The organism is Amycolatopsis sp. NPDC004625 (genome assembly GCF_040609695.1).
Classification (GTDB): Bacteria; Actinomycetota; Actinomycetes; order Mycobacteriales; family Pseudonocardiaceae; genus Amycolatopsis.
In genome coordinates this window covers 1-56,141 of record NZ_JBEXKX010000003.1, presented here as the reverse complement: position 1 = coordinate 56,141, position 56,141 = coordinate 1, and the positions used below count along the sequence as shown (strand labels likewise).

Here is a 56,141-nt window from a genome sequence, read left to right as displayed (position 1 = left end):
GTCACCAGGATGTCGGCGTAGTACTCGAGCAGCGGCGCCGTGTCCGAGACGTAGATCTGCTGACGGCGGCGGATGACCTCTTCGGTGTCGTCCGCGCGGCCGCGCGACATGAGCCGCCCGACGACGACGTCCTCCGGGACCTGCAGCTGGATCACCGCATCGAGCGACACGTCCGCGTCGCCCAGGATCTCGCCGAGGACCTCGGCCTGCTTCGTGTTGCGGGGGAAGCCGTCGAGCAGGAAGCCGATCTTGGCGTCCGGCTCGGCCAGCCGCTCGCGGACCATTTCGTTGGTCACCGAGTCGGGCACGAGCTCACCCGAGTCCAGGTAGCGCTTCGCCTCCTGGCCCAGCGGGGTCTCCTGGCCGACGTGCGCGCGGAACAGGTCACCGGTCGAGATGTGCGGGATGCGCAGCTGCTCGGACAGGGCCACCGCCTGCGTGCCCTTGCCCGCACCGGGCGGGCCGACGAGAACCAGGCGCGTCACTTCAAGAACCCTTCGTAGTTGCGCTGCATCAGCTGGCTTTCGATCTGCTTCACGGTGTCGAGGCCGACACCGACCATGATCAGCACAGCCGTGCCACCGAACGGGAAGTTCTGGTTGTTCCCGCTACCGGTCACCGACAGGAAGAAGTTCGGAAGGATCGCGATGATGCCCAGGTACAGCGAGCCGGGCAGGGTGATCCGGCCCAGGACGAAGCTGAGGTACTCGGCCGTCGGGCGGCCCGGGCGGATGCCCGGGATGAACCCGCCGAACTTCTTCATCTCTTCCGCACGCTCGTCCACGTTGAACGTGATCGTGATGTAGAAGTACGTGAAGAAGATGATCAGGCCGAAGTACAGCGCGATGTGCACCCAGCTGGACTGGTTCACGATGTAGTTCTTGATGAAGACCTGCCAGCCGGAGTTGCTGTTCTGGTCGCCGACGAGGCGGCTGATCAGGTCCGGCAGGTACAGCAGGGACGACGCGAAGATGACCGGGATGACGCCGGCCTGGTTGACCTTGATCGGCAGGTAGGTCGACGTGCCGCCGTACATCCGGCGGCCGATCATGCGCTTGGCGTACTGCACCGGGATCCGGCGCTGCCCCTGCTCGACGAAGATGACGCTGGCGATGATCACCAGGCCGAAGACGCAGACGATCGCCAGGCCCAGGCCACCGGCGTTGCTGAGGATGTTGCCGCCCTCGACCGGGATGCGCGCGGCGATGTTCAGGAAGATCAGGACGGACATGCCGTTGCCGACACCGCGCTCGGTGATCAGCTCGCCCAGCCACATCATGACGGCGGTGCCCGCGGTCATCGTGATGACGATGATGGCCAGCGAGTAGACGCTGTTGTCCGGGATGATCGGCGACTGGCAGTCGGGGAAGAGCTGCTTGCGGTCCGCGAGCGCGACCACGCCGGTGGCCTGCAGGATCGCCAGCGCGACCGTCAGGTACCGGGTGTACTGGGTCAGCTTGCCCTGGCCGGACTGCCCTTCCTTCTTCAGCTCCTCGAACCGCGGGATGACCACGGTGAGCAGCTGGATGATGATGCTCGCCGTGATGTACGGCATGATGCCGGTCGAGAAGAGCGACAGCTGCAGCAGCGCACCGCCGCTGAACAGGTTCAGCAGCTGGTAGACGCCCTCCTGCTGCGCCTGTGAGCTACAAGCCTGTACGGCACCGTACGAGATGCCGGGCGCCGGAATGGTCGCACCGATTCGGTAAACCGCGACGATGGCTAGCGTGAACAGGATCTTCTTGCGTAGATCCGGCGTCGCGAGAGCCGAGCGGAAGGCGCTGAGCACGCGGGGGACCTCCTCGGCGTCGTCGGCTGTCCTAACCGACGATCGGCTTGGCCGGCACGGGGCCGGCAGGAACACACAGCACTACTGGCACGCAAGCCAGGAACGCTTCGGGGCACACTCGTCCCGAAGCGTGTCGCCGACTCTAACAGCTTCACAGGGCGTGTCCGCAGTCCGTGTGCGTTTTCCGTACCAAGGTTGCTCCGGCGGGTTGATCCACATCGCCGTCTTGGCCGTATTCCTTGACAGATGTGGATCAGCTGTCCCCCGTCAGAGCCGTCCGTCGGCGCGCTGACCGGGCGCTTCGGGCTCGCCGGGCGCTTCGGGTTCTTCGGGGGGCAGGACGGTGATGGCGACGCCGGAGGGCGGGGTCGGGGTGTCGGCGTAGGCGACGGCCGGATCGGCCCAGCCGGGTGCCCGCCGCGGCAGGCAGGCCAGCACGGCGGCGGCGCCCGCGGCGACGGTCCCGCCGATCAGCAGCCACATCCCGGGGCCGAGGGTGACGTCGAGGCTCTCGCCACCGGTGGCGACGGACCACCCGATGCCGTCCATACCGACGGTGAGGACCACCCCGGCGGCGAAGACGGCCCCGCCGGCGACCAGCCACCGCCCCTGTCCAGGCCGAACGAAGGTGGCCAGCGCCCCGGCGACCAGCACGGCGACCGCGAGGAGCAGCGGGATGCCGACGGGTGAGCCGGTCTGGTCGGTGACCTCCTGGCCGGGGACTTCGAAGGAGCTGCCCCACGCGGTTTCGGTGACGGTCAGCTGGGCGTCGAGGAACCGCTGGACCGGGCCGAAGCTCTGGCGGATCAGGAAGAGCGGGAGGAAGGCGCCGAGCGCGGTCATCAGGGCGGCGGTGAGGGCGAGGAGGGGCGGCAGGAAGCGCAGGAGGGGGTTCGGGGCCGGGGCGGGGGTTTGCGGGGGCTCAGGGGCCGGTGGGGGCGCGACGGGGGTGCCGGGGAGCTGGGCGACGGGGAACGGGAGCTGCGCGGGGTGGGGCGCGCCGGGGTGGGGCATGCCGGGCGGTGGCTCGGCGACGGGCGGCGCGAACGTTTCACCGGCCTGCGGCACCTCGCGCGGCCACACCGGGGCGCCCAGCTCGGGACCCGCCGGCCGCGGCTCGACCGGGAACTGCAGCGGCTCCCCCTGCGGCGGCACCTCGGCAGAACGCGACTCCCCCGGCGCTCCCGCTCCCGGCTCCGGCCCGGCCGGCCGCGGGGCCTCGACGGGGAAGCTCAGCGGTGATTCCGCGGCGTCGTGTCCTGCCGGTTCGGGTGGGTGCTGCGACGGTCTGTCCACCTCTTGATCCTGCGTCCGGTTCCCCCGCCTCGGCAAGGCGTCTGTCCGGCCGACGCTCTCGGGCCGCGAACGCCGGAAGGCCCGCCTGGCGGACCAGGCGGGCCTTCCGGTTACTGCGAACTTCAGTTGGCGGTGACAGAGCCACCGGCCGCTTCGAGCTTCTCCTTGGCCGAACCCGAGAACGCGTCCGCCGTGACGTCCAGCTTGACGCCGTTCACGTCGCCGTTGCCCAGGACCTTGACCAGCTTGCCCTTGCGGACGAGGCCGGCCTGCGCGAGCTCCTCGGCGCCGATCTTGCCGCCGTCCGGGAAGACGCGGGCGATGTCGCCCACGTTCACCGGCTGGTACTCGGTGCGGAAGCGGTTCTTGAAGCCGCGGAGCTTCGGGAGCCGCATCTGGATGGGCATCTGCCCACCCTCGAACCGGGCCGGCACGTTCTTCCGGGCCTTGGTGCCCTTCGTACCGCGACCGGCCGTCTTGCCCTTCGAACCCTCACCACGGCCCACGCGGATCTTGTCGCGCTTGGCGCCCGGAGCCGGACGCAGGTGGTGGATCTTGATGGCCGTCATGCCTGAACCTCCTCGACCTCCACCAGGTGGCGGACGGTGTGGATCAGGCCGCGCACCTGGGGGGTGTCTTCACGCACGACGCTCTGGCGGATCTTGCGCAGCCCGAGGGTGCGCAGCGACTCGCGGTGAGCGTGCTTCGTGCCGATCTTGCTCTTGACCTGGGTGACCTTGAGCTGAGCCATGTCAGACCCCCTGGCCCGCACGCTGGCGCAGCATCCGGGCCGGCGCGACGTCCTCGAGCGGGAGACCGCGGCGGGCCGCGACCTCTTCGGGACGCTGCAGGCCCTTCAGGGCCGCCACGGTCGCGTGCACGATGTTGATCGCGTTGTCGGAGCCGAGCGACTTCGACAGCACGTCGTGGACACCCGCGCACTCCAGCACCGCGCGGACCGGGCCACCGGCGATGACGCCGGTACCGGCCGACGCCGGGCGGAGCAGCACGACACCGGCGGCTTCCTCACCCTGGATCGGGTGGGGAATGGTGCCGCCGACGCGGGGAACGCGGAAGAAGTTCTTCTTCGCTTCCTCGACGCCCTTGGCGATGGCCGCGGGAACTTCCTTGGCCTTGCCGTAGCCGACGCCGACCTGACCGTCGCCGTCGCCGACGACCACCAGGGCGGTGAAGCTGAAGCGACGACCACCCTTGACGACCTTGGCGACGCGGTTGATCGTCACGACCTTCTCGAGGTGCGGGGTCTTGTCCTGGGCCGCCCCGCCACGGCCGCTGTCGCGCCGGTCGCGGCGGTCGCGACGGTCACCGCGGTCGTTGCCGCCCTGCCCGCCGGGTCCACCCTGGCCGCCGCCGAATTGCCGTGTACGTCCCGGCATCAGGCTTTCCTTCCGTTAACAAGCTTCTGCATCGTCAGAACTCCAACCCCGCCTCACGGGCGGCGTCGGCGAGCGCGGCGATGCGGCCGTGGTAGGCGTTGCCCCCACGGTCGAACACCACAGCCGAGATCCCGGCGTTCTTGGCCCGCTCGGCGACGAGGGCCCCGACCTTGGCGGCCTTGGCCTTCTTGTCGCCGTCGGCCGCCCGGACGTCCGCCTCGAGGGTGGACGCCGACACCAGCGTGTGGCCGGCCAGGTCGTCGATCACCTGCACGGCGATGTGCCGCGAGGACCGCTTGACGACCAGGCGCGGGCGCTGCTCGGTGCCCGAGACCTTCTTGCGGAGCCGGAAGTGCCGACGGGCCTTCGCGACGCGGCGGCGGGTCGAGATGTCCTTGCCCACCGGCTTGCGCTTCGTAGTCGTGTCGCTCATGATCACTTACCCGTCTTTCCGACCTTGCGGCGGATCTTCTCACCCTCGTAGCGCAGGCCCTTGCCCTTGTACGGGTCCGGGCGCCGCAGCTTGCGGATGACGGCCGAGATCTGGCCGACCTTCTGCTTGTCGATGCCCGAGACCGAGAACCGGGTCGGCGTCTCCACCTTGAAGGTGATGCCTTCCGGGGCCTCGATCTTGACCGGGTGCGAGTAACCGAGGGCGAACTCGAGGTCCGAGCCCTTGGCCTGCACGCGGTAACCCACGCCGTGGATTTCCATCTTCTTCTCGTAGCCGGCGGTGACGCCGACGACGAGGTTGTTCACCAGCGTGCGGGTGAGCCCGTGCAGCGCCTTCGAGGTGCGCTCGTCGTCCGGGCGCTTCACCAGCAGCGTGCCGTCTTCGTCGCGCTCGACGGTGATCGGCTCGGCGACGGTGTGCTCGAGGGTGCCCTTGGGCCCCTTGACCTTGATCTGCTGACCGTCGATGGTCACCTCGACCCCGGAAGGGACGGCGACCGGCAGCTTTCCGATGCGTGACATGCCTGTTCCCCTTCCCTTACCAGACGTAGGCGAGGACTTCGCCGCCCACGCTGTTGCGCTTGGCCTGCCGGTCCGTCTGCAGGCCACCGGACGTCGAAATGATCGCGATGCCCAGGCCGCCGAGGACCGACGGCAGTTCGGTGGACTTTGCGTAGACCCGCAGACCGGGCTTGGAGACGCGCCGCAGGCCGGCGATGCTCCGCTCACGGTTGGGGCCGTACTTGAGCTCGACGACGAGGTTCTTGTGCTTCTCGCCCGGCTCGTCGTGGTAACCCGCGATGTAGCCCTCGCGCTTGAGGATCTCGGCGATGTTCGCCTTGAGCTTCGAGTGCGGGAGCTTGACCTCGTCGTGGTACGCCGAGTTCGCGTTGCGCAGACGCGTCAAGAAGTCTGCGATGGGGTCGGTCATCGTCATGGTGACCTGTCAACCTTTCTCGCCTGGTTCCCCGCCGCCCGGTACACGGGCGGCAGGGCCTGTGGCGAATCTGGAGTTAAAAAGAAGCTCTTACCAGCTGGACTTGCGGACGCCGGGCAGCTCGCCCGCGTGCGCCATCTCGCGAAGGCAGATCCGGCAGAGCCCGAACTTGCGGAACACGGCGTGCGGGCGGCCGCACCGCTGGCAGCGGGTGTAGGCGCGCACGGCGAACTTCGGCTTCTTCGCGGCCTTGTGGACCAGTGCTTTCTTGGCCATCGGCTCAGTTCTCCTTGAACGGGAAGCCGAGCTTGCGCAGCAGCGCCCGGCCCTCGTCGTCGTTCGTGGCGGTCGTGACGACGGTGACGTCCATGCCGCGGGGGCGGTCGATGGAGTCGGGGTCGATCTCGTGGAACATCGACTGCTCGTTGAGACCGAAGGTGTAGTTGCCGTGGCCGTCGAACTGCTTCGGCGAAAGCCCGCGGAAGTCGCGGATACGCGGCAGCGCGATGGTCAGCAGCCGGTCGAGGAACTCCCACATCCGGTCGCCGCGCAGCGTGACGCGCGCGCCGATCGGCTGGCCCTCGCGCAGCTTGAACTGCGCGATGGACTTGCGGGCCTTCCGGACCTCGGGCTTCTGACCGGTGATCAGGGCGAGGTCCTTGACCGCGCCCTCGATCAGCTTGCTGTCACGGGCGGCGTCACCGACACCCATGTTCACGACGACCTTGACCACGCCCGGGATCTGGTGGACGTTGGCGAAGGAGAACTCAGCCTGCAGCTGGCCCTTGATTTCCTCGCGGTACCGCACCTTGAGGCGCGGAGAGGTCTTCTCTGCGGTGGTCATCAGATGTCCTTACCGTTCCGGCGCGAGATCCGGACCTTCTTGCCGTCCTCGCCGATGCGGTAACCCACCCGGGCCGGCTTGCCGTCCGCGTCGACGACCATCACGTTCGAGACGTGGATGGGCGCCTCCTGCGTGACGATGCCGCCGGACTGCGCGCCGCGCTGGGTCTGGCTGATCCGCGTGTGCTTCTTGATCCGGTTCACGCCCTCGACCAGCACGCGCTCGCGCTCGGGGTAGGCCTGGATGACCTTGCCCTTGGCGCCCTTGTCCTTGCCGGCGATGACGACGACCGTGTCGCCCTTCTTCACCTTCATCACAGCACCTCCGGCGCGAGCGAAATGATCTTCATGAACTTTCGGTCGCGCAGCTCGCGGCCCACCGGGCCGAAGATGCGGGTGCCGCGGGGCTCGTTGTCGTTCTTGATGAGCACGGCGGCGTTCTCGTCGAACCGGATGTAGGAACCGTCCGGACGACGGCGCTCCTTGACCGTGCGGACGATGACAGCCTTGACGACGTCGCCCTTCTTCACCCCGGCAGCCGGGATGGCGTCCTTCACGGTGGCGACGATGATGTCGCCGATGCCGGCGTAGCGCCGCCCGGAGCCACCGAGAACCCGGATGCAGAGGATTTCCTTCGCACCCGTGTTGTCGGCTACCCGAAGCCGCGACTCCTGCTGGATCACGTCTACTCCTGTATGTCGCGCCGGTTCTCGCGGGGAAACCCGCGAGCCTTGCGGAACTAAGAACTCCGAAGAGCCCTGCTTACTTGGCCTTCTCCACGATCTGCACCAGGCGCCAGCGCTTCGTCGCCGACAGCGGGCGGGTCTCCATCAGGGTGACCCGGTCGCCCACGCCCGCCTCGTTGTTCTCGTCGTGCACCTTCACCTTGGAGGTGGAGCGGACGACCTTCGAGTAACGGGGGTGCTTCTTGCGGTCCTCGAGCTCGACCACGATCGTCTTGTTCATCTTGTCCGAGACGACGTAGCCCTCGCGGACCTTGCGGTCGTTCCGGGCCGGCGTCTCGGTGGTGGGCTCGCTCATGCGGCACCTTCACTCTCGGCGTCGGGGGCAACGGACAGGCCGAGTTCGCGCTCGCGCATGACCGTGTAGATCCGCGCGATGTCCGTGCGGACGGTGCGCAGACGGCGGTTGTTGTCGAGCTGCCCGGTCGCCATCTGGAAGCGGAGGTTGAACAGCTCCTCCTTGTACTCCTTCAGACGCAGGACGAGCTCTTCCGCGGTGAGCTCACGCAGCTCCGATGCCTGGGCAGCACCTGCCTTCGCCATCAGAACTCACCACCTTCACGGGTCACGATGCGGCACTTCATGGGCAGCTTGTGGATCGCGCGGCGCAGCGCCTCGCGAGCCGTCTCCTCGTTCGGGAACGAGATCTCGAACATCACGCGGCCCGGCTTCACGTTGGCGATCCACCACTCGGGCGAACCCTTACCGGAACCCATGCGGGTTTCGGCCGGCTTCTTGGTCAGCGGGCGGTCCGGGTAGATGGTCGTCCACACCTTGCCACCACGCTTGATGTGACGGGTCATGGCGATACGAGCGGACTCGATCTGCCGGTTCGTCACGTAGCTGTGCTCAAGCGCCTGGATGCCGTACTCGCCGAAGCTGACCTTCGTGCCACCCTTGGCGGCGCCGTGGCGCTTCGGGGAGTGCTGCTTCCGGTGCTTGACCCTGCGCGGGATGAGCACGTCTCAGCCCTCCGTCTTTTCTGCGGTCTCGGTGGCCGGGGCCGCCGGGGCCTCGGTCGTGGCGGCAGCGGCCGCACGACCGGCTTCGGTCGAGGTGGCGGTCGTGCCCGAGGCGCCGGAACGACGCGGACGGGACGGCCGGTCGCTGCGGTCGCGGTCACGACCACCGCGCGGCGCGCGCTCGGCGGCGTCACGGGCTTCGCGAGCCTTCAGGCCACCGACGAGCTCACCCTTGTAGATCCACACCTTGACGCCGATGCGGCCGAACGTCGTCTTGGCCTCGAAGAAGCCGTAGTCGATGTCGGCGCGCAGCGTGTGCAGCGGGACCCGGCCGTCGCGGTAGTGCTCGGAGCGGGACATCTCGGCACCGCCGAGACGACCGCCGCACTGCACGCGGATGCCCTTGACCTGCGGCGAGCGCATGGAGGTCTGGATCGCCTTCCGCATCGCGCGGCGGAACGCCACGCGGTTGGACAGCTGCTCCGCGACCGCCTGGGCGACGAGCTGGGCGTCGGCCTCGGGGTTCTTGACCTCGAGGATGTTCAGCTGGACCTGCTTCTTGGTCAGCTTCTCCAGCGCGCCGCGGATCCGGTCGGCCTCCGCGCCGCGGCGGCCGATGACGATGCCCGGCCGGGCGGTGTGGATGTCCACGCGGACGCGGTCACGGGTGCGCTCGATCTCGACCTTGGAGATGCCGGCGCGCTCCATGCCCGTGGCGAGGAGCTTCCGGATCTTGACGTCCTCGGCCACGTACTCGGCGTACTGCTTGTCGGCGTACCAGCGCGACTTCCAGTCCGTGGTGATACCCAGGCGGAAACCGTGCGGGTTGATCTTCTGGCCCACTACCGGCCACCTGCCTTCTTCTTGCTCTGAGCCTTCTGCGCGACGGCGGGACGCGACTCCACCTCGACGGTGATGTGGCTGGTCCGCTTGCGGATCCGGTACGCGCGGCCCTGGGCCCGCGGCCGGATGCGCTTGAGGGTCGGGCCCTCGTCGGCGTACGCGTTCTTGACCCAGAGCGTCTCCGGGTCCAGCTGAAGGTTGTTCTCGGCGTTGGCCACGGCGCTGGCGAGCACCTTCGCGACCGGCTCGCTGGCCGCCTGGGGGGCGAACCGGAGCACGGCCAAGGCGTCGGCGGCGCTACGTCCCTTGATGAGCTCGATCACCCGGCGCACCTTGGTCGGCGAGTCCCGGACGAAGCGAGCCCGCGCGTACGCCGTAGGCAGAGCCTCGGTCGTCGCGTCGTTCTGGGCGTTCATCGCTACTTCCCTTGTTCTCTCTCGTGCCCGCTCAGCGGCGGCGCGACTTGCGGTCGTCCTTGATGTGGCCCTTGAAGGTCCGCGTCGGGGCGAACTCGCCCAGCTTGTGACCCACCATCGCCTCGGTGACGAACACCGGGACGTGCTTGCGGCCGTCGTGCACCGCGATCGTGTGTCCCAGGAAGTCCGGGATGATCGTCGAGCGGCGCGACCAGGTCTTGATGACCGTCTTCTTGCCCGATTCGTTCAGCGCGTCCACCTTCTTGAGCAGGTGGTCGTCCACGAACGGGCCCTTCTTAAGGCTGCGTGGCATGTGCTTCTACCTCCCTGCTCAGCGCTTGTTCTTGCCGGTGCGACGGCGGCGGACGATGAGGGCGTCGGACGCCTTGCGGCGACGCGTGCGGCCCTCGGGCTTACCGTTCGGGTTGACCGGGTGGCGACCACCGGAGGTCTTGCCCTCACCACCACCGTGCGGGTGGTCGACCGGGTTCATGACGACACCGCGGACCGTGGGGCGCTTGCCGCGCCAGCGGTTGCGGCCGGCCTTGCCCCAGTTGATGTTGGCGTGCTCGGAGTTGCCGACCTCGCCGACCGTGGCGCGGTTGCGCACGTCCACGTTGCGGATCTCGCCCGAGGGGAGACGCAGCTGGGCGTACGGACCGTCCTTGGCGACGAGCTGCACCTTCGCGCCCGCGGACCGCGCCATCTTCGCGCCGCCGCCGGGGCGGAGCTCGATCGCGTGGATCACGGTGCCGACCGGGATGTTGCGCAGCGGCAGGTTGTTGCCCGGCTTGATGTCGGCCCGGGGGCCGTTCTCGACGGTGTCGCCCTGCTTCAGCTTCTCCGGCGCGATGATGTAGCGCTTCTCGCCGTCGGCGTAGTGCAGCAGCGCGATGCGAGCGGACCGGTTGGGGTCGTACTCGATGTGCGCGACCTTGGCGGGGATGCCGTCCTTGTCATTGCGACGGAAGTCGATGACGCGGTAGGCGCGCTTGTGGCCGCCACCCTTGTGCCGGGTGGTGATCTTGCCGGACGAGTTACGACCGCCCGAACCGCTCAGCGGACGAAGCAGCGACTTCTCCGGGGTGGAGCGGGTGATCTCGGCGAAGTCCGAGACGCTCGAACCGCGACGACCCGGGGTCGTCGGCTTGTACTTGCGGATGCCCATTGTCAGCTCAGTCCTTTACGCGGTGGGTCCGCCGAAGATCTCGATCGCCTTGCTCTCGGGCGAAAGAGTCACGATGGCGCGCTTGGTGTCCTTGCGCTTGCCGAAGCCGGCGCGAGTCCGCTTCCGCTTGCCCTGGCGGTTGGCCGTGTTGACGCTGACCACCTTGACGCCGAACACCTTCTCGACCGCGATCTTGATCTGGGTCTTGTTGGCGTCCGGGCGGACGATGAACGTGTACTTGTGGTCCTCGAGCAGCCCGTAGGACTTCTCGGAGATGACCGGCGCGAGCAGGATGTCGCGGGGGTCCGGAATGGCGACCGAACTCACTTCTCGTCACTCCCTTCCGTGACCTCGCCCGACCGCGCGGAGGCCTTGACGGTCTTTCCGCGGGCGGGGCCGGCGACGAACGCGTCGTACGCGGCCTTGGTGAACACGACGTCGTCGTTGACCAGCACGTCGTAGGTGTTGAGCTGGTCGGCCCAGAGGATGTGCACCTCGGGCAGGTTCCGCAGGGAAACCCAGCTCAGCTCGTCGGCCCGGTCCAGCACCACGAGCACGCGCTTCGCGGCCGTGACGGCGGCGAGCACGGCCTTGGCGGCCTTGGTCGACGGCTTCTCGCCGGTCACCAGCTCGGTGACGACGTGCAGCTGGCCGGCGCGGGCCCGGTCGGAGAGGGCGCCACGCAGGGCGGCGGCCTTCATCTTCTTCGGGGTGCGCTGGGAGTAGTCACGCGGCGTGGGGCCGTGGACGACGCCACCACCGGCGAACTGCGGCGCGCGGGTCGAACCCTGGCGGGCACGGCCGGTGCCCTTCTGGCGGTACGGCTTCTTGCCGCCACCGCGAACCTCACCACGGGTCTTCGTGTCGTGCGTGCCCTGGCGCGCGGCGGCCTGCTGGGCCACCACGACCTGGTGCATGAGCGCGACATTGGCCTGCACGTCGAAGATCTCCGCGGGGAGGTCGACCGTGCCGTCGGCTTTACCGGCCGGGGTCTTCAGCTCGACGCTTGTCATTCGGAGTTACCACCCTTCGCGGCGCTGCGCACGAACAGCAGGCCGCCCTTGGGACCGGGCACAGCGCCCTTGATCAGCAGCAGGCCGTCCTCGGCACGCACGGCGTGCACGGTCAGGTTCTGCGTGGTGACCCGGTCGTTGCCCATCCGGCCCGCCATGCGCAGGCCCTTGAAGACGCGGCCGGGGGTGGCGCAGCCACCGATGGAACCCGGCTTGCGGTGCACGGCCTGGGCACCGTGGCTCGCGCCCTGGCCCTTGAAGCCGTGGCGCTTCATGACACCGGCGTAGCCCTTGCCCTTGCTGGTACCGGTCACGTCGACCTCGACGCCGGCGGCGAACACCTCGGCGGTGATCTCCTGGCCGACCTCGTAGGTCTCGGCGTCGGTGGTACGCAGCTCCGCGAGGAAGCGCCGCGGGGTCACGCCCGCCTTGTCGTAGTGGCCGGTGCGCGGCTTGTTCACCTTGCGCGGGTCGACCGCGCCGAACGCCAGCTGCACGGCCTTGTAGCCGTCCTTCTCCTGGGTCCGAACCTGGGTGACCACGTTCGGACCGGCCTTCACGACGGTGACCGGGACAACCCGGTTCTGCTCGTCGAAGACCTGGGTCATGCCGAGCTTGGTGCCCAGGATGCCCTTCATCTGCCTGTCAGACATGTGAGTCTCTTATCTCCGCCGCTCGCCCAACGCTTACTGGATGTTGACGTCGACGCTCGCCGGCAGGTCGATGCGCATGAGCGCGTCGACCGTCTTCGGCGTCGGGTCGAGGATGTCGATCAGACGCTTGTGCGTGCGCATCTCGAAGTGCTCGCGCGAGTCCTTGTACTTGTGCGGCGAGCGGATGACGCAGTAAACGTTCTTCTCGGTGGGCAGCGGCACCGGCCCGACAACACGGGCGCCGGTGCGCGTGACCGTCTCCACGATCTTGCGCGCCGAGGTGTCGATCGCCTCGTGGTCGTAGGCCTTGAGCCGGATGCGGATCTTCTGTCCCGCCATGGTGGCTGCTCGTTCCTTGTCGTCTCGTGCCGCTATCTCACAAACCCCGCCTGGATGTCGCCACCCTGGCCGGGTTTCCGCAGTTCAACGGCCCTGTCCCCGGTCCACGCGGTCGGGCGTGTCGCGCCCGACGCACAGACGGATCCCGCGGGATCGTCGTCTTGCCTGGTCTTCCTCAACGTGAGGAGGCTATGAGCCGGCTGTGCTCTTGCAAGAACACCGTCTCACTGCCTTTGCCCGCTCGCCTGCAACCCGAAGGAAGAGCTCGGCGGACCGTGGCCACTCGCACCGGAGCGGCCGGACCCTCGACGAGGATCGGCCGCCCCAGGACGAGCAACCTGAATAGTGTCGCACACGTGATTTGACGCCCCGAACCCGGGGGTGTATTGCCCCGGGTGGGGCGCCTAAATCACTTGTTGATCTTGGTGACCTGGCCCGCGCCGACGGTCCGGCCACCCTCGCGGATGGCGAAGCGCAGACCCTCGTCCATCGCGACCGGCTGGATCAGCGCGACCGTGATGTCGGTGTTGTCGCCCGGCATGACCATCTCGGTGCCCTCGGGGAGGGTCACGACGCCGGTCACGTCGGTGGTGCGGAAGTAGAACTGCGGGCGGTAGTTGTTGAAGAACGGGGTGTGACGGCCACCCTCGTCCTTCGACAGGATGTAGACCCGGCCCTCGAAGTCGGTGTGCGGGGTGGTGGTGCCCGGCTTCACGACGACCTGACCGCGCTCGACGTCCTCGCGCTTGATGCCGCGGACGAGGAGGCCGACGTTGTCGCCCGCCTGGCCCGAGTCGAGCAGCTTGCGGAACATCTCGACACCGGTGACGGTGGTCTTGGTCGACTTCTCGCGGATACCCACGATCTCGACCTCTTCGTTGACGTTGATCTGGCCGCGCTCGACGCGACCGGTCACCACGGTGCCACGACCGGTGATGGTGAAGACGTCCTCGATCGGCATCAGGAACGGCTTGTCGAGCTCGCGCACCGGGTCCGGCACGTTGTCATCGACGGCGCTCATCAGCTCGAGAACGGCCTCGGACCACTTCTCGTCGCCCTCGAGGGCCTTCAGGCCGGAAACGCGCACGACCGGCGCGTCGTCGCCCGGGAACTCCTGCGAGGACAGCAGCTCGCGGACCTCCAGCTCGACGAGCTCGAGGATCTCCTCGTCGTCGACCATGTCGGCCTTGTTCAGCGCGACCACGATGTAGGGCACGCCGACCTGGCGGGCGAGCAGCACGTGCTCACGGGTCTGCGGCATCGGGCCGTCGGTGGCGGCCACGACCAGGATCGCGCCGTCCATCTGGGCGGCACCGGTGATCATGTTCTTGATGTAGTCCGCGTGACCCGGGGCGTCCACGTGCGCGTAGTGACGCTTCTCGGTCTGGTACTCGACGTGCGAGATGTTGATCGTGATGCCGCGCTGCTTCTCTTCCGGCGCGTTGTCGATCTGGTCGAACGCCCGCGACTCGTTCAGCTCCGGGTACTTGTCGTGCAGCACCTTGGTGATGGCCGCGGTCAGAGTCGTCTTGCCGTGGTCAACGTGACCGATGGTGCCGATGTTGACGTGCGGCTTGGTCCGCTCGAATTTCGCCTTCGCCACTGGAATGTCCTCCTGGACTGATTTCGCTTTGTGCTCGTGGGGCGGCGTGGCTGCCGCCCCACGATTGTTCCTTCGTCGGTGCTGCGGACGTTCAGGAGAGTCCCTTAATGCCCGCGAGCGCTGAGGGAGTTACTCCCCCGTCGCCTTCGCGATGATTTCCTTCGCGACGTTCGCGGGAACCTCGGCGTAGGAGTCGAACAACATGGAGTAGTTCGCCCGGCCCTGGGTGCGGGACCGGAGGTCACCGACGTAGCCGAACATCTCCGACAGCGGGACCAGCGCCTTCACGACGCGGATGCCCGCACGCTCCTCCATGGCCTGGATCTGACCACGGCGGGAGTTGAGGTCACCGATGACGTCACCCATGTAGTCCTCGGGCGTGGTCACCTCGACCGCCATCATCGGCTCCAGGATCACCGGGCCGGCCTTCTTCGCGGCTTCCTTCATCGCCATGGAACCGGCGATCTTGAACGCCATCTCCGAAGAGTCGACCTCGTGGTAAGCACCGTCCAACAGGGTGAACTTCAACCCGACGAGCGGGTAGCCGGCCAGGACGCCGTACTGCATCGCGTCCTGCGCGCCCGCGTCCACCGACGGGATGTACTCCCGCGGCACGCGGCCACCGGTCACCTTGTTGTCGAACTCGTAGAGCGCGCCGTCGGTGCGCTCGAGCGGCTCCAGCTTCACGATGACCTTCGCGAACTGGCCGGAACCACCGGTCTGCTTCTTGTGGACGTAGTCGAGCTTGTCGACCGTCTTCTTGATCGTCTCACGGTAGGCGACCTGCGGCTTGCCGATGTTCGCCTCGACCTTGTAGTCGGACTTCATCCGGTTCACCAGCACCTCGAGGTGCAGCTCGCCCATGCCCGCGATGATCGTCTGGCCGGTGTCCTCGTCCAGCTTGACCTGGAACGTCGGGTCCTCTTCGGCCAGCTTCTGGATCGCCAGGGACAGCTTCTCCTGGTCGGCCTTCGTCTTCGGTTCGATCGCGACCCGGATGACCGGCTCGGGGAACGTCATCGACTCCAGCACGATCGGGTTCTGCGGGTCCGCCAGGGTGTCACCCGTGGTGGTGTCCTTCAGACCGATGACCGCGTAGATGTGGCCGACCTGGGCGTCGTCGACCGGGTTCTCCTTGTTGGAGTGCATCTGGAAGATCTTCCCGATGCGCTCCTTGCGCTCCTTGGTCGCGTTGATGACCTGCGCGCCGGCGGCGACCTTGCCCGAGTACACCCGGATGTAGGTCAGCTTGCCGAAGAACGGATGCGCGGCGATCTTGAACGCGAGCGCGGCGAACGGCTCGTCGACCGACGCCTTGCGGGTGGCCACGGTCTCGCCGTCGGGCAGCAGGCCCTCGACGGCCGGGACGTCCAGCGGGGTCGGCAGGTAGTCGATGACCGCGTCGAGCATGGGCTGCACGCCCTTGTTCTTGAACGCGGAACCGGCCAGCACCGGGAAGACCTGGCTGGTGATGGTGAGCTTCCGGATGCCGGCCTTGATCTCGGCCTCCGTCAGCTCCTCACCCTCGAGGAACTTCTCCATCAGCGCGTCGTCCGCCTCGGCGACGGTCTCGACGAGCTTCTCGCGGTACTCCGCGGCCTTGTCGGCCAGCTCGGCGGGGATGTCCTCGACCGAGTAGTCCTCGCCCTTCTGGACCTCGCCGCGCCAGGTCAGCGCCTTCATGCGGACCAGGTCGACGACGCCTTCGAAGTCGTTCTCGGCGCCGATCGGCAGCTGGATGACCAGCGGGCGGACGCCGAGGCGGTCCACGATGGTCTTCACGGTGTAGTAGAAGTCCGCGCCCAGCTTGTCCATCTTGTTGACGAAGCAGATGCGCGGGACGTCGTACTTGTCCGCCTGCCGCCAGACCTGCTCCGACTGCGGCTCGACGCCCTCCTTGCCGTCGAAGACGGCGACCGCACCGTCGAGCACCCGCAGGTTCCGCTCCACCTCGACGGTGAAGTCGACGTGCCCGGGGGTGTCGATGATGTTGATCTGGTGGTCGTCCCAGAAGGTGGTGGTGGCAGCCGAGGTGATGGTGATACCCCGCTTCTGCTCCTCCTCCATCCAGTCCATGGTGGCGGCGCCGTCGTGGACTTCACCGATCTTGTAGTTGACCCCGGTGTAGAACAGGATCCGCTCGGTGGTGGTCGTCTTCCCGGCGTCGATGTGGGCCATGATGCCGATGTTGCGGACCTTGTTCAGGTCGGTCAGCACTTCACGTGCCACGAGAGTGTTCCCCTGTTCTCAAGCTTGGGGCCCGGCATGGCTTGGTCGACAGCCGGGCGGTCATCACCAGCGGTAGTGCGCGAAGGCCCGGTTGGACTCGGCCATCTTGTGCGTGTCTTCGCGACGCTTCACGGAGGCACCGAGGCCGTTGGAAGCGTCCAGGAGCTCGTTCTGCAGGCGCTCGATCATCGTCTTCTCGCGGCGGGCCTGCGAGAAGGAGACCAGCCAGCGCAGCGCCAGCGTGGTGGAGCGGCCCGGCTTGACCTCGATCGGCACCTGGTAGGTGGCGCCACCGACGCGGCGGCTCTTCACCTCGATGGTGGGCTTCACGTTGTCGAGGGCGCGCTTCAGCGTGACGACCGGGTCGGTGCCGGTCTTCTCGCGAGCGCCTTCGAGCGCGCCGTACACGATGCGCTCGGCCAGGGACCGCTTCCCGTCCTTCAGCACCTTGTTCACCAGCTGGGTGACCAGCGGGGAGGCGTAGACGGGGTCGGAGATCAGCGGCCGCTTCGGGGCCGGACCCTTGCGGGGCATTAGCTCTTCTCCTTCTTCGCGCCGTACCGGCTGCGCGCCTGCTTGCGGTTCTTGACACCCTGGGTGTCGAGCGAACCGCGGATGATCTTGTAACGGACACCCGGAAGGTCCTTCACACGACCACCGCGCACGAGCACCATCGAGTGCTCCTGCAGGTTGTGGCCCTCACCGGGGATGTAGGCGGTGACCTCGATGCCGCTGGTCAGCTTCACACGCGCGACCTTGCGCAGCGCCGAGTTCGGCTTCTTGGGGGTCGTGGTGTACACGCGAGTGCACACGCCGCGCCGCTGCGGGCTCCCCTTGAGGGCCGCCGTCTTCTGCTTGGCAGCCTTGTCCTGGCGGCCCTTGCGGACCAGCTGCTGGATCGTGGGCAATGGACCAGCTTCCTGTCGTGATCTGCTTCTTCGTGTCTTCACCGGCCCCCGCGGTCGGGCGTGTCGGCCCGCGTCACGGTCTCGCGACCGGTAACTTCCCGGAGGGATTTCCGTCGGAACCCCGACCTGCCGAAGCCGGTGACCGGGTGCGTGAGCACCCCGCCCATGCGCACGGCACGCGGAGCGGCCCGACGCATGCCGGGCACGGTCTCCAAAGATACCCGCCCGGATCCGGGAGGAGCGCGGCGGGGGGTCTGTAGGTCGACGAACCTCCAGCGTACCTCTCAACGCCGTGCGGCCGCGGGACATTCCCACGCCTCGGGTGCCGTGAGGTGCGCGGGGGTCGGGCCGGAGCGGTTCGCTGCTCGTTCAACGACTCGGGGGCCCGGGGCATTCCGGCGAGACAGTGTTACTACGTCGCCGCGCAGGGCCGGCCCTTCGCTTGCGGCTCAGCCCGCCCGGCCCGCGGGCAGAGCGATGCCGAAGCGGTTCGACGGCCGTGGTCCCGGGACCGCGCGGCCGGGCGCCGCCGCGGTTCGCCGGCTGCCGACGTGCGCCGGCGGTGGTGCGCCCACCCCGCACCACCGCCGGAACGCCTGGCTTCCCTCAGTCCTCGTCGGGCTTCGCGTGGTCCGGCTTCCCCGGGTTCGGGTCGCGGGACAGGTCGATCAGCGGGTGGACGCCCGCCCCCTCCGGGGCCGCGTGGCTGCCCGTCGACTTCGGTTCCTCGGCCGGGCCTGCGGCCCCTTCGGTGCTGGTCATCACACACTCCTCGCGCGTTGTCCCCTGCTTCCCTCTCCGGCCGAAACCTACCCATTACCCGGTCGGGTGATGCAGTGGGATCGGATCGGGCGTTCCGTGCGTCACAGTGCGGTCGAGGCGTCACGATGGGTCGACACACAGCGGGAGGAACAGGGCATGACGGCCGAGTTCGAGCACCTGGTGGCCGAGTTCGAACGGTTCCAGGCGGGCGTGCGCAACGCCGACGACCGGTTCGTCGGGCTCGGCGCCATGCAGCAGCAGCTGACCGAGCTGCGGGCGAGCGCCGCGTCGCCCGACGGGGGTGTCACTGTCGTCACCGGGCCCGGCGGGGCCGTGCTGGACGTCAAGTTCACCGAGGCCGCGCTCGCCAAGGGGCCCCAGGCCCTCTCGGCGACGCTGCTGGCCACCCTCCGGGAAGCCGTCGGCGAAGCGGCGCGGCGGCAGGCCGTGATCGTCGAGGAGAACCTGGGTGACGACCTCGGTCTCGTCGACCAGGTCCTCGAGACGCAGGCCGTCGCGTTCGGGACCACCGTCGAAGAACTGCGGGCGAAGCTGCCCGAGGAACGCGCGCCCGAGGACTTCTCGGAACAGCGGGTGCTGCGCCCGGCCGATCCGCCGCCGGCACCGCCCGCCGCGAGCCCCTCGGCGGGCGACCGGTTCCTGCGCACCCTGTTCGAGGAGGAGGACTGATGGGCGACGGCTACCGCGTCCAGGTGGACGCACTGCACAAGTACGTCGGTGACCTGGGCAAATACCGCGATCAGGGCGCGAAGTTCACCGAAAAGGTGAGCCAGTCCGACGTCGGCGGCAAGTCGTGGGGCGTGGTCGGCGTCTTCACCAAGGGCGGCTACGACGACACCCTGCGCGAGCTGCAGTCCCTGCTCGCGTCCATCTCCGACGGGCTGGCCTCGGCGCAGGCGAAGCTGACCGACGCGGCGAACGTCTACCAAGGCGTCGAAGACGACCACAAGACCTTCTTCGGCCAGGTCGAGGTGCTGCTCGACGGCCCGGGAAAGCACTGAGGGGGCCCCATGACCGAGGTCGAGGACGTCGCCGGCGGGATCACCGTCAAGTCCGACGACCCGGACACCGTGCTCGGTGTCAACGTCGGCAACGCGGTGAAGGCGACGCCGTTCGCCGGCAGCGCCGTCACCGTCGGCAAGGACGCCGTCTCGGTGACGAAAGCGGTCTTCGCGCCGCAGCCGGACGGGGCCGACATCACGCTCGCGCTCGGCACGATCGCCACCGACACCGCGAGCTTCATCCAGTCGAGCTCGAGCACCATCACCGACATCGCCACCGACCCGCTCGGCTGGCTGGTCGGGCAGGGGCTGAACTTCCTGGTCAACGCCGTCCAGCCGATCCAGGACGCGATCCACTTCGTCAGCGGCGACGGGCCGGCGCTGGGCGTCGCCGCGGAGAACTTCGGCGCGCTCGCCACCGGGCTCGACCAGCTGGCCAAGAACTTCGCCGAAGTCGCCGACGCGTCGCTGAAGGACTGGGAGGGTGACGCGAGCAACGCGGCGAAGGCAGCGCTGGGCGAGTTCGCGCACGGCATCGAAGGCGTCGCGGGCAGGTCCGGGGACCTCGCCCGGATGCTGCAGCTGAACAGCATGCTGATGAGCTTCGCCGAGGACCTGGTCAAGGCCATCCTCACCGAGTTCGTCACCTGGCTGATCCTGCTGTGGGTGCCCGCGCTGGCCGCCGCGGTGCCGACCTGCGGGGCTTCGCTGTCCGCCGCCGCCCCGGTGTCCGAGGTCAAGGCCGCCCAGACGACCGCCAAGACCACGCAGAAGGTCAACAAGCTGCGCGAGCTGCTGCAGCAGGTGCTCGACTGGCTCCGGAAGCTGCAGCAGAAGTTCGCCACGACCACGCTCGGCAAGTCGCTGACGAAGATCGCCGAGGAGAACGAGGGCAAGGACCTGCTCCAGAAGGCCGTCGGCGACAAGGGGCTGATCGGCAAGCGCTGGGCGAAGGCGTTCGAAAACCCCGTCCTCGACGCCGCGGGCAAGGTCGACTACCGGAAGACGATGCTCAAGGCCGGCGCCACCGAAGCCCTGAAGAAGGGCGGCGAGGCGGCGGTCAAGGGCGTGCTCGGCTACAACCCGGCCAACCCCGGCGACAACCCGGCCAAGACGGTGAACGACCACCTCGGCAAGCTCACCGGCCACATCAAGAACGCGAAGAAAGCGAGTGACTACGACGGGACCGGCCGGGACCAGTCCGTCGAGGAAACCCGCGAGGACCTGGACTTCTGACGATGCAGACGCTCTTCACGATCGGCGTGCTCGTCGTGGTGGCCGCGGTCGCCGCCGCGATCTGGTGGCGGTCGCAGCGGAGGGCCGCGGCGAGCCGGGCCGGCCACTGGTTCAAGGCGTTCGCGGCGGAACGAGGAGGGACGTTCGGCAGCGGGACGCCGTCCTTCGGCGTGGTTCACCCGACCGGGCGGCCGCTGACGGGCGCGCCGGCCGACCCGTGGGTCGAGTTCCGCCTCGGCGAGCGGCCGGTGCTGGCGATCGACACGCGGGAGTCCTACCGGCACTTCGACGACCACGTCTACTTCCGCGACCTGCACGTCACCCAGGTGCGGGTGCCGCCGGGCCCGGAGCTGCGGATCGTCCCGGGCCGGCCGGTGGCGATGCCGACCCTGCCGCCGGACTCCGGCCTCGACGCCGAACTGGCGCGGTGGCTCGCGGCGAACCCGCGGTTCGGGCAGCGGGAGGTCGTCATCGAGAACGGCGCCGCGCGGACCTGGGGGCCGGGCTGCGCGACCCGGCAGAACGTCACCGCCGAGGCCCGCTACCTCGCCGACCTCGCCGATCACCTGCCCACGACGCTGTGGAACCTCAGCGGCGACGCGTCGTGAGGTGCGTCAGCGCGGCCGAGATGGCGAACACGAGGCCGAGACCGACGACGTAGGGCCCGGCGAGGAGCGCGAAGCCGGCGCCGATGTTGGCGTCGGGCTGGTCGGACGTGGCCCGGAAGCCGATCGCCCCCACCGACAGCAGGACGGCCCCCGCGGTGATCAGCACGACGGCGATCACGGTGAGGCGCTTCGCGACGGGCGTCATGTGTTCATGGTGCCCGGGACGGTGCGGTTTCGCCGAGCGGTCTCAGCCGGGAGCTCGGAGTCAGAGTTTGCCGCCGCAGTCCGAGCAGAACAGCGCGCCCGGCTTGTTCGTCTCGCTGCCGCAGCCGCCGCAGGTGACCTTCAGGGCCAGCGACGTGCCGCACGACGAACAGAACTTGCCGCCCTCGGCCTTCAGGCCGCAGCCCGGGCAGGACACCTTTGCGCGGGTGTCGATGTCGAGGCCCGTTGTCCAGTCCTTTTCGCGGGCCTTGTCCCAGATCTGGTCGCGCTGGGCCGATGCCTGGGCGCGCGAGATCTCCTCCGCGACGCTCGGCGAGCAGCGCAGGCACTGGCCGATCTCCTCGTTCCAGCACTGGGACTGGCACATCCAGTCGCCGCAGCCGCGGCACTGGCGGAAGCTCGGGGTGATCTCCTGGACCGCCGCCGCGAGCGCGCGGTCCTTGGCCGGGGAGTTCGTCGCGCGGTCGTAGCGCCACTGGTCGGCCGAGTTGCTCAGGTCTCGCAGGGTTCCGCCGAAGAACGAGCCCACGGCGCGGAGCACGCTTCGCCCGGTCTCGACGTTGTCGCGCTGGAAGGCGGAGCGGAAGCCGTTTCCGCAGCGTTCGCAGCGGAACTCGAACTGGTACCCCTGCGTGTTCGAGAGGTCCGAGAAGTTGTCCGTGAAGGGCACAGAGTCAGCCACGGCCCATTCTCGCCGGGCGGCCGCGGGCCCGGTGACGAGAGATTTGCCGACAACGGCCCGGCTACCGGCCGTCACGGGCGACGGAGAACCCCAGCGGGAGCAGGGCCAGCACGCCGCCGACCACCGCCACCAGGGCGTACCCGCCGCCGGCGAACAGCGCGCCGGAGCCCAGCCCGGCCAGCGCGGACGCCGACCAGACGACCGCGTCGACGGTGCCCTGCACCCGGCTGCGCGTCTCCGGCGCGAGGTCCCGGCTGAGCTGCGCGCTGCCGCCGACGAACACCAGGTTCCAGCCTTAGCCCAGGAGTAACAGCGCGATCGGCAGGCCGGACGTGTGCGCCGTCGGTGCCGCGAGGGCGGTCGCCGACGCCAGCGCGAGCACGCCGAGACCCGCGTTGATCGTGACGCGCGGGCCCCAGCGGTCGGCGATCCGGCCGGACACCGGCGCCAGCGCGAACATCCCGAACAGGTGCGCGCCCAGCACCCAGCCGACGACGCCGAGGCCGTGCCCGTGCGCCTGCAGCTGCAACGGCGTCATCGTCATCACCGCGCCCATCGTGAGCTGCGCGGTGACCATCGCGGTCAACGGCCGCACGACACCGGCCGGTCGCACCGGACCGCGGGTGGCCGGGGCCCGCGGTGCAGGTACGTGCCGCGGGAGGAACACCGCCGCCAGCACCGCACCCGCCGTGGCCACGACCGCGACGGCGGCCGGGCCCGACAGCGACGGCCAGCCGAAGCCGGCCGCGGCGCCGGCCGCCGGAGCCATCAGGGCGGGTCCGGCGAGGGCGCCGATGGTCCCGCCCCAGACGACGGTCGAAAGGGCGCGGCCCCGGCGGTCCGCCGGGTACAGGTCCGCGGCCAGGTACCGCGAGAGCTGCGCGCCGCCGTTGCCCAGGCCGACCAGCAGGATGCCGAGCAGCAGCGCCACGACCGACGTCGCCAGCGCGCCCGCGAACGCCACCAGCGCCCCGGCCGCGGAGACGCCGTAGCCGACGCCCAGCACCCGGCGGCTGCCGTGGACCGGCAGCAGCGTGCCGGCGCCGAGCGCGCCGGCGGCGGTGCCGAACACGTTCGCGACGCTCGGCAGCCCGCTCCAGACCGCACCGCTGCCGGCCGCGACGATCAGCGTGGCCGCGGTGCCCAGGCCGACCGTGGCCGTGTTGAGCAACGCGACACCGGCGAACAACACCCCCGTGGACCGGGCCCGGCCGGTCACCGTCGAACTCCCCATGACCGGCCACTCCAGGGATCCCGGGGGCGGGTTCGAAGTGCCGAGGCAACCCTCCTGAAGAGCCTGCACCGAACGAAAAGCGCCCCCGGTCCACTGTGGACCGGGGGCGCTTCGCTCCGGGAGGTCAGGCCGCGCGACGGCGCCGGGCGCCGAACACCAGGCCGCCGCCGAGCGCGAGGGCCAGCAGCGCGAGCGCGCCGAGGCCGATCGCGTCGACGCCGGTGCTGGCCAGACCGGAGCCACCGCTCTGGCCGCCGCCGGCACCGCCGGCCGGGGCGGCCGGGCCGGTCGTGGACGTCGGGGCGCCGGCCGTGCAGTCCGCGGGGTTGGTGGGCACCGCCGGCAGCGGTGCGTCGCCCTGCTCCACGTCGATCCCGACGCGGGACTCCCCCGAACCCCACACGTCGATGCTGGTCGGGTTCTCGTACTTGACCTTCAAGCCCTTCGGCGGCAGGACGTACAGCCGGTACTCGGGCCCGGGCACCACGTCGTGGAACTCGAAGTGCCCGTTCGCGTCGCTCGTCTGCTCGGCGGTGACCGGGCAGTGCTGGTCGGACGCCAGGACGACCTTGACCCCGGCGACGCCCTGCTGCCCCTGCTTCACGTCGCCCACGACGGTTCCCTTGTCCCCCGGCACGGCCGCCCGGTCCTCGGCCTCCGCGTGGTGCTCGATATCGACCTCGGGATAGCCGAAGTCACACGCCGCGAGGACGTAGCCGCGGTTGAAGGCGGCCTTCGGCACCGTTTCGGACACGTCGAACGTGCGGGTCTGCCCCGGCTCGATCCGCACGCCGTCCGCGGCGAGATCGCCCCACCCGGGGCCGCGGCCGCTCAACACGTAGTCGCTGCCGACGCGGTTGCATTCGGCCACGATGCCGGTGAGCGGGACCGGGCCGGAGTTGGACAGCGTCACCGTCACGTGCGCGAGGTCGCCGACCGCGTAGGTGTCCTGGGTGAAGGCCATCTTCGCCTTCAGGGCGCCGTTCAACGGGGGTGCCCCGCGGAAGAGCAGGTCGGTGTCCGAGCCGATCCGGACGGTCCGCCACGGGAACAGCCAGCCGTCGACCACCTCGCCGCCGACGTAGTACTCCGCGGCCGGGACGTCGAGGGCGAACTTGCCGTCGGCGCCGGTCGTCACGGAGTAGGTAGCCGTGCCGTGGACGTACCGCAGCGTGACCTTGGCGCCGGCCAGCTGCTCACCGGCATCGAGGACGCCGTTGCCGTTCTTGTCGCCGTACACCGTGCCGGCCGCGTGCCCGGCCGCCTTGGTCACCGGAACGCTGAACCCGAACTGCGGCCCGGCACTGTTCCCGTTCCCGTCGAACACGACGCCGCGCACGGCCGCGGTGGTCGCTTCGAGGTCCCGGACCTGCGCGGAAACCGCCACCTCGAACGACTGCCCGGGTTCGAGGGTCACGCCCGGCTTGTTCTGGAGCTGCCCCCAGCCGCCGTAGAGGACCTGCACGTCGGTCGAGTCGATCACCATCTGGTACATCGTCAGGCCGGCCGCCGTCGTCTCGCCGGTGTTCGTCAGCTTGACGGTGAAGTGGATGTCCTCGTCGGTCCGGTAGGAGTCCTTGTCGAACACGAGCGAAACCGCGACCTGGGCCCGCTCGGCCCGCGGCTGGACGGCCGCGGGTTTGCTTTCCGGCGGGGTGGAACTCGGCGCGGGCGCCGGTGCCTCCGAACTCGCCGGGGCCTCCGATGCGGACGGCGCCGTGGACGGCGCCGTGGATTCCGGCGCCGGGTCCGCGGCCGCCGGGCCGGCGAACCCGCCGGTCAGCACGGCCGCGGCCGCGAGCGTGGCGAACCAGCGCGCTCTTGCTAATTTGTTCACGAACAGTCACCCCTGATTACCCGTTGATACGCGCAAAGCCCCCGAACCGCGTGAACCGGGTAACTGTAGCGAAATCCGGGCGGGGTGAATACCCGGTTGCGAAAACGGGAAAGGCCCCCACCGGAAAACCCGGCGAGGGCCTTTCTCGTGAACTCAGCTTCAGCGGAAGTCGCGGCCGAAGTCGTAGTCGTCCAGCGGGACCGCGGCACCGGTACCCGTACCGAACACGTCCGGGGTGTAGTAACCGTCGTCGTAGGACGGGATCGCGTACGCCGCGACCCGGGCCTCCTCGGTCGGCTGCACCTGGATGTTGCGGTACCGGTTGATGCCCGTACCGGCCGGGATCAGCTTACCGATGATCACGTTCTCCTTGAGGCCCACGAGCTTGTCCGAGCGGCCGTTGATGGCCGCGTCGGTCAGGACGCGCGTGGTCTCCTGGAACGACGCCGCCGACAGCCACGAGTCCGTGGTGAGCGACGCCTTCGTGATCCCCATCAGCACCGGACGGCCCGAAGCCGGCTCGCCGCCTTCGGCGACCGCGGCCCGGTTCGTCGCCTCGAACTTGGTCCGCTCGGGCAGCTCGCCCGGCAGGAAGTCCGTGGCCCCGGAGTCGATGATCGTCACCCGGCGCAGCATCTGCCGGACGATGACCTCGATGTGCTTGTCGTGGATCGACACACCCTGGGCGCGGTACACCTTCTGGACCTCGTCCACCAGGTGGATCTGCGCCTCGCGCGGCCCCATGACCCGCAGGACCTCGTGCGGGTCCGGCGTGCCCTCGAGCAGCTGCTGACCGACGTTGACGTGGTCACCGTCGCCCAGCGGGCCGTTCGGGGTGTTCGCGAGCCGCTGACGCTTGGACAGCTTGTCGAAGACGATCTCTTCGCCGCCGTCGTCCGGGATCAGCGTGATCTTCCAGAACCGCTCGCTCTCCTCGATGCGCACGCGGCCATCGACGTCGGCGATCGGCGCCTTGCCCTTCGGCACCCGAGCCTCGAAGAGCTCCTGGACACGGGGCAGACCGGTCGTGATGTCGTCACCGGCGACACCACCCTGGTGGAACGTACGCATCGTCAGCTGCGTACCCGGCTCACCGATCGACTGGGCCGCGACGATACCCACGGCCTCGCCGACGTCGACGAGCAGACCGGTCGCCATCGAGCGGCCGTAGCAGGTCGCGCAGATACCGACGACCGACTCACACGTCAGCACCGAGCGGACCTTGACCTTCGAGATGCCGCTGGAGAGCAGCTTGTCGATGGCCGGGTCGCCGATGTCGTCGCCGGCGTTCAGCACGACGTTGCCCTTGGCGTCCACCGCGTCCGTCGCGAGGTTCCGCGCGTACACGGAGGTCTCGACGTGCTGGTCGCGCAGGACCTTGCCGTCGCCGATGTCCTCGCCGATCGGCATCATGATGCCGCGGGTGGTGCCGCAGTCGGTCTCGCGGACGATGACGTCCTGCGAGACGTCCACCAGACGCCGGGTCAGGTAACCCGAGTCGGCGGTCCGGAGCGCCGTGTCCGCCAGGCCCTTCCGGGCACCGTGCGTCGCGATGAAGTACTCCGCCACCGACAGGCCCTCACGGAAGTTGGCCTTGATCGGACGCGGGATGTACTCACCCTTCGGGTTCGACACCAGGCCACGCATACCGGCCAGGGACCGGACCTGCGTCATGTTACCGGCGGCGCCCGACTTCACGATCATGGCGATCGGGTTGTCGTCCGGCAGCGCCGTCTCCATGATCTTGTGGACCTCTTCGGTGGCCTGCGTCCACACCTTGACGAGCTCGTTGTTGCGCTCGGCGTGCGACAGCTGACCGCGCTGGTAGCGCTTCTCCACCTGGGAGGCCTTGCCCTCGTACTCGTCGAGGATGGCCTTCTTGCCCACCGGGGTGAGCACGTCCGAGATGGCGACGGTGACGCCCGAGCGGGTCGCCCAGTAGAAGCCGGCGTCCTTCAGGCGGTCCAGGGTCTGCGCGACCTGGGTCATCGAGTACCGCTCGGCGAGGTCGTTCACGATCGCGGCCTGCCGCTTCTTCGGCATCGGCTCGTTGATGAACGGGTAGTCCGCCGGCAGCAGCTCGTTGAACAGCACGCGGCCCAGGGTCGTCTCGGCCAGCCACGCCTTGCCCGGCTCCCAGCCCTTCTCCGCCAGCGCCGGCTCGTCGGCCTTGGCCGGCTGCCGGTCGGTGATGCGGATCTTGACCGGGGCGTGCAGGCTCAGGGCCTTGCGGTCGAAGGCCATGATGGCCTCGGCCGTGGACGAGTACGCGTTGCCCGCGCCCTCGGCCGTGTCGGTGAGGCGGGTCAGGTGGAACAGACCCGTCACCATGTCCAGCCGCGGCATGGCGAGCGGACGGCCCGACGCCGGCGACAGGATGTTGTTCGCCGACAGCATCAGGATCCGGGCCTCGGCCTGCGCCTCGGCCGACAGCGGCAGGTGCACCGCCATCTGGTCACCGTCGAAGTCCGCGTTGAACGCCTCGCAGACCAGCGGGTGCAGCTGGATGGCCTTGCCCTCGACCAGCTGCGGCTCGAAGGCCTGGATGCCGAGGCGGTGCAGGGTCGGCGCGCGGTTCAGCATCACCGGGTGGCCGGTGATGACCTCTTCCAGCACGTCCCACACCTGCGGCCGCGAGCGCTCCACCATCCGCTTGGCGGACTTGATGTTCTGCGCGTGGTTCAGGTCGACCAGCCGCTTCATGACGAACGGCTTGAACAGCTCGAGCGCCATGTCCTTCGGCAGGCCGCACTGGTGCAGCTTCAGCTGCGGGCCGACGATGATGACCGAACGGCCCGAGTAGTCGACGCGCTTGCCGAGCAGGTTCTGGCGGAACCGGCCCTGCTTGCCCTTGAGGAGGTCGGACAGCGACTTCAGCGGCCGGTTGCCCGGGCCGGTGACCGGACGCCCGCGGCGGCCGTTGTCGAACAGCGCGTCGACGGCCTCCTGCAGCATCCGCTTCTCGTTGTTGACGATGATCTCGGGCGCGCCGAGGTCGATCAGCCGCTTGAGGCGGTTGTTCCGGTTGATCACGCGGCGGTACAGGTCGTTCAGGTCCGACGTCGCGAAGCGGCCACCGTCCAGCTGCACCATCGGGCGCAGGTCCGGCGGGATCACCGGGACGGCGTCGAGCACCATGCCGCGCGGGTCGTTGCCGGTGGCCTGGAAGGCCGCGACGACCTTGAGCCGCTTCAGCGCGCGGAGCTTCTTCTGCCCCTTGCCGTTGCGGATGGTGTCGCGCAGGTTGTCGGCCTCGGCGGAGACGTCGAACTCGGTGGCCAGCTTCTGGATGGCCTCCGCGCCCATGCCGCCGGTGAAGTACTCGCCGTAGCGGTCGACGAGCTCGCGGTAGAGCAGCTCGTCGGCGATCAGCTGGCGGGTGTCGAGCTTCGTGAAGGTCGTCCAGACCTCCTCGAGGCGGTCCAGCTCGCGGCCGGCGCGGTCGCGCAGCTGGCGCATCTCGCGCTCGCCGCCCTCCTTGACCTTGCGGCGGACGTCGGACTTGGCGCCCTCCGCCTCCAGCGCGGCCAGGTCGGCTTCGAGCTTCTGCGCCCGCGCCTCGATGTCCGCGTCACGCTTGGTCTCGAGGTTCTTGCGCTCGACGCCGATCTCGTTCTCGAGGGTCGGCAGGTCGTTGTGGCGCAGCTCCGTGTTCACGCCGGTGATGACGTAAGCCGCGAAGTAGATGATCTTCTCGAGGTCCTTCGGCGCCAGGTCCAGCAGGTAGCCGAGGCGCGAGGGAACACCCTTGAAGTACCAGATGTGGGTGACCGGGGCGGCCAGCTCGATGTGGCCCATCCGCTCGCGGCGCACCTTGGCGCGGGTCACCTCGACGCCGCAGCGCTCACAGATGATGCCCTTGAAGCGGACGCGCTTGTACTTGCCGCAGTAGCACTCCCAGTCCCGGGTCGGGCCGAAGATCTTCTCGCAGAAGAGGCCGTCCTTCTCGGGCTTGAGCGTCCGGTAGTTGATGGTCTCCGGCTTCTTGACCTCGCCGTACGACCACTGACGGATGTCGTCGGCCGTGGCGAGACCAATGCGGAGCTCATCGAAGAAGTTGACGTCCAGCACGTCTAGATCCCCTTGGGGTTGTTTCGGCTAGAGGGGTTGGCGGGCGAGCCGGGGGCCTGCGGGAGGCCGGCCCCCGGCTCAGCACGCGATCAGTGCACGACGTCGTCCACCGAGGGCGACTCGTTGCGGGACAGGTTGATGCCGAGGTTGGCCGCGGCGCGCTCGAGGTCCTCGTCGTCGGAGTCGCGCATCTCGATCGCCGCGCCGTCGCTGGAGAGCACCTCGACGTTGAGGCACAGCGACTGGAGCTCCTTGAGGAGCACCTTGAACGACTCCGGGATGCCCGGCTCGGGGATGTTCTCGCCCTTGACGATGGCCTCGTACACCTTGACGCGGCCGACCACGTCGTCCGACTTGATCGTCAGCAGCTCCTGCAGCGTGTAGGCGGCGCCGTACGCCTGCATCGCCCAGCACTCCATCTCACCGAAGCGCTGGCCACCGAACTGCGCCTTACCACCCAGCGGCTGCTGCGTGATCATCGAGTACGGACCGGTGGAGCGGGCGTGGATCTTGTCGTCGACCAGGTGGTGCAGCTTCAGGATGTACATGTAGCCGACCGCGACCGGGTACGGGTACGGCTCGCCGGAGCGGCCGTCGAACAGGTTGGCCTTCCCGTTCTCCTTGACCATCCGCTCGCCGTCGCGGTTCGGCTTGGTCGCGCTGAGCAGGCCGGTGAGCTCCTCTTCCTTCGCGCCGTCGAACACCGGGGTGGCGGTGTTCGTGCCGGGCGCGACGTCGCGGAGCTCGGGCGAAAGGTTCTTCGCCCAGTCCGGGTCGCCCTCGATCGTCCAGCCCTGCGACGCCAGCCAGCCCAGGTGCAGCTCGAGGATCTGGCCGATGTTCATCCGTCGCGGGACACCGTGGGTGTTCAGGATGATGTCGACCGGGGTGCCGTCCTCCATGAACGGCATGTCCTCGACCGGCAGGATCTTGCCGATGACACCCTTGTTCCCGTGCCGGCCGGCGAGCTTGTCGCCCGGCTGGATCTTGCGCTTCTGGGCCACGTAGACGCGGACCAGCTCGTTGACGCCCGGGGGCAGCTCGTCGTCGTCCTCGCGCGAGAACACGCGGATGCCGATGACCTTGCCGGTCTCGCCGTGCGGCACCTTCAGCGAGGTGTCGCGGACTTCGCGGGCCTTCTCGCCGAAGATCGCGCGGAGCAGGCGCTCCTCCGGGGTCAGCTCGGTCTCGCCCTTCGGCGTGACCTTGCCGACCAGGATGTCGCCGTCGCGGACCTCGGCACCGATCCGGATGATGCCTCGTTCGTCCAGGTCGGCCAGGACCTCTTCGGAGACGTTCGGGATGTCCCGGGTGATCTCCTCGGCGCCCAGCTTCGTGTCGCGGGCGTCGATCTCGTGCTCCTCGATGTGGATCGACGTCAGCACGTCGTCCTGCACCAGGCGCTCGGAGAGGATGATCGCGTCCTCGTAGTTGTGGCCTTCCCACGGCATGACCGCGACCAGCAGGTTCTTGCCCAGCGCCACCTCACCGTTTTCGGTGGACGGGCCGTCGGCGATGACCTGGCCGGCTTCCACCCGGTCGCCCTCGTTGACGATCGGGCGGTGGTTGAAGCAGGTGCCGTGGTTCGAGCGGCGGAACTTGTAGAGGCTGTAGGCCTTCCGCGTGCCGTCGTCGTGCATGACCGTGATCAGGTCGGCCGAGAGCTCCTCGACCACGCCCGACTGCTCGGCGACCAGCATGTCGCCGGAGTCGATCGCGGCGCGCAGCTCCACGCCGGTGCCGACGTACGGCGCCTGGCTGCGGAGCAGCGGCACGGCCTGACGCTGCATGTTCGCGCCCATCAGCGCGCGGTTCGCGTCGTCGTGCTCGAGGAACGGGATCATCGCCGTCGCGATCGAGACCATCTGCCGCGGCGACACGTCCATGTAGTCGATGTCGAGCGGGTCGATCAGCTCGACCTCGCCGCCCTTGCGGCGGGCCATGACCCGGTCTTCGACGAAGGTGCCGTCGTCCGAGATCGGCGCGTTGGCCTGCGCCTTGACGAACCGGTCCTCCTCGTCCGCGGTCAGGTAGTCGATCTGGTCGGTGACCTGGCCCTCGACGACCTTGCGGTACGGCGTCTCGATGAAGCCGAACGGGTTGACCCGCGCGTAGGAGCAGAGCGAGCCGATCAGGCCGATGTTCGGGCCTTCCGGCGTCTCGATCGGGCACATCCGGCCGTAGTGCGACGGGTGGACGTCCCGGACCTCCATGCCGGCGCGCTCACGCGACAGACCACCCGGGCCCAGCGCGTTGAGGCGGCGCTTGTGGGTCAGGCCGTCGATCGGGTTCGTCTGCTGCATGAACTGCGACAGCTGCGAGGTGCCGAAGAACTCCTTGATCGCCGCGCCGATCGGGCGGATGTTGATCAGGGTCTGCGGGGTGATCGCTTCGACGTCCTGCGTCGTCATGCGCTCGCGGACGACGCGCTCGGTGCGCGACAGGCCGACCCGGATCTGGTTCTGGATCAGCTCGCCGACGGTGCGGATGCGGCGGTTGCCGAAGTGGTCGATGTCGTCGGTCTCGACCGGGATCTCGGTGCCGTTCGCCGCGTCCATCTTGTCCTCGCCGGCGTGCAGCCGGACCAGGTACTCGATGATCGTGACGATGTCCTCTTCGGTCAGCGTCCCGTTGTCGATCGGCGTCGACAGGCCCAGCTTCTTGTTGACCTTGTACCGGCCGACCTTGGCCAGGTCGTAGCGCTTCGCCTTGAAGAACAGGTTCTCCAGCAGGGTCTGCGCGCTCTCCTTCGTGGGCGGCTCGCCCGGGCGCAGCTTGCGGTAGATGTCGAGCAGGGCCTCGTCGGTGCCGGCGGTGTGGTCCTTCTCGAGGGTGGCCAGCAGCGTCTCCGAGAAGGAGAAGCGCTCGCGGATCGCCTCGGTGGTCCAGCCGAGCGCCTTCAGCAGCACGGTGACGGGCTGGCGGCGCTTGCGGTCGATGCGGACGCCGACGGTGTCGCGCTTGTCGACGTCGAACTCCAGCCAGGCACCCCGGCTCGGGATGACCCGGACGCTGAAGACGTCCTTGTCGGAGGTCTTGTCGATGTCCTTGGAGTAGTAGACGCCCGGCGAGCGGACCAGCTGGGACACCACGACACGCTCGGTGCCGTTGATGACGAAGGTGCCCTTGTCGGTCATCACCGGGAAGTCGCCCAGGAAGACCGTCTGGCTCTTGATCTCGCCCGTGTTGTTGTTGACGAACTCCGCCGTGACGAACAGCGGGGCGGCGTACGTCATGTCCTTGTCCTTGCACTCCTCGATCGAGGCCTTGACCTCGTCGAAGCGCGGGGCGGAGAAGGACAGGGACATCGAACCGGAGAAGTCTTCGATCGGCGAGATCTCGTTGAGGACCTCTTCGAGGCCACCGACCGGGTTCTCTTCACCCTCCTCGACACGGCGCTGGAACCACGCTTCGTCCCCGGTGAACCACTGGAACGACTGGATCTGGACGTCGAGCAGGTTGGGGGTGTTCAGGGGTTCGCGAATCTTTGCGAAGGAAACCCGCATGGGCGCGCCGGGGATTCCCGTGGCCTCCGAGCGAGATTCAGCCGAGGTGGTCGCAGCAGTGGCCTGGTTCGCGGGAGAGACTGCCAAGATGCGTCCTTCCGGGGACAATGAGCGGTGACGGCCGCCATAGCAACAGCTATGAGCGACTGTCAAGGGTGCCGTGTGCCCACTATCCTAACTACCGGCTCCGGGCAGCCTGAAAGAGGGCAGCGCAAAGAGACAGTCTAGCCCGAACGTCGCGGTCTGTCCAGGGGGCGCTCCCGATGGGGCCCAGCCTGCTGCGCAACGTCTTCAGGTATGCCTCCGCCCGGCGACCCGGAGGTCCCTCCCGCAAGGGCCCCGGCTTCACCGTCGGGAGTAAGCGTGACCCCACCGGAGCTTCCAGTCAAGATGCCACACGGGGGTCCCGCCGGTTGGCGCAGCGTGGAAGAGGTTCAGCGGAGCGTGAGCGGCCGAATATCATTCCAGCTACTGGTCGGTAACGCCACTCTGGGGCCTCTAGCTGCGGTTTTGCCGGGCGGACGGGGTATGGCGCAGGCCACGGTGTGGAACCGGTGCCACGCCGTCGGGGGTCGGATTTCCGGTCGGGTGGGGTGGGTGGATCGGTTGGCCGGGAGGCCCGCGACGCCGGGAAGTTCGCCCGCCGGAGGACGACGAGACAGCCTCGGCCGACGCGCGCGCGAGTACTGCCGGCACGCGCGCACAAGTAATAAGGAGCGGCGGCGAGAGGCTGCCGGAGCCACCAGCTACCTCGCCGACCCGTCTCCCGGGGGTGCGCCGGTGACCACCACTGCCACGGCACCGGGGCAGCGGCGCGCACCGAACGCGTCACCGGCGTCGTGGGCTGCGCTGCCCGCACGACGCCGGCGTCTCCGTGTTCCCGCCGGACACCTCTTCGAACCTCATCACCGGGCGCAACCGCCCGGTCACCCACAGACCACCCGCGTCAGGAGACCATCTTCCAGGCGGCCGCCAGCTCGACTCGTGAGGTGATGTTCATCTTCTGGAAAACCTTCTTCAGGTGGAACGCGACGGTGTGCCGGGAAATGAACAGCTGCCGGCCGACCTCGTTGTTGGTGTTGCCCTGGCTCACCAGTTCGGCCACCGCGAACTCGGTGCTCGTCAGCCCGTGCGGCACCACTCCTTCGCATTCCACGTTCCGGGCCGTGCGCCGCCGCACGCCGTATTCGCGGAGTTTGTTCACCACTCGCGCCGCGTCGCGGGTGGCGCTCACCGCCGCGTACGTGTCCAATACCGATTCGAGAACGCGAATCGTCCGGTCCCGTTCCGCCGACCGGGCCGCCAGCAGGCTGGCCAGGTCTTCGAGCGCGGAAGCCGCGCACCACCGGTCGGGATGGATTTCGGCCGCTTCGCGCAATTTGGCCGCGTCCTTTTCCCGCAGCCCGGCCGCGTGCAGGGCGGACCCGCGGATGACGCTGAATTCCGGCTGCTCGGCGGCCACCGCGGTGGCCGCGTCCACCGTGAGCTTCGCCAGGTCGTCCGCGCCGAGCTTGCCGCAGACGCGAACCAGCCAGGACGCCGCCGCCGGCTCCGAGACCAGGAGCTGCCGGAGCACCACCGGGTTCGTCACGATGCCGGCGATCAGGCTCGCCGCGCTCTCCACGCCGCTGCGCGCCTCGACCGCCTGCGCCGCCACCCACGCGCCCGGGGCCTGCCCGAAGTACCCCAGCAGGGCCTCGTCCGCCAGCTTGTCCACGAAGTGCCGGCACGCCCGCATGTCGGCCCGGCGCAACGCACCCAGCGCCAGCACCACGTAGCTGGGCGGCCGCAGGGACCGGTCGCCGCACCCTTCGGCGATCCGCAGGCCCGTGCTGATCTCGGTCATCGCGCCGTCGACGCTGCCCATGGCGAACAGCAGGCTGCCCCGGACGTTGTGCGACACCGCCGTCATGCGCTCCGACGACGAGCCGCTCCGGGTCGCCTCGACCGCGTCGAGCACCCGGCGGCCCGACTCGAGCTCCCGGGCCTTGATGAGCAGCCCGACGTACCAGAACTGGGCGAGGTCGTAGAGCTCGGGCGCGTCCTGACGGCTGCCCGCGGCGGCCGCCTTGGCGCACTGCAGGCCCCGGTCGAGCCGCCCGTCGAACCACGAAGAAGCAGACTTCCGGAGGAATCCCGCGGTGTCGCAGGACCGCTGCATCAGATCGTCGCCGAATCCGGTGAATGGATTTCTCGGCACATGCAAGGTAGATACGTCCAACATCGGCCATCCCCAGAAATAGACGAAGCAGAATCGATCTTGCGGCGCGCCGTGCTGCCGCAATTTTCACCCCACCGGCCGCGGACGGCATTGGCCGCAGAGAACCGCCCAGACAAGCCAGGGTAATGCGCACCGCGTCAAGTCACTGTTCACGGCGCAGCGGATGATCACCATGCAGGGGCGCGCAGGCAGGACGAAAATGAGCGCGCCACAGCCACCTCCCAGTTGGCTTGTGAATAATTAACTTCTTTGCTTCGCCCACGATAGCTTCGGCACGAGCCTTCCCTTGCACCACTGTGACTACAGTCACAGTCCTCCAGAATGCTCTCTACGTGCCATAACCCTTGCGCACCAACAAGATTCTCGGCATTAGCGACGATCGAATCAGCCTACTGGCCTAGGGCGTATTCGGTTAGTAGTCAACCAACCATCTTCCACCGCTATGTCGTATTGGCCCGCCTCGCGTTGTGGGCCGGCCGGGGGACGCGCTTCCGCGGGAGGCTCACCGAGCCGGATTGCCCGCGACCAGATGCAGCAGCGCCTGCGCCGCCAGGCGGTACCCGAAGGCCCCCAAACCGACCACCACGCCGCTCGCCAGCGGAGCGATGACCGATTCGTGCCGGAACTGCTCGCGCGCCCACACGTTGCTCAGGTGCACCTCGATCCACGGCGGCTCGTAGCTCGCCAGCGCGTCACGCAGGCTCCAGCCGGCGATCATCAGCGCACCCGGGTTCACGATGGCGCCCACCGTGGCGCCGTGGTGCTCGTGGATCGCGCTGACCAGCTCGCCCTCCCCCTCGCGCTGGATCGACACGACCTCCCACCCGCGGGGGCGCACCTCTTCGGCGACGGCCTTTTCGATGTCGGCGAGCGTGTCGGTGCCGTAGATCTCCGGCTCGCGCCGGCCCAGCACACCCAGGTTCGGACCGTTCAGGAGGAGGACGACGCTCACTAGACACCCCATTCAGCCTTGGGCCGGTCGGACCACCCCATGCTGTCGGCGCCGTCCACGCCGGACCACCCTTACCTTGATAGTCGCCTCCCCCGCCCGCGCAGACCTATCAGACCGAGGGATGCCCGGCCCGCGGTGCCGTGCCTAGGCTCCGGGATGACCAGGCCAGTCGCGGGACCGCCGCCTGTTCCCGTCGATCGCCGTCCGGCCCGCGTGCTATCGGGAATGGAGTTCCGCCGCAGTGACGACCAAGGTGACCGAGTCCGGCAACGAATCGATGCGCTCGCCCCTTCCCGAGCAGTACGTCCGGCGCGAGGACCCCTTCTCCGTGCCCGCCGCCCTGGTGGCCGCGGCCGGGCAGGGCCCGATCGCCAAGGCGCAGCTGGCCGGCGGCGACCCGTTCTGGCTGGTGTCCGGCTTCGACGAGGCCCGCGCGGTGCTGTCCGACCCGCGGTTCTCCTCCGACCGGTTCAGCTACCACCCCCGGTTCAAGGAGCTGCCCGAAGAGGTCCGGGACCGGCTGCGCAACGACAAGGCGCGCGCCGGGTCCTTCATCAACATGGATCCCCCCGAGCACACCCGGTACCGCAAGCTGCTCACCGGGCAGTTCACCGTCCGCCGGATCCGCGAGCTCGGCGCCCGGATCGAGGAGATCGTCGCCGGGCAGCTGGACGCGATGCTGGCCAAGGGCACCACCGCGGACCTGATGGCCGACTTCGCCTTCCCCGTCCCCTCGCTGATGATCTGCGAGCTGCTCGGCGTGCCCTACACCGACCGCGGGGAGTTCCAGGAACGCGCCAAGATGCTGCTGCGGATGGACCTGCCGGTCAAGGAGGGGATGGAGAACTTCGAGGCCCTGCGCGCCTTCATCCAGCGGCTGATCGACGAGAAGCGCGCCAACCCCGCCGACGACCTGCTCTCCGGCCTGATCCACCACGCCGGGGCCGACCCCGCGCTCACCGACGACGAGCTCGTCAACATCGCCAACCTGCTGCTCCTGGCCGGCTACGACACCACGGCGAGCATGCTGGGCCTGGGCACCTTCGTGCTGCTGCAGCGCCCGGACCAGCTCGCCGCGCTGCGCGACGACCCGTCCCGCGTCGAGGACGCCGTCGAAGAGATGCTGCGCTACCTGTCGGTGATCAACCCCGGGCTCTTCCGGTTCGCCACGGAGGACCTGGAGTTCTTCGGCGAGCAGATCCCGGCCGGCTCCACCGTGGTCGTCTCGGTGCTGGCCACCAACCGGAACGCGCAGCACTGGGCCGACCCGCAGGAGCTGGACGTGACCCGGGCCCGCGGCCCGCACCTGGCCTTCGGCCACGGCGTGCACCAGTGCCTCGGCCAGCAGCTGGCCCGGATGGAACTGCAGATCGGCTACCCCGAGCTGCTGCGCCGGCTGCCCGGCCTCCGGCTCGCCGTGGCGCCGGAGGAGGTCACCCTGCGCAACGACATGCTGACCTTCGGCGTGCACACCCTGCCGGTCGTCTGGGACGCGCCCTGACCTTATTAATACGGCACGCCGAAAGGGCCGGTCCGGACGAGCGTCCGGACCGGCCCTTTCGGCGTGTGGTCAGCTGACGAAGTCGCCGATCGACGCCTTCAGGCTCTCGGCGTCCACGCCCAGCAGCCGGTCGTGCTCCTCGGCCGTGCCGTAGACGCGGGCCTCGCGGTCGCGCCAGGTGCCGAACGAGCGCAGCCGGTGCGGGACGTCGGCGAGGGCCTCGCCCACCTCGAACGCCGAGGTGCCGCGCAGGTACGGCTCGACCAGCACCACGTCCGGACGGGCCGCGGCCACCGCGTCGCGCAGGCCGGCGTGGTCGAACGGGCGGATCGTCGACGCGTACAGCACCGTCACGTCCAGCGTCTCCGTCGCCGCGAGCACCTGGTCCAGCACCGGGCCGACCGCCAGCACGACGCCCCGGCTGCCCCGGCGCAGCACGGCGAAGCCGTCGGACACCGGCACGGCCTCGCTGTTGGCGCGCTCGGACAGCCGGACGTAGACCCGCCCGTCGCCGGCGATCGCCCGGCGCAGCAGCGGGGCGACCTCGTCCTCGTGGCCCGGCACGTGCACGGTCCAGCCCGGCAGCGTGTCGAGCAGCGCCACGTCGCCGGGCGCCTGGTGGGTGCGGCCCCACGACGGGTCGTCGTAGGAGGCACCGACGCTGACCAGCACCGCGCCGACGTCCTGGTGGCCGAGGCCGATCTTGATCTGCTCGAACGGCCGCTCGATCAGGAACGGCCCGTAGGTGTGCACCATCGGGCGCATCCCGGCCAGCGCGAACCCGCCGGCGATGTCGATCATCGCCTGCTCCCGGATGCCGAGGTTGACCACCCGGTCCGGGTGCTCCTTCTTGGCTTCCCAGAAGAACCACGACGAGATGTCCGCGGTCAGCACGACCAGCCGGGGGTCCGCGTCGAGCGACTCGACGACGGTCTCGGCCCAGACGGTCCGCATCTGCTTCCTGGTCAGCTGGGCGGTCATGCCGCGCTCCCTTCCGCGAACGGGAGGATCTCCGCGACGACGACCTGCGGCCGCCCGTCGGGCTCCCGGGTGAGTGCCTCGTACAGGGCGTCGTGGTCACGGCCGTTCACCGTGCTCGCCCGCCAGTCCTCGCCGGCGAAGCGGGCGGCGATCCCGCCCGGCCAGCCGAGGCTCGCCGTCTTGTTGTCGATGACGACGGCGGTCAGGCGGTCCAGCCCGAGCCGGCCGGCGATCGCCATCGTCTCGTGGTTGCTGCCTTCGTCGAACTCGCCGTCGCCCATCAGCACGAACACCCGGGCGTCGTGGTGGCCCTGCGCGCGCAGCGCCAGAGCGGTGCCGACGCCGAGCGGGAGCCCGTGGCCGAGGGACCCGGCGCTGATCTCCACGCCGGGCGCCAGGTTGCGGTCCGGGTGCATGCCCAGGGGCGAGCCGAACGTCCGCCAGGTGTCCAGGGTTTCCGGTTCGATGAAGCCCTTCGCGGCGAGCATCGTGTAGTAGGCCATCGGCCCGTGGCCCTTGGACAGGTAGAACCGGTCCCGGCCGGGGTCGTCGATGTTCTCCGGCGACACGTTCAGCACGCGGTCGTAGAGCACCCAGAGGACGTCCAGCGTGGATGTCGCGGCCGCCAGGTGCTTGTCGTCCCCGGTCAACCTGGCGAACAGGCCTTTTATCGTCTCTTCTGTCGTCAGCATTCGCGCTTCCTCGGTCGCAGCGGGCACGAGTCTTCCGCAGGCTAGGTCGTGCCCGGGGGCCCGGACATCCCCCGACCTGATAGCGCCGGACCGGCACTGTCCACAAAGGACGCGTCGAGCACTGTCAGGTTGGGGGATGTTCGACCGGCCGCCGCTTTCCTACGCTCCGAACGTCCGTCACCAGGAAAGGGGAGGTCCATGACCGCCACTGCCGGGCCGAAGGCCGAACCGGTCGACCTGCTGTCGCCGGAGGTCGTCGCCGACCCGTTCGGCTGGTACGCGCGGTTGCGCGAAGAACCCTTGGCCGGGCACGGGACGCTGAACCTCGGCACCATGATGGGCGGGCCGGACATGTGGCTGGCCACCCGCTACGACGACGTGCTGCAGGTGCTCACCGATCCGCGGTTCCTGACGAACCCGCCGCCGGACTCGCCGATGGCCGACATCCGCGACGGCATCTTCAAGCGGATGAACTTCCCCGAGGACCTGATCCCGTGGATGGCCAACAAGCTCAACTCCGCCGACGGCGAGGAGCACACGCGGCTGCGCAAGCTGGTCTCGTACTTGCTGACCGCGCGCCGCGTCAACGCGCTGCGGTCCCGCGTCGAGAAGATCACCGAGGACCTGATCGACCGGATGGTCGCCCAGAGCGCCGACGGGTCGCCGGTCGACCTGGTCGAGGAGTTCTGCTTCCCGCTGCCGGTCACGGTGATCTGCGAGCTCGTCGGGATCGACGAAGAGGACCGCGCCGCCTGGCACGCCTGGGGCAACGCGATGGCGACCATGGACGCGCCGAACATCCCGCCCGCGCTGCGCAAGTGCATCGCCCTCTCGCGGGAGCTGATGGCCCGCCGGCGCGTCGAACCGAAGGACGACCTGGTCACCGCGCTCGTGCAGGCGCAGGCCGAAGACCCCTCGCGGGTCTCCGACGACGAGATCGTCGGCATCCTGTTCAGCCTCGTCACCGCCGGGCACCAGACGACGACGTACCTGATCGGCAACTCCGTGCTCTTCCTGCTCGAACACCCCGAGCAGCTCGCGCGGCTGAAGGCCGACCCGTCGCTGTGGGCGCAGGCCGTGCGGGAGCTGCAGCGGCTCGGGCCGCTCCAGTTCACGCAGGTGCGGTTCCCGTCGGAGGACGTCGAACTGGGCGGCGTCACGATCCCGCGGGGCGCGCCGGTCGCGCCGCTGCTGCTGGCGGCCAACACCGACCCGCGCAAGTTCGCGGAGCCGGACAAGCTGATCGTCGACCGGCTGACCGTCGCGAACGAGATGCACCTGTCCTTCGGCAAGGGCATCCACCGCTGCCTGGGCCAGCACCTGGCCTACCAGGAGGCGGAGGTGGCGCTGCACGCGCTGTTCACCCGCTTCCCGAACCTGTCGCTGGCCGTGCCGCGGGACGAGCTCCCGTGGATCCTGCGGCCCGCGTTCACCCGCACCAAGACCCTCCCCCTGAACCTCGCCTGAGCGCGGGGGAACCGCGAAAGGCAGTCCGCTCGTGCTCCGACCCGACGCCGAGAAGTGGTTGCGCCGTTTCGAGCGGGCCCCGGACGCCCGGGTCCGCCTGGTGTGCCTGCCGCACGCCGGCGGCTCGGCCAGCTTCTTCTTCCCGCTGGCCAAGGCGCTCGCGCCCGCGGTGGAGGTGCTGGCGGTGCAGTACCCGGGGCGCCAGGACCGGCGCCACGAGCCGCCCGTCGACAGCATCGGCGGGCTGGCGGAGAAGATCCTGGCCGTGCTGCGCCCGTTCGACGACCGGCCGCTGGCCCTGTTCGGGCACAGCATGGGCGCGATCATCGGCTACGAGCTCGCGTTGCGGCTGCCCGAAGCCGGGCTGCCCGCGCCGGTGCACCTCTTCGCGTCCGGCCGCCGGGCGCCGTCGCGCTACCGCGACGACGACGTGCGCGGCGCGTCGGACGAGCGGCTCGTGGCGGAGCTGCGGAAGCTGGGCGGTTCGGACGCGGCCATGCTGGCCGACCCGGAGCTGCTGGCGATGATCCTGCCCGCGATCCGCAGCGACTACCGGGCGGTCGACAGGTACCGGCACGAACCCGGACGGCGGCTGACCTGCCCGGTCACGGCGTTCACCGGCGACCACGATCCGCGCGTCTCCGTCGACGAGGCCCGCGCCTGGGCCGAGCACACGACCGGGCCGGCCGACCTGCACGTCCTGCCGGGCGGCCACTTCTTCCTGGTCGAGCAGGCCGGCCCGATGATCGCGACGATGACCGAAAAACTGGCCGGCGCGGCACTGAGCCGGCCGTGACCGCGACGCACTGGAGGAACTCGTGACGCGAGCTGGTGTCCGGCGGGCGTTGGCGCCCAGCGAACGGATCCACGCCGTCAAGGAGGCGTACATCGGTTACACGGTGCGCGCGACCGGCCGGCTGGATCCCGACGCGCTGACCACCGCGTTCGAAGCGGTGTACCGCGCCTACCCGCACCTCGCGGCCAAGGTCGAGATCACCGGCGACGGCGTCGTGCTCACCGAGTCCGAGGCGCGGCCGGAGATCCGGTTCGCCGAGGGCGACCCGAGCCGGCCCCTGGCCGGGCTGGACCTCGACCAGAGCCGGGCGCTGAGCGCGCTCAACGTCGTCCGCGACGGCGACGAGGCCAGCGTCTGCCTCGCGCTCCAGCACAGCGTCGGGGATGCGCACCACGCCACGGCGATCCTCGCGACGCTCTGGTCGTGCTACACCGACGTCGTCGAAGGCGTCCCCCTCGACCTGCCCCGGCAGCCGTACCCCCGGTCGCTGGAGGACCTGCTGGCCGAGCGCGGTATCCACGCCGACGGTCCCCCGGCCGCCGGGCCGCCGCCTGCGGTGTCCCCGGCGGACCCGGTCGTCCGCCACGTCGTCCAGCACCGGCTGACCGAGGCCGAAACGGCGGCGCTGGCCGACCTCGGCCACCGCGAGAAGGTGACGATCAACGGCCTGGTCTCGGGCGCGATCCTGCTCGCCGAGGCCGAACTGCGGGACATGCCGCTGACCGACCTGGTGTACCGGTACTCGGTGAACCTGCGCAGCCGCCTGACGCCCCCGGTCGGCGCCACCGAAGGCACCAACGTGCTCGGCGGGGTCGGGTTCAAGGTGTCCCCCGGGATGGCGCCCGACGCCGTCGTGATCGGCCGGGCGATCGGCGACGAGCTGCGCGCCGGGCTGGCCGACGGCTCGGTGCAGCGCAGCATCCTCGACATGTTCTCGCGGCCGGCCGCCGCGAAGCCGTGGGACCCGAAGCTCGCCCTCGCCGTGGTCAGCATCATGAACTGGGGCGTGGCGCCGCCGATGCGCACCCCGGCCGGCCTGCGGCTGACCAACCTGCACTCCGCGTCCCGGATGCGCGAGACCCTCGCTCTCGGCGGCTACGTGCTGAGCACCTTCGGCGGCCGGGTCGGGATCGACCTGGTGTGGCCCGAAGGCGACCCGTCGCTGCCGGACCGCGTCGCCGCCGTGCGCGAGCGGGTGAACCACGTGCTCCGGAACGAGCTCCCGTGACCGACACGGACGTCGTCATCGTCGGCAACGGCCCGATCGGCGCGACGCTGGCGGTGCTGCTGGCGCAGCGCGGGCGCCGGGTCACGGTGCTCGAACGCCGTCCCCGGCCGTACAAGCTGCCCCGGGCGACCAGCTTCGACGGCGAGACCGCGCGGCTGCTGGCCGCCACCGGCATCGGCGGCGACCTCGCCGCGATCACCGCGCCGGCCAACGGCTACCAGTGGCAGACCGCCGACGGCGAGACGCTGCTGGACATCGCCTTCTCGACATCCGGCCGCTACGGCTGGCCGGACGCGAACACCATGCACCAGCCGGCGCTGGAGGAGTTGCTCGCGGCCCGGGCGCAGGCGCTCTCCGGGCTGACCGTCCTGCGCGGGCACGAGGTGGTGGCCATCGCCGACGGCGACTCGGGCGTCGAGGTCACCGCCGTCGACGAGGACGAGGTGCGGCGGACGATTTCGGCCCGGTGGGTGGTGGGCTGCGACGGCGCGAACAGCTTCGTCCGCGAGCACCTCGACGTGCCGGTGACCGACCTGGGCTTTTCGTACGAGTGGCTGCTCTGCGACGTCCGGCTGAACGAGCCGCGCGAGTTCGTGCCGACGAACGTCCAGATCTGCGACCCGGCCCGCCCGACGACGCTGGTCGGCAGCGGGCCCGGCCGCCGTCGCTGGGAGTTCATGCGGCTGCCGGGGGAAAGCCCGGCGGAGCTGAACAAGGACGAGACGGCGTGGCGGCTGATGGCGCCGTTCGGCGTCACCCCGGAAACGGCGACGCTGCTGCGCAGCACGACGTACATCTTCCAGGCCCGCTGGGCCGACCGCTGGCGGGTGGGGCACGTCCTGCTCGCCGGCGACGCGGCCCACCTGATGCCGCCGTTCGCCGGCCAGGGCATGTGTTCCGGCGTCCGCGACGTGACGAACCTGGCGTGGAAGCTGGACCTGGTGCTCGGCGGCGTGGCCGACGAGTCCCTTTTGGACAGTTACGGCGAGGAACGCCGGGAAGCGGCGAAGGAAGCGATCCTCGCGTCGGTCCAGCTGGGCCGGGTGATCTGCGTGACGGACCCGGCGGCGGCCGCCTCGCGGAACGAGACGGTGCTGGCCAACCGGCGCGGGAAGCCGGCAGGCCGTCCGGAGCCGGCCTCGCCGCTCACCGGCGGGCTGCTGCACGAAAGTCCGGGGGCGGGCGTGGTGGTGCCGCACGGGCCCGGTGTCGATCCGGGGTTCGTGCTGCTCACGACCGAGGACGTCGACTCGCCGTTCCTGGCTTCGCTCGGTACCCGCGTGGTGCGGCCGGACGAGGAGGTCCTCCGGCCGTTCTTGGCACGGTACGGGGCGACTTCGGCGCTCGTCCGGCCGGACTTCCACGTCTTCGGCACCGCGAACGGCCGGCAGGGGCTCGAGGACCTGGTGGCCGAGCTCCAGAACCGGCTGCGGGCCGCGGTTCCCGCTCGTTAGGCGTACTCGCCCAGCCGCGGCGGCGGCCGGTGCTCCGGCTCGTACCCGGCCACCCGCACCGGGCTGCCGACCAGCCGGAAATCCCCCGCCTTCACGATCGCCCCCGGCGTCGCGGCCAGGGCCTCCGGCAACGTCCGCACGGCCGACGCCGGTACCCCGAGCGGGCGCAGCCGGGCCTCCCAAGCCTTCGCCGTGTCCGTCGCGAGCACCTTCGACACCACAGCCAGCACCTCGTCCCGCCGGGCCACGCGCTCGGCCATCGTCTCGAAGCCGGCGATGCCCGCCTCCGCCGCGAACGACTTCCAGAACCCGTCGTGCGTGACGAACAGCGCCAGGTGGCCCTCGGCCGTGGCGAAGAGCTGGGCGGGCACGTAGAACGAGTGGGCGCCGGACGGCAGGCGGCGTGGCTCGGTGCCCTCGTTGAGGTACGCCGAGGCGCGGTAGTTGAGCTGGGACAGCATCACGTCCCGCAGCGTCACCTCGACCTGGCCACCGCGGCCCGACACGATCTGGGCCAGCAGGCCGAGCGCGGCGGCCAGGCCGGCGGAGTTGTCCGCCGCCGAATAGCCCGGCAGGGTCGGCGGCCCGGCCGGGTCGCCGGTCAGCGCGGCCACCCCGGTCGCCGCCTGGACGACGTAGTCGAAGGCGGGCTCGTCGCCCGCGTCCAGGCCGTAGCCGGTGACCGCGACGCAGACGATCCGCTCGTTCCAGCGCCGCAGCGAGTCGTAGGTGAGGCCGAGGCGGTGGATCACCGACGGCTTCAGGTTGACCAGCAGCGCGTGCGACTCGGCGACCAGTTCGCCGAGGCGCCGGCGGCCGTCCGCGGTGGTGAGGTCGAGGCAGAGGCTGCGCTTGTTCCGGTTGATGCTGGCGAAGTAGGCGTCGCTCACCTGCCGCGAGAGGTCCCCGGTCGGCGGCTCGATCTTGATGACCTCGGCGCCCAGGTCGGCCAGCAGCATCGTGGCGTACGGGCCCGCGAGGATGTGCCCGGCCTCGAGCACGCGGATGCCCGCGAGCGGCCCGGCCGTCACCGCGGGTTCGCCGTCAGCTTGCCGACCTCGGCCACCAGCACGTCCAGCGCCGTGCCGGTCGGGAAGACCGCGGCCGCGCCCGCCGCCTCCAGTTTCGGGACGTCCGACGGCGGGATCGTGCCGCCGACGATGACCGCGATGTCCCCGGCGCCGGCGGCCCGCAGCGCGTCGACCGTGCGGGTGGTCAGCGACAGGTGCGCGCCGGAGAGGATGCTCAGGCCCACCACGGAGACGTCCTCCTGCAGCGCCATCGTCACGATCTCCTCGATCCGCTTGCGGATCCCGGTGAAGATCACCTCGAACCCGGCGTCCCGGAGCGTGCGGGCGACGATCTTCGCGCCGCGGTCGTGGCCGTCGAGGCCCGGCTTGGCGATCAGCACCCGGGCCGGCATCAGAACACCACCGGCTGCCGGAACTCGCCCCAGACCTTCTTGAGCTCGGCGACGATCTCGCCGACCGTGCAGTAGGCGTTGGCGCAGTCGATCAGCGGTCCCATCAGGTTCCCGTCGCCTTCCGCGGTCTTCGCCAGCGCGGTGAGGGTCGCGCGCACGGCCGTGCCGTCGCGTTCCGCCTTCACCCGCGCCAGGCGCTTGAGCTGCAGTTCCCGGCCTTCGGCGTCGAGTTCGTACATCGCGATCTCGGGCGGTTCCTCGGCCGAGGTGAACCGGTTGACCCCGACCACCGGGCGCTCGCCCGCCTCGACGTCCCGGTGCAGCCGGTAGGCCTCGTCGGCGATCAGGCCCTGGAGGTAGCCGTCCTCGATGGCCTGGACCATGCCGCCGTGCGCGTCGAGGTCCGCCATGATCTCGATGACGCGTTCCTCGGTGGCGTCGGTGAGCGCCTCGACGAAGTAGGAGCCGCCGAGCGGGTCCACGACCCGGGCGACGCCGGTCTCGTGCGCGAGGATCTGCTGCGTCCGCAGGGCGAGCGTCGCCGACTCCTCGCTGGGCAGCGCGAACGGCTCGTCCCAGGCGGCGGTGAACATCGACTGGACGCCGCCGAGCACGGACGCCATCGCTTCGTAGGCCACGCGGACCGCGTTGTTGCGCGCCTGCGGCGCATACAGGGAGGCGCCCCCGGCGACGCAGCCGAAGCGGAACATCGCGGCCTTGTCCGTCTTGGCGCCGTAGCGCTCGCGGACGATCGTCGCCCAGCGCCGCCGTCCGGCGCGGTACTTGGCGATCTCCTCGAAGAAGTCGCCGTGGGTGTAGAAGAAGAAGGAGATCTGCGGGGCGAACTCGTCGATCGTCATCCGGCCGCGGGCCAGCACGGTGTCGCAGTAGGTGACGCCGTCGGCGAGGGTGAAGGCCATCTCCTGGACGGCGGTCGCCCCGGCGTCCCGGAAGTGCGCGCCGGCGACGGAAATGGCGTTGAACTTCGGCACCTCGGCCGCGCAGAACTCGATGGTGTCGGCGATCAGCCGCAGCGACGGCTCCGGCGGCCAGATCCAGGTCCCGCGGGAGGCGTACTCCTTGAGGATGTCGTTCTGGATGGTCCCGGTGAGCTTCTCCCGCGACACCCCGGCCCGTTCGGCGGCGGCGACGTAGAAGGCCAGCAGGATGGCGGCGGTGCCGTTGATGGTGAAGCTGGTGCTGATCCGGTCCAGCGGAATCCCGGCGAACAGGATTTCGGCGTCGGCGAGCGTGTCGACGGCGACCCCGACCCGGCCGACCTCCTCGCCGACTTCCGGGTCGTCGGAGTCGTACCCGCACTGGGTGGGCAGGTCGAGCGCGACGGACAGGCCGGTACCGCCCTGGTCCAGCAGGTAGCGGTACCGGCGGTTCGACTCCTCGGCCGTGCCGAAGCCGGAGTACTGCCGGAAGGTCCACAGCTTCTTGCGGTAGCCGGTGGCGAAGTTCCCGCGCGTGAACGGGAACGCACCGGGATCGGGCGGATCGGCCTGCCGGTCCGCCGGCCCGTAGACCGCCCGCACGGGAATACCGGACGGGGTGCGCATGCTGTCACTCATCGCTCACCACGCTAGGAGAGCCGGACGGCGAGCCCCATACCAATGGTTGGTAGTTCCGGCTGGTCGGGGCCGTCAGACGTCGGACGCGGCCGGGGTTGCCGAGAACTGGGCCGCGTGCAACCGCGCGTACGCGCCGCCCGCTTCGATCAGCTCGCGGTGGCTGCCCTGCTCGACGATGCTGCCCGACTCCATCACCAGGATCACGTCCGCGTCGCGGATCGTCGACAGGCGGTGGGCGATCACGAAGCTCGTGCGGCCCTCGCGCAGGGCCGCCAGGCCCTGCTGGACCAGCATCTCCGTCCGGGTGTCCACCGCGCTGGTCGCCTCGTCGAGGACCAGGATCGCCGGCTCGACCAGGAACGCGCGGGCGATCGTGATCAGCTGGCGCTCGCCCGCCGACAGGCCGTCGGCTTCGGAGTCCAGGACCGTGTCGTAGCCCTCGGGCAGCGTGCGGATCAGGTGGTCCGCGTGCACCGCGGTCGCCGCCGCCACGACTTCCTCGCGGGTTGCGTCCGGCCTTCCGTACGCGATGTTGTCCGCGATCGTGCCGCCGTAGAGCCAGGTGTCCTGGAGGACCATGCCGATCCGGCGGCGGAGGTCGTCGCGGGTCATGTCCGTGATGTCCACGCCGTCGACCGCGATCGTGCCCGCGTCCGTGTCGTAGAACCGCAGCAGCAGGTTGACCAGCGTCGTCTTGCCCGCTCCGGTCGGGCCGACGATCGCCACCGTCTGTCCTGGTTGGACGGTCAACGACAGGTCGTCGATCAGCGGGCGGTCCGGGACGTACCGGAACGAGACGTCGGTGAACACGACCCGGCCGGTGATGGTGGCCGGGCGCTGGGGGTGCTCGGGGTCCGGCCGCTGGGGGTCGGCGTCGTGCAGCTCGAAGACCCGCTCGGCCGAGGCCAGCGCGGACTGGATCGGGCCGATCAGCGACGCGATCAGCGAGATCGGCTGGTTGAACCGCAGCACGTACTGGATGAACGCCTGGAGCGAGCCGATCGTCAGCGCCCCGCCCGCGACGCGCACGCCGCCGACCACCGCGATCAGCACGAAGCCGACGTTGCCGAGGAACATCAGCGCCGGGGCGACCAACCCGGAGCGGAACTGCGCCCCGGCGGCGGCCGTGCGCACCTCGTCGTTGTACGCGGCGAACTTCTCCCGGGCCTGGCCCCAGCGCCCGAACGCGGTGACCAGGTCGTGCCCGGTGTAGACGTCCTCGAGGTGGCCGCCGAGCGTGCCGGTGGCCTTCCACTGCTGCGCGAACTGCGGCTTCGCCCGGCGGGCCAGCGCCTTCGCGGCCCAGACCGTCACCGGCAGCACGACCAGCGCGACCACGGTCAGCAGCAGCGAGATGCGCAGCATCATCACCAGCGACCCGAGGAACAGGAACACCGACGTCAGCAGCAGGCTGGCCGTCTGCTGCACGGACTGCGAGACGTTGTCGATGTCGTTCGTGGTCCGGGACAGCAGGTCGCCGCGGGACTGGGTGTCGAAGTAGGACAGCGGCAGCCGCGACAGCGTCACGTTGGTGCGTTCACGCAGCCGGTACGCCATCCGCTGCACCACGGTGGCGGTCAGCCGGCCCTGGGCCACGGTGCTCGTGCCGGACAGCACGGCCAGCACCGCCGCCCACAGCAGGTACCGGTTGACCGCGCCGAAGTCGACACCGCCGCCGCGGATGCCGTCCACGATCGCGTCGGTGGCGTCGCCCAGCAGCGTCGGGATGGTGACCAGGGTGGCGTTGCTGACGATGGCCAGCAGGGCCATGACGGTGATCCGCGCCCAGTCCGGGCGCATGGTGCCCAGCAGCCGCAGGGCGGTGCCGCGGCCGGCCGCCGGCTTTGCGGTGGTCATCAGGCCGCCTCCCCGACGGTCAGCTGCGAGTCGACGATCTGCGCGTAGGTGGCGCTGGTGGCCAGCAGTTCGTCGTGGGTTCCGGTGGCCTCGACCCGGCCGGCTTCGAGCACCACGATCGTCTCCGCGGCACGGATGCTCGACACGCGCTGGGCGACGATCACCTGGGTGGCGTCCCCGATTTCGCGGGCCAGCGCGCCGCGCACGGCCGCCTCCGTCGCCGTGTCCAGTGCGGAAAACGCGTCGTCGAACAGGTAGATCCGCGGCCGGGCCAGCAGCACCCGGGCGATCGCCAGCCGCTGCCGCTGCCCGCCGGACACCGTGCTGCCGCCCTGCCCGATCTCCGTGTCGAGCCCGTCGGGCATGGCGCGGACGAACTCGGCGGCCTGCGCGACCTCGAGCGCGTGCCACAGCTGCGCCTCGTCGGCGGCCGGGTTGCCGAAGCGCAGGTTGTCCGCGACCGTCCCGGCGAACAGGTACGCGCGCTGCGGCACCAGCCCGACCAGTTCGGACAGGTCGCGCCGGGCCACCTCGCGGACGTCGGCGCCGTCGATGCGCACCGCTCCTTCGTCCACTTCGAGCAGCCGCGCCAGCACGTTGATCAGGGTCGTCTTGCCGCTGCCGGTCGAGCCGATGATCGCGGTGGTCCGGCCGGGCCGGGCGGCCAGGCTCACCCCGCGCAGGACGGGCACCTCGGCGCCCGGGTAGCCGAAGGTGACGTCGTCGAGCTCCAGGTCGCCGCGCCACTTCTCGACCGTGACGGGCTTGGCGGGCTCGGCGATGCTCGGCTCGGTGGCCAGCACCTCGGTGATCCGGCCGGCGCTCACCTTCGCCCGCGGCGCCATCATGAACACGCTCAGCCCCTGCGTCACCGCGCCCAGGGTCAGCGTCAGGTAGGTCAGGAACGCGATCAGCGTGCCCAGCTGGAGCGAGCCGTCGACGACCCGGTGCCCACCGATGGCCAGCACCGCGACCGCGGCCACGTTGGAGATGAACAGCGAAGTCGCACCGAAGAACGCCTGCACGCGGCCGAGCCGGACGCCCACGCCCATCAGGTCGGTGTTCGCCTCGGCGAAGCGGTGGCGCTCGTTCTCGTCCCGGACGAACGCCCGGATCACCCGGATGCCGGTGATCTGCTCGCGCATCACGCGGTTGACCGCGTCCACGAACCGCTGCAGCAGCCGGGACGCCGGCACCATCTGCCGGATCAGCAGCCCGATCGTCACCGCACCGACCGGCACCGCCACCAGCAGGACCAGCGAGGACGGCGCGTCCTGCCGCACGGCCAGCACGACGCCGCCGATCCCGACGAACGGGGCGGTCAGCAGCATCGCCAACGTCGTGTAGAGGATCAGCTGCACCTGCTGGACGTCGTTGGTGCTGCGGGTCAGCAGCGACGACGGACCGAACCGGGCCATTTCCCGGGCGGAAAAGCCCGACACGCGGTCGAACAACGCGGCCCGCAGGTCCGCCCCGAGTCCCATCGCGACGCGCGCACCCAGGTACACCGCGCCGCCCGCGCAGGCGATCTGCGCCAGCGTCGCGGCCAGCATGATCCCGCCGTGCCCGAGGATGTAACCGGTGTTGCCGGTCAGCACGCCGTAGTCCACGACGTCGGCGTTGAGCGTCGGCAGATACAGCAACGCCGCGGCCTGCGCGATCTGCAGCAGGACGATGATCGTCAACGGGCGGCGGTAGCGGCCCAGCCGCGGTTTCAGGAGGGCCAGCAGGGAAGACGGCGGCGGCGCCGGTTCGGCGGGTGCGGTCATGGCGCCACCCTAGCCAGGTTCACGGCGGCGGTTCCTGCCCCCGCCGGCAACGCAGTCAGCAAGGCCGGGAACAGAGCCGTCGGCACGGAAAAGCCCTCCAGTCAGCGTGCGATGCCACGCACCGCCAGGATTTCGGACGCCGTCGCGCGGGGCCACTACCAACGTTGGTAGTTCCGCAGCGGCGACCCCTATTACCCTGGCAAACCGGGCATCCGGTGGCTGATGATGCCCGCGTGAACGATGCTTATCCGTTGGATGATGTGGACGGTGAGCCCGACGAGTCCGTCGGCCGCCGCACGTTCCTCACCTCCGCCATGCTCGGCTCGGCGGGTCTGGTGGTGGGCGTGAACATGTTCGGCCCGAGCCTGTTCGGCTCGGGCGCACCCGAAGCGGCGGCGGCCCCACCGGCCCAGCCGCTCGGGCCTGGGGCCCCGAATTTCGGCTTGACCAAGTTCCTCGACCCGCTGCGGATCCCGCCGGTGCTGCGGCCGCAGCAGGACCTGATGACCGTCCGGATGACGAACGCGCGGGTGAAACTGCACTCCCAGCTGCCCGAAACGGCACTGTGGACCTTCGAAGGGTCGTTCCCCGGCCCGACCATCGAGGTGCGCAGCGGGAAACGCGTGCGCATCGCGTGGAGCAACGAACTCACCGGCAAAATTCCCCTGGTGGCGGCCCGGGTTCCGTTCGCGAAACCGTCGCCCGCGTACACACCCGGCTACCGCAACCCGGACGGCAGCCTGCCTTCCGGTGTTTCGCTCTACGACGGCGTCGCCGACATCCCGCCGTGGAACGTGGTCCACCTGCACGGCGCGGTGACGGCCGCGCACAACGACGGCTGGGCGCACAACGGCGTCCCGGCCGGGGACGCGCAGCTGACCGAGTACCCGAACCGCCAGGCGGCGACGTCGCTCTGGTACCACGACCACGCGATGGCCGTCACGCGGTTCACCGTCTACTCCGGCCTGGCGGGCATGTACCTGATCCGCGACGCCGAAGAGGACGGGGCCGGGCTGCCGCGCGGCGAGCGGGAGATCCCGCTGATCATCAGCGACCGCAACCTCGACACCGACCCGGCCACCGGCGCGCTCACCGGCCAGCTGCTGTACAAGCTGCCGTACGTGCCGGCGTCCGGCACGACGGCCCCGGTCACCGGCCCCTTCCAGCTGGTGAACGGCGTCATCTGGCCGCACCTCGACGTGGCCGGGGACCTGTACCGCTTCCGGGTGCTCAACGCGGCGAACTCGCGGTTCTTCCGCCTCGACCTGATCGACGAGGCGGGCGTCCTGCACAACGACGCGATCCGCATCGCGGGCACCGACGCGGGTCTGCTGCCCGCGCCGGTCGCGATGCCGGCGGGCGGCCTGACCATCAGCCCGGCCGAGCGCGTCGACCTGCTGATCGACTTCAGCAGGTTCCCGGGCCAGCGCCTGCGGCTGTCCAACACCGGCAGCGTCGGTGAACCGGACATCATGGAGTTCCGGGTGGCGTCCCGGGCGCGGGCGGTCGTGGTGCCCCCGCGGCTGTCGAAGTCGTACGTGCGGCTCGTGCCGGGCACCACGGTCCCGGCGGACCACGACGAGATCTACGTGGCCCTGCTGCCGGGGACCGTGGCCGGCGAGCCGGACCCGACGATGTGGGAACTGCGGGAGATCACCGACCCGGCCGAGCTGCCGGCGGTGTTCCCGGCGACCGGGGTCATCCAGCTCACCGATCCGGCCACGGGCAACGTCCGGACGTTCAAGAAGGTCGCCGGCCTGTTCGACGACACGCGGACGATCTTCATCAACCGCGGCCGGTGGGCGGTGTGGCACTTCCTGCAGCTGGGCGGGTCGCCGCACCCGATGCACATCCACATGACACGGCTGCAGCTGCTGTCGCGGACGACGTGGACCGACCTGACGGCGTTCAACGTCCCGGTGGGCGGCACCTCACGGCCGCTGCCGGCGCCGAACGCCGGGCCGGCGATCGAGAAGTGGGAAGAGGGCTGGAAGGACACCTTCCAGGCGCGGCAGGGCGAATGGATCACCGTGGCCGGGCAGTTCGACGGCGCCAGCGGCGAGTTCATGTACCACTGCCACATCCTCGAGCACGAGGACATGGGCATGATGCGCCCGTTCGTCGTCCACCCGCCGGAGATCGCCCGGTTCCACATGCACCCGCACGTCGACGTCCACAGTGGACAGACGATGACAGGGCACAGCGGGCACTGACAGCCTGACCCTCGTGAGTGGTAAGGCGGGTTAGAACCCGCCTTACCACTCACGAGGCCCGGCCGCGGGTCAGAGGGGGATGTTGCCGTGCTTGCGCGGCAGCCGCAGCTCCCGCTTGCCCCGGAGGCTCTTCAGCGCGGTGGCCACGTACTCGCGGGTCTGCGAGGGCTCGATGACGGCGTCGACGTACCCGTGTTCGGCCGCCAGGTACGGCGTCAGCAGGGTTTCCTCGTACTCCTTGGCCAGCTTGGCGCGCAGCGCTTCGACGTCGGCGGCCTGGCGGGCCGCCTCGGCGATCGTCTTGCGGTACAGCACGTCGGTGGCGTTGCTCGCGCCCATGACCGCGATCTGCGCGGTCGGCCAGGCGAAGTTGAGGTCGGCCCCGAGGTGCTTGGACCCCATGACGTCGTACGCCCCGCCGTAGGCCTTGCGGATCACCACGGTGACCAGCGGGATCGACGCCTCGGCGTAGGCGTAGATCAGCTTGGCACCCCGCCGGATGATGCCGTTCCACTCCTGCTCGGTGCCGGGCAGGAAGCCGGGGACGTCGACGAAGGTGACCACCGGGACGTTGAACGCGTCGCAGGTGCGCACGAACCGGGCGGCCTTTTCGGACGCGTTGATGTCGAGGCAGCCGGCCAGCTGCAGCGGCTGGTTGGCCACGATCCCGACGCTCTGCCCTTCGATCCGGGCGAAGCCGACGATGACGTTCGGCGCGTACAGCTCCTGCACCTCGTCCAGCTCGCCCTCGTCGACCACCGCACGCAGGACTTCCCGCATGTCGTAGGGCTGCGTCGCCAGGTTCGGGACCAGCGCGTCGAGGTCGGCCGCGCTCACGGAGACACCGCCGGGCGCGAAGGTGGGCGGGTCGGCGAGGTTGTTGGAGGGCAGGTACGACAGCAGCTGCTGCACGTACCCGATCGCGTCCTCGTCGCTGGACCCGAGGTAGTGCGCGTTGCCCGAGCGCGTGTTGTTGGTCAGGCCGCCGCTCAGCTCCTCCATGCCCACCTGTTCGCCGGTCGCGCCGCGGATGACGTCCGGGCCGGTGAGGAACATGTGCGAGTTGCCGTCGACCATCACGACGAAGTCGGTCAGCGCGGGCGAGTAGCAGGCGCCGCCGGCGCACGACCCGAGGATGAGCGAAATCTGCGGCACGATGCCCGACGTGCGGACGTTGCGGCGGAAGATCTCGCCGTAGATCGCCTGCGCGACCACGCCCTCCTGCAGCCGGCCGCCGGCGCCGTCGTTGATGCCGACGATCGGCCGCCCGGTCTTGACCGCCAGGTCCATCACCTTGACGATCTTGCTGCCGTGCGCCTCGCCCAGCGAACCGCCGAACACGCTGGCGTCCTGGCTGTACACGCAGACCGGGCGCCCGTCGACCTCGCCGTACCCGGTGACGACGCCGTCGCCCAGCGGCCGGTTGTGCTCCAGGCCGAAGTTGGTCGACCGGTGCCGGACGAACGCGTCGAGCTCCACGAACGAACCGGGGTCGAGCAGCAGGTCGATGCGTTCCCGCGCGGTCAGCCGGCCGCGGGGGTGCTGGCGTTCGGCCGCCCGGACGGAACCGTGCGCCACGACTTCTTCGGTACGGCGGCGCAGTTCCTTGAGCCGGTCGGCGGTGGTGGCCGGCGCGGATTCCATGGTGCCTCCTCACAACGTGGCCCCGGACGACGCCGGGGGCGAGTGCCCCGGGGCACTCGCCCCCGGCGAGCTTTCACGGCTCGAGGCCGCGGCTTCAGGACGACGGCTTGCCCAGCTGCACCGGCAGGTCCTTGGTCCGGGTGAACCCGGGCCGCAGGATCCACGGGACCTCGTCGCGCGGCACCGCCAGCGACAGGTCCGGGAACCGGGTGAACAGGCCGCGCAGCGCCACCTCCGCCTCGAGGTAGGCGACGTGCTGGCCCAGGCACCGGTGGATGCCCTTGCCGAACCCGAGGTGGCTCTCGCTGCCGACGCCCAGCCGGTCGACGATCAGCTTCTCCGGCTCGGGGAACTTCCGCGGGTCGCTGTTGGCGCCCATGATCATCGGCACGACGGGCATCCCGCGCGGGATGAGCACGCCGCCCAGCTCGATGTCCTCGGTGCCGAACCGCGGCTGCCCGAACTGGATCGGACCGAGGCGCTGCAGCTCGCGGACGGCCTGCGCCCACATCGACGGGTCCGCCTTGAGCCGCGCGAGCTGGTCCTGGTGCTCCAGCAGGGCGAGGACGGAGTTGCCGATCAGGTACGTCGTCGTCTGGTGCCCGGCGGTGACCAGGCTGAACAGGATGCCGACCAGCTCGTCGTCGGTGACGATCTCCGGGTTCTTCGTCTGCGCCTGGACGAGCGCGGTGACCAGGTCGTCCTTCGGCTCGGCCCGGCGGCGCGCGATGAGCGACCGGGCACCGTCGAGGGCCGCGCGCACCGCGCCCGGCAGCCGCTCGCCGTCGAGCGTCGCCATCGCGTCGCTCCAGGTCTTCCAGATCGGCCGGTCCTCGACGTCGACGCCGACCAGCTCGCAGATCACCTGGATCGGCAGCGGGTAGCAGTACGCCTGGACGAGGTCGATCGGCGAACCGTCCTTGGTCGCCTCGACCAGGTCGTCGAGCAGCTTCGCGGCGATTTCCTCGACGCGGGGCCGGAACTTGCTCACCCGGTGGTTGGTGAGCGCGTAGGACACCAGCTTGCGCAGCCGCGAGTGGTCGTCACCGTCGGAGGCGTTGATCAGGTTCTTCAGCCAGGGGATCAGTTCCTCCGGCATCTCCAGGTGCTGGAACACGCCGTTGCGGATGTCCTCGATGTCCGCGTCCTCGGGCGGGTTGGTGAGGAACCGCGGATCGGTGAGGACGCTCTTCACGTGCTCGTAGCGGGCGGCCAGGAACATCGGCGGGCCACCCATGAACCCGCCGATCTGCAGGGTCGGCGCCTCCCGCACCTTGGCGTGCGCGCCCCACGGGTCGGCGATCACGTCGGGGGCGAACAGATCCACCTTTTCGGCCGAAGTCTCGGCGGTGCTGGTCATGAACCTCTCCTCGAGTCGGAATGCGGGCGATTCGCCGGCCCGGGGCCGGAACGCGCCGAGGCCCGTTTTCGAACATAGGGAGACGGCCCCCGGCGAACATCCCCCAACCTGATAGGCCAGGCGACGGCGTGCCCTGGCGGTCGTGAGTGAGAAACAGTGTTAGAACATCTTCCCGGCGGTGGACCCGCTGGCGTCGACGTCGACGATCCTCGACCCGGCCATCGTCGGTGA

At 69.8% G+C, this 56,141-nt stretch carries 57 protein-coding genes (1 of these 57 running past the window's edge); 10 read left to right on the top strand and 47 right to left on the bottom strand.

All coding sequences use genetic code 11. From position 1 onward, the window contains the following. The 29 genes from ABZW17_RS03965 to ABZW17_RS03825 all read right to left on the bottom strand — a co-directional run. Positions 1-485, bottom strand: the 5' portion of a protein-coding gene (locus tag ABZW17_RS03965; RefSeq protein WP_354809389.1) for an adenylate kinase. It extends 70 nt beyond the left edge of the window; 485 of the gene's 555 nt are visible here — the first part of the coding sequence; it begins with the start codon at positions 483-485; the stop codon falls past the left edge of the window. Beyond that, the gene (gene secY / locus ABZW17_RS03960; protein ID WP_004558878.1) at positions 482-1,789 is read right to left on the bottom strand and encodes a preprotein translocase subunit SecY; all 1,308 of its coding nucleotides are present in this window, start codon (positions 1,787-1,789) and stop codon (positions 482-484) included. Before secY ends, ABZW17_RS03965 begins: the two co-directional genes overlap by 4 nt. 267 nt (positions 1,790-2,056) lie before the next feature. Then, the gene (locus ABZW17_RS03955; protein WP_354809387.1) at positions 2,057-3,085 is read right to left on the bottom strand and encodes a hypothetical protein; all 1,029 of its coding nucleotides are present in this window, start codon (positions 3,083-3,085) and stop codon (positions 2,057-2,059) included. Positions 3,086-3,207: 122 nt separating this feature from the next. Then, on the bottom strand, positions 3,208-3,654 hold the full coding sequence (gene rplO, locus ABZW17_RS03950; RefSeq protein ID WP_354809385.1) for a 50S ribosomal protein L15: 447 nt from the start codon (positions 3,652-3,654) through the stop codon (positions 3,208-3,210). After that, entirely contained in the window at positions 3,651-3,836 is a 186-nt protein-coding gene (gene rpmD, locus ABZW17_RS03945; protein WP_004558875.1) for a 50S ribosomal protein L30, read from the bottom strand. The genes rplO and rpmD overlap by 4 nt, the downstream gene beginning before the upstream one ends. A gap of 1 nt (position 3,837) precedes the next feature. Next, positions 3,838-4,482, bottom strand: coding sequence for a 30S ribosomal protein S5 (gene rpsE / locus ABZW17_RS03940; protein WP_004558874.1), 645 nt, complete (start codon positions 4,480-4,482; stop codon positions 3,838-3,840). A gap of 34 nt (positions 4,483-4,516) precedes the next feature. Beyond that, on the bottom strand, positions 4,517-4,915 hold the full coding sequence (gene rplR, locus ABZW17_RS03935; protein ID WP_354809383.1) for a 50S ribosomal protein L18: 399 nt from the start codon (positions 4,913-4,915) through the stop codon (positions 4,517-4,519). A gap of 2 nt (positions 4,916-4,917) precedes the next feature. Next, positions 4,918-5,457 carry a 50S ribosomal protein L6 gene (rplF, locus tag ABZW17_RS03930; RefSeq protein WP_013222612.1) on the bottom strand — a complete coding sequence of 180 codons (540 nt, stop codon included), beginning with the start codon at positions 5,455-5,457 and terminating at the stop codon, positions 4,918-4,920. A gap of 16 nt (positions 5,458-5,473) precedes the next feature. Next, positions 5,474-5,872 carry a 30S ribosomal protein S8 gene (rpsH, locus tag ABZW17_RS03925; protein WP_004558871.1) on the bottom strand — a complete coding sequence of 133 codons (399 nt, stop codon included), beginning with the start codon at positions 5,870-5,872 and terminating at the stop codon, positions 5,474-5,476. 90 nt (positions 5,873-5,962) lie between these two features. Then, the gene (locus ABZW17_RS03920; protein WP_004558870.1) at positions 5,963-6,148 is read right to left on the bottom strand and encodes a type Z 30S ribosomal protein S14; all 186 of its coding nucleotides are present in this window, start codon (positions 6,146-6,148) and stop codon (positions 5,963-5,965) included. Between the two features lie 4 nt (positions 6,149-6,152). Further along, positions 6,153-6,716, bottom strand: coding sequence for a 50S ribosomal protein L5 (gene rplE / locus ABZW17_RS03915; protein WP_103350707.1), 564 nt, complete (start codon positions 6,714-6,716; stop codon positions 6,153-6,155). Then, positions 6,716-7,030 carry a 50S ribosomal protein L24 gene (gene rplX, locus ABZW17_RS03910; RefSeq protein WP_354809379.1) on the bottom strand — a complete coding sequence of 105 codons (315 nt, stop codon included), beginning with the start codon at positions 7,028-7,030 and terminating at the stop codon, positions 6,716-6,718. The genes rplE and rplX overlap by 1 nt, the downstream gene beginning before the upstream one ends. Beyond that, the gene (gene rplN, locus ABZW17_RS03905) at positions 7,030-7,398 is read right to left on the bottom strand and encodes a 50S ribosomal protein L14 (protein WP_004558867.1); all 369 of its coding nucleotides are present in this window, start codon (positions 7,396-7,398) and stop codon (positions 7,030-7,032) included. Before rplN ends, rplX begins: the two co-directional genes overlap by 1 nt. A gap of 79 nt (positions 7,399-7,477) precedes the next feature. Further along, entirely contained in the window at positions 7,478-7,756 is a 279-nt protein-coding gene (gene rpsQ / locus ABZW17_RS03900) for a 30S ribosomal protein S17 (RefSeq protein ID WP_043781942.1), read from the bottom strand. Beyond that, a complete protein-coding gene (gene rpmC / locus ABZW17_RS03895; protein WP_004558865.1) occupies positions 7,753-8,001 on the bottom strand; it encodes a 50S ribosomal protein L29 in 249 nt (82 codons plus the stop codon). The genes rpsQ and rpmC overlap by 4 nt, the downstream gene beginning before the upstream one ends. After that, positions 8,001-8,420 (bottom strand): 50S ribosomal protein L16, encoded by a 420-nt coding sequence (rplP, locus tag ABZW17_RS03890; RefSeq protein WP_004558864.1) that lies wholly within the window; start codon positions 8,418-8,420, stop codon positions 8,001-8,003. The genes rpmC and rplP overlap by 1 nt, the downstream gene beginning before the upstream one ends. A 3-nt stretch (positions 8,421-8,423) precedes the next feature. Continuing rightward, on the bottom strand, positions 8,424-9,263 hold the full coding sequence (rpsC, locus tag ABZW17_RS03885; protein WP_013222607.1) for a 30S ribosomal protein S3: 840 nt from the start codon (positions 9,261-9,263) through the stop codon (positions 8,424-8,426). Then, on the bottom strand, positions 9,263-9,679 hold the full coding sequence (rplV, locus tag ABZW17_RS03880; RefSeq protein WP_003102079.1) for a 50S ribosomal protein L22: 417 nt from the start codon (positions 9,677-9,679) through the stop codon (positions 9,263-9,265). The genes rpsC and rplV overlap by 1 nt, the downstream gene beginning before the upstream one ends. 31 nt (positions 9,680-9,710) lie before the next feature. Next, positions 9,711-9,992, bottom strand: coding sequence for a 30S ribosomal protein S19 (rpsS, locus tag ABZW17_RS03875; RefSeq protein ID WP_003102083.1), 282 nt, complete (start codon positions 9,990-9,992; stop codon positions 9,711-9,713). Positions 9,993-10,010: 18 nt separating this feature from the next. Next, complete coding sequence (rplB, locus tag ABZW17_RS03870) at positions 10,011-10,847, bottom strand: 50S ribosomal protein L2 (RefSeq protein ID WP_003102084.1); 837 nt, start codon at positions 10,845-10,847, stop codon at positions 10,011-10,013. 15 nt (positions 10,848-10,862) lie between these two features. Beyond that, entirely contained in the window at positions 10,863-11,174 is a 312-nt protein-coding gene (rplW, locus tag ABZW17_RS03865; RefSeq protein ID WP_003102087.1) for a 50S ribosomal protein L23, read from the bottom strand. Next, positions 11,171-11,860, bottom strand: coding sequence for a 50S ribosomal protein L4 (gene rplD, locus ABZW17_RS03860; protein ID WP_354809375.1), 690 nt, complete (start codon positions 11,858-11,860; stop codon positions 11,171-11,173). The genes rplW and rplD overlap by 4 nt, the downstream gene beginning before the upstream one ends. Next, the gene (gene rplC, locus ABZW17_RS03855) at positions 11,857-12,513 is read right to left on the bottom strand and encodes a 50S ribosomal protein L3 (protein WP_086675504.1); all 657 of its coding nucleotides are present in this window, start codon (positions 12,511-12,513) and stop codon (positions 11,857-11,859) included. The genes rplD and rplC overlap by 4 nt, the downstream gene beginning before the upstream one ends. A 33-nt stretch (positions 12,514-12,546) precedes the next feature. Further along, positions 12,547-12,852, bottom strand: coding sequence for a 30S ribosomal protein S10 (gene rpsJ / locus ABZW17_RS03850; protein ID WP_003102098.1), 306 nt, complete (start codon positions 12,850-12,852; stop codon positions 12,547-12,549). A 409-nt stretch (positions 12,853-13,261) separates the two neighbouring features. Then, entirely contained in the window at positions 13,262-14,455 is a 1,194-nt protein-coding gene (gene tuf, locus ABZW17_RS03845; RefSeq protein WP_354809373.1) for an elongation factor Tu, read from the bottom strand. A 129-nt stretch (positions 14,456-14,584) separates the two neighbouring features. Then, positions 14,585-16,684 carry an elongation factor G gene (gene fusA, locus ABZW17_RS03840; RefSeq protein WP_354809371.1) on the bottom strand — a complete coding sequence of 700 codons (2,100 nt, stop codon included), beginning with the start codon at positions 16,682-16,684 and terminating at the stop codon, positions 14,585-14,587. A 63-nt stretch (positions 16,685-16,747) separates the two neighbouring features. Next, positions 16,748-17,218 carry a 30S ribosomal protein S7 gene (rpsG, locus tag ABZW17_RS03835; RefSeq protein ID WP_003102106.1) on the bottom strand — a complete coding sequence of 157 codons (471 nt, stop codon included), beginning with the start codon at positions 17,216-17,218 and terminating at the stop codon, positions 16,748-16,750. Continuing rightward, complete coding sequence (gene rpsL, locus ABZW17_RS03830; protein ID WP_003102113.1) at positions 17,218-17,592, bottom strand: 30S ribosomal protein S12; 375 nt, start codon at positions 17,590-17,592, stop codon at positions 17,218-17,220. Before rpsL ends, rpsG begins: the two co-directional genes overlap by 1 nt. 606 nt (positions 17,593-18,198) lie before the next feature. Continuing rightward, positions 18,199-18,354, bottom strand: a complete 156-nt coding sequence (locus ABZW17_RS03825; RefSeq protein WP_013222601.1) for a hypothetical protein — start codon at positions 18,352-18,354, stop codon at positions 18,199-18,201. Positions 18,355-18,510: 156 nt separating this feature from the next. Between ABZW17_RS03825 and ABZW17_RS03820 the strand changes: the two genes are divergently transcribed. Genes ABZW17_RS03820 through ABZW17_RS03805 form a run of 4 tightly spaced genes read left to right on the top strand, consistent with a single transcriptional unit; the run spans position 18,511 to position 21,220 of the window. Continuing rightward, on the top strand, positions 18,511-19,044 hold the full coding sequence (locus ABZW17_RS03820; RefSeq protein ID WP_354809369.1) for a YbaB/EbfC family nucleoid-associated protein: 534 nt from the start codon (positions 18,511-18,513) through the stop codon (positions 19,042-19,044). Beyond that, complete coding sequence (locus ABZW17_RS03815; protein ID WP_354809367.1) at positions 19,044-19,376, top strand: hypothetical protein; 333 nt, start codon at positions 19,044-19,046, stop codon at positions 19,374-19,376. The genes ABZW17_RS03820 and ABZW17_RS03815 overlap by 1 nt, the downstream gene beginning before the upstream one ends. Before the next feature lie 9 nt (positions 19,377-19,385). Then, positions 19,386-20,612, top strand: a complete 1,227-nt coding sequence (locus ABZW17_RS03810; RefSeq protein ID WP_354809365.1) for a hypothetical protein — start codon at positions 19,386-19,388, stop codon at positions 20,610-20,612. Between the two features lie 2 nt (positions 20,613-20,614). Then, positions 20,615-21,220, top strand: coding sequence for a hypothetical protein (locus ABZW17_RS03805; protein WP_354809363.1), 606 nt, complete (start codon positions 20,615-20,617; stop codon positions 21,218-21,220). On the opposite strand, the gene ABZW17_RS03800 is transcribed toward ABZW17_RS03805, so the two are convergent. The 9 genes from ABZW17_RS03800 to ABZW17_RS03760 all read right to left on the bottom strand — a co-directional run bounded on the left by ABZW17_RS03800 (position 21,201) and on the right by ABZW17_RS03760 (position 35,948). Further along, positions 21,201-21,425 (bottom strand): hypothetical protein, encoded by a 225-nt coding sequence (locus ABZW17_RS03800; protein ID WP_354809361.1) that lies wholly within the window; start codon positions 21,423-21,425, stop codon positions 21,201-21,203. The genes ABZW17_RS03805 and ABZW17_RS03800 overlap by 20 nt on opposite strands. Positions 21,426-21,485: 60 nt before the next feature. Beyond that, a complete protein-coding gene (locus ABZW17_RS03795; RefSeq protein ID WP_354809359.1) occupies positions 21,486-22,127 on the bottom strand; it encodes a zinc ribbon domain-containing protein in 642 nt (213 codons plus the stop codon). Between the two features lie 61 nt (positions 22,128-22,188). Beyond that, positions 22,189-22,410, bottom strand: a complete 222-nt coding sequence (locus tag ABZW17_RS03790) for a hypothetical protein (protein WP_354809357.1) — start codon at positions 22,408-22,410, stop codon at positions 22,189-22,191. A gap of 12 nt (positions 22,411-22,422) precedes the next feature. Next, a complete protein-coding gene (locus tag ABZW17_RS03785) occupies positions 22,423-23,361 on the bottom strand; it encodes an MFS transporter (protein ID WP_354809355.1) in 939 nt (312 codons plus the stop codon). Positions 23,362-23,485: 124 nt separating this feature from the next. After that, positions 23,486-25,198: a hypothetical protein gene (locus tag ABZW17_RS03780; protein ID WP_354809353.1), complete on the bottom strand. Its 1,713-nt coding sequence runs from the start codon at positions 25,196-25,198 to the stop codon at positions 23,486-23,488. A 159-nt stretch (positions 25,199-25,357) separates the two neighbouring features. After that, entirely contained in the window at positions 25,358-29,269 is a 3,912-nt protein-coding gene (locus ABZW17_RS03775) for a DNA-directed RNA polymerase subunit beta' (RefSeq protein WP_354809351.1), read from the bottom strand. An 89-nt stretch (positions 29,270-29,358) separates the two neighbouring features. Next, positions 29,359-32,862, bottom strand: coding sequence for a DNA-directed RNA polymerase subunit beta (locus tag ABZW17_RS03770; RefSeq protein WP_354809349.1), 3,504 nt, complete (start codon positions 32,860-32,862; stop codon positions 29,359-29,361). Between the two features lie 859 nt (positions 32,863-33,721). Beyond that, the gene (locus ABZW17_RS03765; RefSeq protein ID WP_354809347.1) at positions 33,722-34,936 is read right to left on the bottom strand and encodes a LuxR C-terminal-related transcriptional regulator; all 1,215 of its coding nucleotides are present in this window, start codon (positions 34,934-34,936) and stop codon (positions 33,722-33,724) included. Positions 34,937-35,498: 562 nt separating this feature from the next. After that, entirely contained in the window at positions 35,499-35,948 is a 450-nt protein-coding gene (locus ABZW17_RS03760; RefSeq protein ID WP_354809345.1) for a type II 3-dehydroquinate dehydratase, read from the bottom strand. Between the two features lie 241 nt (positions 35,949-36,189). On the opposite strand from ABZW17_RS03760, the gene ABZW17_RS03755 reads away from it, so the two are divergent. Beyond that, on the top strand, positions 36,190-37,449 hold the full coding sequence (locus tag ABZW17_RS03755; protein WP_354809343.1) for a cytochrome P450: 1,260 nt from the start codon (positions 36,190-36,192) through the stop codon (positions 37,447-37,449). Positions 37,450-37,518: 69 nt separating this feature from the next. On the opposite strand, the gene ABZW17_RS03750 is transcribed toward ABZW17_RS03755, so the two are convergent. Both ABZW17_RS03750 and ABZW17_RS03745 read right to left on the bottom strand, forming a co-directional pair. After that, complete coding sequence (locus ABZW17_RS03750) at positions 37,519-38,430, bottom strand: transketolase (RefSeq protein WP_354809341.1); 912 nt, start codon at positions 38,428-38,430, stop codon at positions 37,519-37,521. After that, positions 38,427-39,122, bottom strand: a complete 696-nt coding sequence (locus ABZW17_RS03745) for a thiamine pyrophosphate-dependent enzyme (RefSeq protein ID WP_354809339.1) — start codon at positions 39,120-39,122, stop codon at positions 38,427-38,429. Before ABZW17_RS03745 ends, ABZW17_RS03750 begins: the two co-directional genes overlap by 4 nt. A 198-nt stretch (positions 39,123-39,320) precedes the next feature. On the opposite strand from ABZW17_RS03745, the gene ABZW17_RS03740 reads away from it, so the two are divergent. From ABZW17_RS03740 to ABZW17_RS03725, 4 genes are read left to right on the top strand one after another with little or no spacing between them, the layout of a single operon-like run. After that, on the top strand, positions 39,321-40,589 hold the full coding sequence (locus ABZW17_RS03740) for a cytochrome P450 (protein ID WP_354809337.1): 1,269 nt from the start codon (positions 39,321-39,323) through the stop codon (positions 40,587-40,589). A 58-nt stretch (positions 40,590-40,647) separates the two neighbouring features. Next, positions 40,648-41,385 carry an alpha/beta fold hydrolase gene (locus tag ABZW17_RS03735; RefSeq protein ID WP_354809888.1) on the top strand — a complete coding sequence of 246 codons (738 nt, stop codon included), beginning with the start codon at positions 40,648-40,650 and terminating at the stop codon, positions 41,383-41,385. Between the two features lie 22 nt (positions 41,386-41,407). After that, positions 41,408-42,613 carry an acyltransferase gene (locus ABZW17_RS03730; protein WP_354809335.1) on the top strand — a complete coding sequence of 402 codons (1,206 nt, stop codon included), beginning with the start codon at positions 41,408-41,410 and terminating at the stop codon, positions 42,611-42,613. After that, positions 42,610-44,067 (top strand): bifunctional 3-(3-hydroxy-phenyl)propionate/3-hydroxycinnamic acid hydroxylase, encoded by a 1,458-nt coding sequence (locus ABZW17_RS03725; protein WP_354809333.1) that lies wholly within the window; start codon positions 42,610-42,612, stop codon positions 44,065-44,067. The genes ABZW17_RS03730 and ABZW17_RS03725 overlap by 4 nt, the downstream gene beginning before the upstream one ends. Here the strand turns inward: ABZW17_RS03725 and ABZW17_RS03720 are convergent. From ABZW17_RS03720 to ABZW17_RS03700, 5 genes are all read right to left on the bottom strand, one after another. After that, on the bottom strand, positions 44,064-45,098 hold the full coding sequence (locus ABZW17_RS03720; RefSeq protein ID WP_354809331.1) for a CoA transferase: 1,035 nt from the start codon (positions 45,096-45,098) through the stop codon (positions 44,064-44,066). The genes ABZW17_RS03725 and ABZW17_RS03720 overlap by 4 nt on opposite strands. Continuing rightward, positions 45,095-45,490, bottom strand: coding sequence for a cobalamin B12-binding domain-containing protein (locus ABZW17_RS03715; RefSeq protein WP_354809329.1), 396 nt, complete (start codon positions 45,488-45,490; stop codon positions 45,095-45,097). The genes ABZW17_RS03720 and ABZW17_RS03715 overlap by 4 nt, the downstream gene beginning before the upstream one ends. Further along, positions 45,490-47,067 (bottom strand): methylmalonyl-CoA mutase family protein, encoded by a 1,578-nt coding sequence (locus tag ABZW17_RS03710; protein ID WP_354809327.1) that lies wholly within the window; start codon positions 47,065-47,067, stop codon positions 45,490-45,492. Before ABZW17_RS03710 ends, ABZW17_RS03715 begins: the two co-directional genes overlap by 1 nt. A 72-nt stretch (positions 47,068-47,139) precedes the next feature. Next, on the bottom strand, positions 47,140-48,924 hold the full coding sequence (locus ABZW17_RS03705; RefSeq protein ID WP_354809325.1) for an ABC transporter ATP-binding protein: 1,785 nt from the start codon (positions 48,922-48,924) through the stop codon (positions 47,140-47,142). Beyond that, positions 48,924-50,693, bottom strand: a complete 1,770-nt coding sequence (locus ABZW17_RS03700; protein ID WP_354809323.1) for an ABC transporter ATP-binding protein — start codon at positions 50,691-50,693, stop codon at positions 48,924-48,926. Before ABZW17_RS03700 ends, ABZW17_RS03705 begins: the two co-directional genes overlap by 1 nt. A gap of 314 nt (positions 50,694-51,007) precedes the next feature. Here ABZW17_RS03700 and ABZW17_RS03695 point away from each other — a divergent pair, with 314 nt between their 5' ends. After that, on the top strand, positions 51,008-52,906 hold the full coding sequence (locus tag ABZW17_RS03695; RefSeq protein WP_354809887.1) for a multicopper oxidase domain-containing protein: 1,899 nt from the start codon (positions 51,008-51,010) through the stop codon (positions 52,904-52,906). Positions 52,907-52,975: 69 nt separating this feature from the next. Here ABZW17_RS03695 and ABZW17_RS03690 read toward each other — a convergent pair whose 3' ends face one another. Next, positions 52,976-54,550 carry an acyl-CoA carboxylase subunit beta gene (locus ABZW17_RS03690; RefSeq protein WP_354809321.1) on the bottom strand — a complete coding sequence of 525 codons (1,575 nt, stop codon included), beginning with the start codon at positions 54,548-54,550 and terminating at the stop codon, positions 52,976-52,978. 94 nt (positions 54,551-54,644) lie between these two features. Next, a complete protein-coding gene (locus ABZW17_RS03685; protein ID WP_354809319.1) occupies positions 54,645-55,910 on the bottom strand; it encodes a cytochrome P450 in 1,266 nt (421 codons plus the stop codon). Positions 55,911-56,141: the final 231 nt, after the last annotated feature.

What these genes read in the sequence shown, in the direction of transcription:
- rplO (WP_354809385.1), bottom strand. Translation starts at nt 3,654, where the DNA reads ATGACGGCCATCAAGATCCACCACCTGCGTCCGGCTCCGGGCGCCAAG.
- rpmD (WP_004558875.1), bottom strand. Translation starts at nt 3,836, where the DNA reads ATGGCTCAGCTCAAGGTCACCCAGGTCAAGAGCAAGATCGGCACGAAG.
- rpsE (WP_004558874.1), bottom strand. Translation starts at nt 4,482, where the DNA reads ATGCCGGGACGTACACGGCAATTCGGCGGCGGCCAGGGTGGACCCGGC.
- rplR (WP_354809383.1), bottom strand. Translation starts at nt 4,915, where the DNA reads ATGAGCGACACGACTACGAAGCGCAAGCCGGTGGGCAAGGACATCTCG.
- rplF (WP_013222612.1), bottom strand. Translation starts at nt 5,457, where the DNA reads ATGTCACGCATCGGAAAGCTGCCGGTCGCCGTCCCTTCCGGGGTCGAG.
- rpsH (WP_004558871.1), bottom strand. Translation starts at nt 5,872, where the DNA reads ATGACGATGACCGACCCCATCGCAGACTTCTTGACGCGTCTGCGCAAC.
- ABZW17_RS03920 (WP_004558870.1), bottom strand. Translation starts at nt 6,148, where the DNA reads ATGGCCAAGAAAGCACTGGTCCACAAGGCCGCGAAGAAGCCGAAGTTC.
- rplE (WP_103350707.1), bottom strand. Translation starts at nt 6,716, where the DNA reads ATGACCACCGCAGAGAAGACCTCTCCGCGCCTCAAGGTGCGGTACCGC.
- rplX (WP_354809379.1), bottom strand. Translation starts at nt 7,030, where the DNA reads ATGAAGGTGAAGAAGGGCGACACGGTCGTCGTCATCGCCGGCAAGGAC.
- rpsQ (WP_043781942.1), bottom strand. Translation starts at nt 7,756, where the DNA reads ATGAGCGAGCCCACCACCGAGACGCCGGCCCGGAACGACCGCAAGGTC.
- rpmC (WP_004558865.1), bottom strand. Translation starts at nt 8,001, where the DNA reads ATGGCGAAGGCAGGTGCTGCCCAGGCATCGGAGCTGCGTGAGCTCACC.
- rplV (WP_003102079.1), bottom strand. Translation starts at nt 9,679, where the DNA reads ATGAACGCCCAGAACGACGCGACGACCGAGGCTCTGCCTACGGCGTAC.
- rpsS (WP_003102083.1), bottom strand. Translation starts at nt 9,992, where the DNA reads ATGCCACGCAGCCTTAAGAAGGGCCCGTTCGTGGACGACCACCTGCTC.
- rplB (WP_003102084.1), bottom strand. Translation starts at nt 10,847, where the DNA reads ATGGGCATCCGCAAGTACAAGCCGACGACCCCGGGTCGTCGCGGTTCG.
- rplD (WP_354809375.1), bottom strand. Translation starts at nt 11,860, where the DNA reads ATGACAAGCGTCGAGCTGAAGACCCCGGCCGGTAAAGCCGACGGCACG.
- rplC (WP_086675504.1), bottom strand. Translation starts at nt 12,513, where the DNA reads ATGTCTGACAGGCAGATGAAGGGCATCCTGGGCACCAAGCTCGGCATG.
- rpsJ (WP_003102098.1), bottom strand. Translation starts at nt 12,852, where the DNA reads ATGGCGGGACAGAAGATCCGCATCCGGCTCAAGGCCTACGACCACGAG.
- rpsG (WP_003102106.1), bottom strand. Translation starts at nt 17,218, where the DNA reads ATGCCCCGCAAGGGTCCGGCCCCGAAGCGGCCGCTGATCTCCGACCCC.
- ABZW17_RS03825 (WP_013222601.1), bottom strand. Translation starts at nt 18,354, where the DNA reads ATGACCAGCACCGAAGGGGCCGCAGGCCCGGCCGAGGAACCGAAGTCG.
- ABZW17_RS03820 (WP_354809369.1), top strand. Translation starts at nt 18,511, where the DNA reads ATGACGGCCGAGTTCGAGCACCTGGTGGCCGAGTTCGAACGGTTCCAG.
- ABZW17_RS03815 (WP_354809367.1), top strand. Translation starts at nt 19,044, where the DNA reads ATGGGCGACGGCTACCGCGTCCAGGTGGACGCACTGCACAAGTACGTC.
- ABZW17_RS03810 (WP_354809365.1), top strand. Translation starts at nt 19,386, where the DNA reads ATGACCGAGGTCGAGGACGTCGCCGGCGGGATCACCGTCAAGTCCGAC.
- ABZW17_RS03805 (WP_354809363.1), top strand. Translation starts at nt 20,615, where the DNA reads ATGCAGACGCTCTTCACGATCGGCGTGCTCGTCGTGGTGGCCGCGGTC.
- ABZW17_RS03800 (WP_354809361.1), bottom strand. Translation starts at nt 21,425, where the DNA reads ATGACGCCCGTCGCGAAGCGCCTCACCGTGATCGCCGTCGTGCTGATC.
- ABZW17_RS03785 (WP_354809355.1), bottom strand. Translation starts at nt 23,361, where the DNA reads ATGGGGAGTTCGACGGTGACCGGCCGGGCCCGGTCCACGGGGGTGTTG.
- ABZW17_RS03765 (WP_354809347.1), bottom strand. Translation starts at nt 34,936, where the DNA reads ATGCAGCGGTCCTGCGACACCGCGGGATTCCTCCGGAAGTCTGCTTCT.
- ABZW17_RS03750 (WP_354809341.1), bottom strand. Translation starts at nt 38,430, where the DNA reads ATGACCGCCCAGCTGACCAGGAAGCAGATGCGGACCGTCTGGGCCGAG.
- ABZW17_RS03745 (WP_354809339.1), bottom strand. Translation starts at nt 39,122, where the DNA reads ATGCTGACGACAGAAGAGACGATAAAAGGCCTGTTCGCCAGGTTGACC.
- ABZW17_RS03740 (WP_354809337.1), top strand. Translation starts at nt 39,321, where the DNA reads ATGACCGCCACTGCCGGGCCGAAGGCCGAACCGGTCGACCTGCTGTCG.
- ABZW17_RS03715 (WP_354809329.1), bottom strand. Translation starts at nt 45,490, where the DNA reads ATGCCGGCCCGGGTGCTGATCGCCAAGCCGGGCCTCGACGGCCACGAC.
- ABZW17_RS03710 (WP_354809327.1), bottom strand. Translation starts at nt 47,067, where the DNA reads ATGAGTGACAGCATGCGCACCCCGTCCGGTATTCCCGTGCGGGCGGTC.
- ABZW17_RS03705 (WP_354809325.1), bottom strand. Translation starts at nt 48,924, where the DNA reads ATGACCACCGCAAAGCCGGCGGCCGGCCGCGGCACCGCCCTGCGGCTG.
- ABZW17_RS03700 (WP_354809323.1), bottom strand. Translation starts at nt 50,693, where the DNA reads ATGACCGCACCCGCCGAACCGGCGCCGCCGCCGTCTTCCCTGCTGGCC.
- ABZW17_RS03695 (WP_354809887.1), top strand. Translation starts at nt 51,008, where the DNA reads ATGCTCGGCTCGGCGGGTCTGGTGGTGGGCGTGAACATGTTCGGCCCG.
- ABZW17_RS03690 (WP_354809321.1), bottom strand. Translation starts at nt 54,550, where the DNA reads ATGGAATCCGCGCCGGCCACCACCGCCGACCGGCTCAAGGAACTGCGC.
- ABZW17_RS03685 (WP_354809319.1), bottom strand. Translation starts at nt 55,910, where the DNA reads ATGACCAGCACCGCCGAGACTTCGGCCGAAAAGGTGGATCTGTTCGCC.